A 55,245-nucleotide genomic window follows, 5' to 3' on the forward strand; every position below is an offset into this window, starting at 1 on the left:
AGTTTGCGGATGGCCTCCGCGCGCGTGGGGGCGTGGGCGACGGCCTTGGCGAGCATGGGGTCGTAGTGGACGCCGATGGTGTCGCCGTCGGTGTAGCCGGTGTCCAGGCGGATGCCGTCGGGCACGGCGAGGCGGTGCAGGGTGCCGGTCTGCGGGGCCCAGTCGCGGGCCGGGTCCTCGGCGTAGAGGCGGGCCTCGACGGCGTGGCCACGCGCGCGTGGGGGGTCGATGTCGAGGGCGTGGCCTTCGGCGACGCGGAGTTGGAGGGCGACGAGGTCGATGCCGTACACGGCTTCCGTGACGGGGTGTTCGACCTGGAGGCGGGTGTTCATCTCCAGGAAGTGCGGTGTGTCGCCGGCGACGAGGAACTCGACGGTGCCGGCGCCCACGTAGTCGACGGCTCGGGCGGCCCGTACGGCCATCTCGTACAAGGAATTGGTCAGTTCGGGTTTCAAACCCGGTGCCGGGGCCTCCTCGACGACCTTCTGGTGGCGCCGTTGCAGGGAGCAGTCGCGGGTGCCGAGCGCCCACACGGTGCCGTGCGTGTCGGCGAGGATCTGCACCTCGACGTGCCGGCCGTCCTCCACGTAGGGCTCGATGAAGACTTCGCCGTCGCCGAAGGCGCTGTGGGCCTCGGCGCGGGCGCCCGCCAGCTGCGCGGGCAGGTCCTCGATGCGGCGGACCACACGCATCCCGCGGCCGCCGCCGCCCGCCGCCGCCTTCACCAGCACCGGCAGGTCCGCCTCGGTGACCTCGTGCAGGGGCTCGATGCCCATGAGCTCCTTGGCGCGCGTCTTGGACGCCATCGCCTCGATCGCTTCCGGGGGCGGGCCGATCCAGGTGAGGCCCGCGTCGATGACCGCGCGGGCGAAGCCGGGGTTCTCGGAGAGGAAGCCGTAGCCGGGGTGCACGGCGTCCGCCCCGGCCGCGAGTGCCGCCTTCACGATCAGGTCGCCGCGCAGATACGTGTCGGAGGACGCCGCCCCCGGCAGTCGTACCGCCGTGTCGGCCACGCGCGCGTGGAGGGCGCTTTCGTCGGCGTCCGAGTGCACGGCGACGGTCCGGATTCCCAACTCACGGCAGGTGCGGAAGACCCGGCAGGCGATCTCGCCCCGGTTGGCGACGAGCACGGTCCCCATCATGTGATCCCTCATATCCGTCACATCCGGAAGACGCCGAAGCCACCGCGCGCGCCCTCGTAGGGGGCGGTGTGGACGGCCGACAGGCACAGGCCGAGGACGGTGCGGGTGTCGCGCGGGTCGATGACGCCGTCGTCGTACAGCCGCCCGGACAGGAACATGGGCAGGGACTCGGACTCGATCTGCTGCTCCACCATCGCCCGCAGCGCCGCGTCGCCCTCTTCGTCGTACGGCTGTCCCTTCGCGGCGGCCGACTGGCGGGCGACGATCGACAGCACGCCGGCGAGCTGCTGCGGGCCCATGACGGCGGACTTGGCGCTGGGCCAGGCGAAGAGGAAGCGGGGGTCGTAGGCGCGGCCGCACATGCCGTAGTGCCCGGCGCCGTACGAGGCTCCCATGAGCACGGACAGATGCGGCACCGTCGAGTTGCTGACCGCGTTGATCATCATCGCGCCGTGCTTGATGATGCCGCCCTGCTCGTACTCCTTGCCGACCATGTAGCCGGTGGTGTTGTGCAGGAAGAGAAGCGGGATGTCGCGCTGGTTGGCGAGCTGGATGAACTGGGCGGCTTTCTGGGACTCCTCGCTGAAGAGGACCCCTTGGGCGTTGGCCAGCACCCCAATGGGATAGCCGTGGAGCGTCGCCCACCCGGTGACCAGGCTGGTCCCGTACAGCGGCTTGAACTCGTCGAAGTCGGAGGCGTCGACGATCCGGGCGATCACCTCGCGCGGGTCGAAGGGGGTGCGCAGGTCGCCGGGGACGATCCCCAGCAGCTCGTCCGCGTCGTACTTGGGCGGCTCGGCGAGGGCCGGATCGTCGTACGCCTTGCGGTGGTTGAGCCGGGCGACGACGCGCCGCGCCTGCCGGAGCGCGTCCTGCTCGTCCACGGCGAAGTAGTCCGCGAGGCCCGACACGCGCGCGTGCATCTCGGCGCCGCCCAGGGACTCGTCGTCGCTGACCTCGCCGGTGGCCATCTTCACCAGCGGCGGCCCGCCGAGGAACACCTTGGCGCGCTCCTTGACCATGATCACGTGGTCGGACATGCCGGGGATGTACGCGCCGCCCGCGGTCGAGTTCCCGAAGACGACGGCGAGCGTCGGGATTCCGGCGGCGGACAGCCGGGTGAGGTCGCGGAAGATGGCGCCGCCCGGAATGAAGATCTCCTTCTGGGACGGGAGATCGGCGCCGCCGGACTCGACCAGGTTGACGCACGGCAGCCGGTTGGCGAGCGCGATGTCGTTCGCCCGCAGGGCCTTCTTCAGGCTCCAGGGGTTGCTGGCGCCCCCGCGCACGGTGGGGTCGTTGGCGGTGATCAGGCACTCCACGCCCTCGACGACCCCGATGCCGGTGACGAGGGAGGCGCCGACCGTGTAGTCACTGCCCCAGGCGGCCAGCGGCGACAGCTCCAGGAAGGGGGTGTCGGGGTCGAGGAGCAGCTCGATGCGCTCGCGGGCGAGGAGTTTCCCGCGTTTGCGATGCCGCTCGACGTACTTCGGGCCGCCCCCGGCGAGCGCCTTCGCGTGCTCGGCGTCCAGGTCGGCGAGCTTGCCGAGCATGGCCTCGCGGTTCGCCCGGAAGTCCGCGCCGTCAGGGTCGAGGGCCGTGCTGAGAACCGTCACAGGAGGGCCTCCGGGATGTCCAGGTGGCGGGAGCGCAGCCATTCGCCGAGGGCTTTGGCCTGCGGATCGAAACGGTGCTGGGCGGCGACGCCTTCGCCGAGGATGCCCTCGACGACGAAGTTGAGGGCGCGGAGGTTGAGGAGCGGGTGCCGGGTGACGGTCAGGTCGGCGGTCTCCGGGAGGAGTTCGCGGAATCGGTCGACGGTCAGCGTGTGCGCGAGCCAGCGCCAGGCCTCGTCGGTCCGGGCCCAGACACCCACGTTGGCGTTCCCGCCCTTGTCGCCGCTGCGGGCGCCGGCGACGAGGCCGAGAGGAGCACGGCGCATGGGCCCCGGAGGGAGGGGCTCGGGCAGCGGTGGCTCCGGCACTTCTTCGAGTACGACGGTGTCCTGGGCCGGTGCCACAGGAACCCGCCGTCCGTCATGGAGGACCGCCACATGGGGGACGGCGCCATGGGGGACGTACACATCCTCGAAGACCCCATAAGGCGCGCCCTTTCCAGGTGGGGCGAGCACATGGAAGCCGGGGTAGCTCGCGAGCGCGAGCTCGATGGCGGCCCCGCTGAGCACCCGTCCCACGGCCTCCTGGTCCGGGTCCCGTACGACGAGCCGCAGCAGCGCACTCGCGGTCTCCTCGGTGCGGGCGTCGGGGTGGTCGGTGCGGACGAGGTCCCAGCGCACCTCGCTCACCTTGCCGAGAGCGGCCTCCAACTGCGCCTTCACCAGCGCGGACTTGGCCTCGATGTCGAGCCCGGTCAGGACGAAGGCGACCTCGTTGCGGAAGCCGCCGAGACGGTTGAGGCCGACCTTGAGGGTGGGGGGCGGGGGTTCGCCGTGGACGCCGTCGATGCGGACGCGGTCGGGGCCGTCCTGGGTGAGGCGGACCGTGTCGAGGCGGGCGGTGACGTCGGGCCCGGCGTACCGGGCGCCGCCCGTCTCGTACAGGAGCTGCGCGGTCACCGTGCCGACGTCGACGAAGCCGCCGGTGCCGGGGTGCTTGGTGATGACCGCCGCGCCGTCCTCGTGGAGCTCGGCGAGCGGGAAGCCGGGGCGTCGGACGTCCCCCTCCTGGAAGAACGAGTAGTTCCCGCCGGTCGCCTGCGTCCCGCACTCCAGTACGTGCCCGGCGACGACGGCGCCCGCGAGCCGGTCGTACTCCCCCGGCTGCCAGCCGAAGTGGGCGGCGGCGGGTCCCATGACCAGGGCCGCGTCCGTCACCCGCCCGGTCACCACGATGTCGGCGCCTTCCCGCAGACAGGCGGCGATGCCGAAGCCGCCGAGGTAGGCGTGGGCGGCGAGGCTGCCGGGGTGGTGGGCGGTGAGGTCGTCGCCCTCGACGTGCGCGACGCGGACGGGGATGCCGAGCCGGTCGGCCAACTTCCGTACGGCGTCGGCGAGTCCGGCGGGGTTGAGCCCTCCCGCGTTGGTGACGATCCTGACGCCGCGCTCGTGGGCGAGGCCGAGGCACTCCTCCAGCTGGCGGAGGAAGGTGCGGGCGTAACCGGCGGTCGGGTCCTTCAGCCGGTCCCTTCCCAGGATGAGCATGGTGAGTTCGGCGAGGTAGTCGCCGGTGAGGACGTCGAGTTCGCCGCCGGTGAGCATCTCGCGCAGGGCGTCGAAGCGGTCGCCGTAGAAGCCGGAGGCGTTGCCGATACGCAGAGTGCTCACCCCGCGTTCCCCTTCGGCGGGCGTCCGCCTCCCGGTGGGCCCGCGAAGGCCTGGGCGATGTCGAGCCAGCGGTCGGCGTCGGTGCCTTCGGTGCGTAGGGCCAGGTCGGTGCGGTGGGCTCGCTGGGTGACCAGGAGGCAGAAGTCGAGGGCGGGGCCGGTGACGCGGTCGGTGGCGTTCTCGGGGCCGTAGACCCACAACTCACCCGAAGGGGCGGTGAGTTCGATGCGGAACTCCTCGAAGGGCGGGGTCAGTCCGTGCACGCCGAAGGAGTAGTCGCGGGTCCGGACGCCGAGACGGGCGATGTGGCTCAGCCGGTCGGTGGGGGTGCGGGTCACGCCGAGTGCGTCCGCCACGTCGAGGCCGTGGGCCCAGGTCTCCATGAGGCGGGCGGTGGCCATGGAGGCGGTGGACATGGGCGGGCCGTACCAGGGGAAGCGGGCGCCTTCGGGGGCGGTCCGCAGGGCGTCGGCCAGGTCCTCACGTCCCGCGCGCCAGTACGCGAGCAGCCGCGCGGGGGGCTTCCCGGCGCCCGCCTCCGCCCCGTTGTCCACGAAGTCGCCGGGCGCGGCCAGCGCCTTCTCGACCTCGCGGGAGAAGGCGTCCTGATCGGTCACCGCCAGCAGGGCGGAGTGGTCGGTCCAGGCGAGGTGGGCGATCTGGTGAGCGACGGTCCAGCCGGGGGCGGGGGTCGCGAGCTCCCACTGCTCGGGGCTCAACTCGGCCACGAGCAAGTCGAGTTCGTAGCTCTCGGCGCACAGATCGTCGATGACGGGCGTGGGGTCGGCCATGGGGCGAGGATGGCAGCGCGACCAGAAACAAGCAAGCGTGCTTGCATGAATATTTCCGCCGAGGCTCTCGGGCAGCGGGCAGGTGACGGGGTGATCGGCAGATGTGTCCCCGATGTGTCCCCGCCGGGCTTCGGTCACCTGCGGTTTTGCTCTTCGGAGTCGGACAGATCCGCTGATCGCCGACGCGGGGCCGCTGCGGCCCGGTCGGAACGAGGCCGGGCCGCAGCGCGAGAGGCGCCGGGCCAGATGTTTACAGGCTCTCGGTATGCCTGGCACGGCGCTCCCGCCTGACCTCAAGATGACCACGAGCGCCCGGGCCGGCGGCGACAACCGCCCAGTGCGCTCATCGGCCATCTGAGCAGTCGCACAGGAGTCAACGTGAGCACATCGGCCTTCCGGCAACTCGTCGGGCTGATCCTCTTAGTCGCCGTGGTCGTCCTCCTGCTGATCGCCGCCGGGTGCGCGCCGCAGGCGGCGGTCGGTATCGCCGCGGCGATCGTGTTGATCGCACGGGACCTGTGGACTCCGGGCAGTGGTGTCGGAGCCAGGCCGGACGACCGTGAGGGCTTCGACGGGGACGCGTCATGAGGTTCAACAGACCCGTCAAGAACGGTCTTCCCGAAGCCCGGCGGGAACTCGCCGAGTCGCTGCGCCAGGGCGCCCGGGACAGCGGCCTGACCTCCGACCAGATCGCACGCCGGGCACACGCCACGCGCGGGGCCGTCTCGCAGGCGATGAGCGGAACGCGGGTACCGAGCCAGAGTCTCTTCCGCAGCCTCGTCAGGGCGATGGGCCAGGACCCCCTCAGCCCGAGGTGGCTCGCCCTCTACGCCGCCGCCGTCGCGGCCGTACTGGTGTGGCTCGTCTCCTGGTCCGGGGGTGGATGGCTGTCCCGTGCCTTCGATCCCGAGCCCGATCCCGCCTACAGGTATCCCATCGTGCGCGTCGAGAAGAACGCGAAGGTCTACCAGGAGCCCACCGGCGGGGCACGGGTCGGCAGGGAGTCCGAGCGGGAGTACTCGGGCCAGGTCGTGGCCTACTACTCCGTGTGCGTCCCGGAGGGCGAGGGCCTCTCCTCGCCGGCGGCCCGCTATGGCTTCCTGTCCGGCTCCACCGATTGGCCGCTGGTGTACATCGACGTACAGGACCTGGTGATTCCTGAGCGCGTGCATTTCGAATCGTGCCCCGCCGTCGTCCGGATCGCTCCGGAGGCGAGGCTCTACATCCAGGGCGCCGGTGGCGAACGGGCCGATACGAAGACTGAACGAGTCTATTCGGGCGCTAAGTTGATCGTGGACAGTGTGTGCCGGGAGGTGTCCGCCGCGCCCGCCTCCGGCTCCCGGCGCTATGGGCTCCTCGACCCGTACGCGCGGAGGGGCATCGTCTACGTCGACGAAGGCGACCTGACGATCCCGCCCTCGGCCAGGCTGAAGCCGTGCCCCGTCGTCGTCCGCATCGCCGAGGACGCGACGTTCCACCAGGGACCCGCCGGCGACAGACCAGCCGATTCGCCGGACGACCTGTTCTCCCCGGGCGGCGACGTATCGCCGGACCATTTGTGCGTCGCCAAGGCCAATTCTTCGCCTCCCGGACCGAAGCGCTACGGCTTCGTCCTGTACGACGGCGACTCACCCCATGCCTACGTCGACGAGCAGGACCTGCTCATCCCACCCGCCGTCCGTTTCAGCCCTTGCCCGCCCGTACCGCACGTCAAGAAGGGCGCGAAGGTCTACCGGAACGCGACGGGGAGCGCGTGGGCCGACCAGGCGATCCGGCAGGTGGTCTCGGACAGCTACCTGGATCCGGAGACCCTCTGTTCCCCGCACGAGGGCCCTTCGTCCTCGGAGCCGCGGCGCCTCGGCATCCGCGAACGGTCGTACGGGGATCGCCGACCGTTCGCGTACGTCGACATCGAGGACGTCGTGATCGCGTCCACCGACCGAATCGGCGTCTGCCGGTAGCAACCGTCAGGAACCGTCCTCCAGACCCTTCGCCTTCCCCCGCCCCACCTGAGTCCGTACCGCCCCCATGCTCGCCGCGATCACCAGCGCGATCGCCGCCGACTCCGTGGCGGTCAGGGCCTGGTTCAGGACGAGGAAGCCGGCGGTCGCGGCGATGGCCGGTTCCAGGCTCATCATGATCGCGAAGGTGGAGGCGGGGAGACGGCGCAGGGCGACGAGTTCGAGGGTGTAGGGGAGGACGGAGGAGAGGACCGCCACCGCCGAGCCGAGGGCGATGGTCGTGGGGTCGAGGAGCTTCGCGCCGGATTCGGCGATGCCCAGTGGGAGGAACACCAGCGCCGCGACCACCATGGCGAGGGCGAGCCCGTCGGCCTGCGGGAAGCGGCGCCCCGTACGGGCGCTGAAGACGATGTACGCCGCCCACATGGCGCCGGCGCCCAGGGCGAACACGACGCCGACGGGGTCGAGGCCGCCGAAGCCTCCGCCGCTGAGGAGGAAGACACCGGCGAGGGCGAGAGCCGCCCAGACGAGGTTGACCGCCCGGCGGGAGGCGGCGACCGAGAGCGCCAGGGGGCCCAGGACTTCCAGGGCTACCGCCGGGCCCAGGGGGATGCGGTCGATGGACTGGTAGAAGAGCCCGTTCATCCCGGCCATCGTGATGCCGAAGACGACGACCGTGCCCCAGTCCGCACGCGTGTACCCGCGCAGCCGCGGCCGGCAGACGACGAGCAGGACCAGCGCGGCGGCCACCAGCCGCAGGGTCACCACCCCGGACGCCCCGGCCCGCGGCATCAGGCTCGCCGCGAGGGCGCCGCCGAACTGCACGGAGATGCCCGCGGACAGCACCAGGCCGATGGAGCCCAGGGAGCCCCAGCGGCGCGGGGCACCCGCTGGAGCCGGCCCATGACCCGTCACGGGAGCGGCAACCGAGGTCGGGTCGGAGGGGGCGGCGGCGCTGGGGGTGCTCACGGGGCCTTCCAGAATCAGCTCGGGGTTGGTCCATCACTGTGTTCATCATGCTGCACTGCTCGGTCCAGGGTAGTGGACTTCGTCAGGCGTGTGAACTCGTTATGCCACTGTCTTTCATGGCTACGACGCCTTTCTGCCGTCCCGCGGCCCGAAGAGCTCCAGCACCTCCGTGTCCGTCGCTCTGGCGTTGAGGAAGTAGTCGGCCCATTCCGCGATGTCGGCGTAGGCGGATTCGGCGGTGAGACGGGCGGTTGCCGCCTGGATGTCGTAGGGCGTGACGCGCAGGTCGACGCCGGGGCCGAGCAGGCACCAGTGCGCGCCCGGGCGGCCGTACGGCATGCCGACGCTGCCGGGGTTGACCACGAGTCGGCCGTGGGCGAGGCGGACGTACGGCATGTGGGTGTGGCCGCAGACCACCGTGCGGATGGTGTCGTCGAGGTCCGCGAAGACCTCCGCCCAGCGGGCGGGGCGGGAGTCGACGAGGACTACCTCTGCGTCGTCACGCGGGGTGGCGTGGCAGAAGAGGACCTTGCCGAGGCCGTGGATGTCGAGGGTCAGGGTCTTGGGGAGGCCGGCAAGGAAGTCGACCTGGTCCGGCCTGAGCTGGTCGGCTGCGAAGGGCGCGATCGGGTCGGGTATCGAGTCCCGCTCACCACGCCGGTACTCGACGAGTTCGCGGTCGGCGTTGCCCGCCAGCCACAGCACACGGTCGCCCTGTTTGCGCAGCAGGTCGAGGACCTCGACAGGTTGCGGTCCCGCCGCGATGTCGCCGGTCAGCACGATGCGGTCGGCGGCGGCGATCTCCGGCTCGGCCAGGACCGCTTCGAGGGCGGGGAGCACGCCGTGGACGTCGGAGAGGACGGCTACGCGGGTCAGCTGGGGCATGGGGCCAGCATCCGGGCTGGGACAGGCCCGGGACGGGGTGTTCACCCGGCGCGTAGCGCCTCACCGCTCCGTCAACTCCCTCCCCCGCCCAGCCCCTCCGCCAACACCTGCGCCACATGCCTCCCCCGCACCCCCGCCACCTCGCCCAACTGCGTCCGGCAGGAGAACCCGTCCGCCAGCACCACCGCCCCCTCGCCCGCCTCCCGCACCGCCGGCACCAACTGCTCCTCCGCACACGCCACCGACACCCCGAAGTGCCCTTTCTCGAAGCCGAAGTTGCCCGCGAGACCGCAGCAGCCTCCGCTCAACTCACCATCCAGGCCAGCCGATTGACGCAAGCGCCGATCGGCCGCGTCACCCAGCACCGCGTGCTGATGGCAGTGGGTCTGTCCGACCACCGGACGGTCCACGCGGGGCGGTGTCCAGTCGGGCGCCAGTTGCTCCAGCGCCTCCGCGAAGGTCAGGACGCGGTCGGCGAGGCGGCGGGCGCGGGGGTCGTCGGGGAGGAGTTCCGGGGCGTCGGAGCGCAGGGCTGCCGCGCAGCTGGGTTCCAGGACGATGACCGGTACCGGCCGATCCAGCAACGGCTCCAGGAGGTCGAGCGTACGGCCCAACACCCGCCGGGCCCGGTCGAGTTGGCCCGTCGACACATACGTCAGCCCGCAGCAGACCCGCCCCCGGCGCCCCGCCATCGCCCTCGTCGGGGGCAGCACCGCCGAGATCCCCGCCGCCTCCAGGACCCGTACGGCCGCCTGCCCCACCGTCGGCGACAGATGCTCGGTGAAGGTGTCCGGCCAGAGCAGGGCGACCGTGTGGAGGCCGTCGCCGAAGGAGGCGTCCCCTTCCCGTACGGGCCTCAGGATCCGTCCGGCGCGTTCCTCAACCCGCCGCCCCCACCACCGGCTGAACGTCTCCGTCGCCACCCGCGGAATCTCCCGTTCGGGCGCGATCCCGCCCAGCCGTTTCGCGACCCGGGCCAACGGCCGTACCGAAGCGAGGGCGTTGACCAGCCGTGCCGTGCGCGTACGCGCCACCGCCCGCAGCCACACCGGCAGCCACCCCATGCTGTAGTGCGCGGCCGGGCGGCGCCGCCCGGCGTAGTGGTGGTGCAGGAACTCCGCCTTGTACGTGGCCATGTCCACCTCGACCGGGCAGTCCGACCGGCACCCCTTGCAGGACAGGCACAGATCCAGCGCGTCCCGGACCTCCTTCGAGCGCCAGCCGTCGGTCACCAGCTCACCCGCCAGCATCTCGTGCAGCAGCCGGGCACGCCCGCGCGTGGAGTGCTGTTCCTCGCCGGTCGCGCGGAAGGACGGGCACATGACGGAAGGCCCGGACGCCGACGTCGTACGGCATTTGGCGACCCCGACGCACCGCCGTACCGCCGCCGAGAAGTCACCGCCGTCCGACGGGTAGCCGAACACGACGTCCACCGGCTTGCGCGGCAGGACGGAGAAGCGGAGGTTGGCGTCCAGTGCCGCCGGCCGGACCAGCATTCCCGGGTTGAGCAGGTCGTCCGGGTCCCAGACCCCCTTCGCCCGCTCGAAGAGACCCACCATCTCCTCCCCGTACATCCTCGGCAGCAGCTCCGCCCGCGCCTGCCCGTCCCCGTGCTCCCCCGACAGCGAGCCGCCGTGCGCCACGACGACCTCGGCCAGCTCCTCCGAGAAGCGCCGGAAGCGGCCGATCCCCGCGTCGGAGAGGAGGTCGAAGTCGATCCGGACGTGGATGCAGCCGTCCCCGAAGTGCCCGTACGGCGTCCCGCGCAGCCCGTGAGCGTTCAGCAGCCCCCTGAAGTCCCGCAGATACGCGCCCAGTCGCTCGGGCGGCACGGCGCAGTCCTCCCAACCGGGCCATGCCTCGCTGCCGTCCGGCATCCGGGTCGCCGTACCGCTCGCGTCCTCCCGGATGCGCCACAGCGCGCGTTGCCCGGCCGGATCGGTCATCACCAGCGCGTCCACGACATCGGCGGCCCGCACGATCGCCTCCGCACGCGCCCGTGCCTCCGCCGCGTCCGACCCGCCCGTCTCCACGAACAGCCAGGCCCCGCCCCGGGGTAGCACAGCCGCCGACGGCACCAGGTCCGCCGCCATCCCCTCCACCGTGAGCGGCCCGTACGGCAGCAGCCCGGCCGCCGCCTCCGCCGCCGCGCTCTCGTCGGCGTACGCCAGCACGGCCAGCGCACGCGCGCGTGGCGCCTCCACCAGTCGTACGACCGCCTCGGTGAGGACGCCCAAGGTGCCCTCACTGCCGCAGAAGGAACGGGCGACATCGGCGCCCTTCTCGGGCAGCAGCGCGTCCAGCGCGTATCCGGAGATACGGCGGGGCAGGTCCGGGAATCCGGTCCGCAGCCGCGCCAACTCGCCGTCCGCCAGGGCCCGTAGCCCCTCCGGCGCCCCGGACCAGCCTTGCCCGAGCCGCAGTCGCTCGCCGCGCGCGGTGAGCACGGACAGTTCCCGCACGCTGTCCGCCGTGGTCCCCCACGCCACCGAGTGCGAGCCGCAGGAGTTGTTGCCGATCATCCCGCCGAGCGTGCACCGGCTGTGGGTGGAGGGGTCGGGCCCGAAGCGCAGACCGTGCGGGGCGGCGGCGTCCTGGAGGCGGTCGAGGACGACGCCGGGCTGGACGACGGCGGTGCGGGTCTCGGGGTCCAGGGACACGAGCCGGTTCATGTGACGGGTGAAGTCCAGCACGATGCCGGTGCCGGTGGCCTGTCCGGCGATGGAGGTACCTCCACCACGGGCCACCACCGGCACCATGTGGTCCCGGCACACCTCCAGCACGGCGGCGACGTCCTCGGCGTCATGTGGCGCGACCACACCCAGGGGGACGCGGCGGTAGTTGGAGGCGTCCATGGTGGTCAATGCCCGAGAGGTGACATCGAAGCCCACATCACCGCGGACGACGTTACGCAGCGCACCCTCAAGATCCGTCATACCTCCAGCAAACCAGCCGACGTCCGGCATTCCAGCCCGTCCGGCGTCTGAGGACGAGGCCGTTCAGGCCGAAGCGGGGGTCTGGGGGCGGCAGCCCCCAGGGACGGTCACCGAAACGCCGTCTCACCCGACGGACGAGGTTTCGCCCAGGTTTCCCCCACCGGCTAACCTCACTCCGTGGCTGAGATCCAGATTCCCGCTGACATCAAGCCCGCCGACGGACGTTTCGGCGCGGGCCCCTCCAAGGTGCGGACGGAAGCGCTGGACGCGCTGGCCGCAACCGGCGCCTCTCTCATGGGCACCTCCCACCGCCAGGCCCCGGTGAAAAACCTGGTCGGCAAGGTTCGCGAGGGCGTCCGCGACCTGTTCCAGCTGCCGGAGGGCTATGAGGTCGTCCTCGGCAACGGCGGCTCGACCGCGTTCTGGGACATCGCGACCCACGGCCTGATCGAGAACAAGTCCCAGCACCTCACCTTCGGCGAGTTCTCCTCCAAGTTCGCCAAGGCCGCGAAGCTCGCCCCCTGGCTCGCCGAGCCGGACGTCATCTCCACCAACCCGGGCACGCACCCCGAGCCGGTCGCCCAGTCGGGCGTCGACGTCTACGCCCTCACCCACAACGAGACCTCCACCGGCGTCGCCATGCCGATCAAGCGCGTGGCCGGTGCCGACGAGGGCGCCCTCGTCCTGGTCGACGCCACTTCCGGCGCCGGCGGTCTCCCGGTGGACGTGTCCGAGACCGACGTCTACTACTTCGCCCCGCAGAAGTCCTTCGCCTCCGACGGCGGCCTGTGGATCGGCGTCTTCTCCCCCGCCGCGATCGAGCGCGCCGAGCGCATCCACGCGTCCGGCCGCCACATCCCGGAGTTCTTCTCGCTCCCCACGGCGATCGACAACTCCCGCAAGAACCAGACGTACAACACCCCCGGCCTCGCCACCCTCTTCCTCCTCAACGAGCAGCTGGAGTGGATCAACGGCCAGGGCGGCCTGGACTGGGCGGTCCGCCGCACCGCCACCTCCGCCCGCACGCTGTACGGCTGGGCCGAGGACATCAAGTACGCCAACCCGTTCGTCACCGACCCGGCCAAGCGCTCGGCGGTCATCGGCACGATCGACTTCACGGACGAGATCGACGCCGCCGCCGTCGCCAAGGTCCTGCGCGCCAACGGCATCGTCGACACCGAGCCCTACCGCAAGCTCGGCCGCAACCAGCTGCGCGTCGCGATGTTCCCGGCGATCGACCCGGCCGACATCGAGGCGCTGACCAAGTGCATCGACTACGTGATCGAGAAGCTCTGATCGCAGGCATACGACGACGAGGGGCGCCCAGAACTCTCTGGGCGCCCCTCGTCGTCGTATACGCGGCCGTCAGCCCATCTGGGACCTCACATGGTCGATGACCTGATCGAACTCGGCCGTCGGCGAGAAGTCGATGTACTCGCAGTCCTCCAGCGCCAGCGGAACGTGACCGGGCGACCAGTAGAACGCCTGTCCCGGCTCATAGGTCTCCTCGCCCTCGGGGGTCCGCATCTGCAGACGACCCGAGAACAGGTAGCCCCAGTGGGGGCACTGGCACATGTCATCGGGCAGGCCCTTCAGGGCGGGCCCCATGTCCGTGCCCTTCGGCAGCCGGACGAACGCGACGCTCATCTCTCCGCCGATCGTGGTCTTGCGCAGCTCCACACCCTCGCCCTCCAGGGCGACCGCAGTGCCTTCCTTCGTCACCGCTGTCATGATTCCTCCAAGTTCGGACACCTTCAGTCTCCCGCCGGAGGACGAGGGATGCCCACTTCAGCGGCTGAGCTTCCGGAACCGCCGCACCGCCAGCGGCAAGAAGATCAGCGTGAGGATCACCGGCCACACTCCCGCCATCAGCAGCGCATGCTGCTCCACCCAGGAGTCGCCGGTCGCGCCCGGTGAGCCGAAGAGGTCGCGGGTGGCCGCCGCCGTGGAGGAGATGGGGTTCCAGGCCGCGACCCAGCCGAGCCAGTCCGGCATCAGCTGCGGGGCGACGAAGATGCTGGAGATCATCGTCAGCGGGAAGGCGACCGCGAACAGTCCGCCCGCCGCCTCGGGGTTGGGTACGAGCAGGCCCAGCCACACGCCGATCCAGATCAGCGCGAACCGCAGCCACAGGAGAAGTCCGAAGGCCGCGAGGAATCCGAAGCCGCCGTCCGGCCGCCAGCCCATCGCGAACGCCGTCAGCATCATGATGCCGAGTTCCGCGCAGGCCACGACGAGGTCGGTCACCCCACGTCCGGCGACGACCGCGGACGAGGCCATCGGCATGGAGCGGAACCGGTCGATGACGCCCTTGGTGGAGTCGTACACCACGACCGTGGCCGTGTTGATGAAGCCGAAGGCCATGGTCATCACGAACATGCCCGGCATCAGGAAGTCCTGGTAGTTCCCGCCGCCGGGCACCTTCATGGCGCTGCCGAAGACATAGCCGTAGAGGAGGACGGACAGGATCGGGAAGCCCAGCTGCCAGGCGATGTTGACGGGCTGGCGCTGATAGTGGGTGAGGCCGCGGCGGACGATGTTCCAGCAGTCGGCGAGCGCCCAGAAGGTGCGGCTGCGGGTGGGGTGCCCGGTCAGGTCGAGAGCGCTCACTTCGCGGCCTCCTTCTCGGTCTTCTCCGTACGGTGTCCGGTCAGCCGCAGGAACACGTCGTCCAGGCTGGGCCTGCGCAGCCCTATGTCCTCGACCGGCACGCCCTCGTCCTGGAGGGTGCGGGCGACGTCGGTGAGCGCCGACACCCGGTCGGTCACCGGCGCGTGCACCCGCAGTTCGGTCTCGTCGGTCTCGGGTTCGCCGTCGGAGACGCGGGCGACGACCTTCACCGCGCGCGGGATGTCGGCGCGTTCGCTGAGGACGACCTCGATGCGGTCGCCGCCGACGCGGTCCTTCAGGCCGTCCGGGGAGTCGTCGGCGATGGACCGGCCCTGGTCGATGACGGTGATGTGGGAGGCCAGCTTGTCGGCCTCCTCCAGATACTGCGTGGTCAACAGCACGGTGGTGCCGCTCGCCACCAACGCCCGTACGGATTCCCAGACTTCACCCCGGCTGCGGGGGTCGAGGCCGGTCGTCGGCTCGTCCAGGAAGAGGACCGCCGGGGCGAGGATCATCGACGCGGCGAGGTCGAGGCGGCGCCGCATGCCACCGCTGTAACCACCTACGCCCTTGTCGGCGGCGTCGGCGAGATCGAACTGGTCCAGCAGCTCGGCGGCCCGCAGCCGCGCCCGCTTTCCGCCGAGGTGGAACAGCCGGCCGAACATCTCCAGGTTCTGCCGCCCGGTGAGCACCTCGTCCACGGCGGCGTACTGCCCGGTCAGCCCGATCCTCGCGCGTACGTCGCGCGGCTGTCGTACGACGTCCAGGCCGGCCACCGTCGCGTGCCCGCCGTCCAGCCGTACGAGCGTGGACAGGATGCGGACGGCGGTGGTCTTGCCGGCGCCGTTCGGCCCGAGCAGGCCGTGCACGGTGCCCTCGCGCACGGTGAGGTCGAAGCCGTCGAGGGCGCGTTTCTCGCCGTACCGCTTCTCCAGCCCCTCCGCCCGGACCGCGTAACCGTCACTCATAAGATCCCCCTTCTCTTCAACTGAGTACACCGTACCCTATTGCGCGTACACCGTACCCAATTTTTCCGCGAGGATCTAAGCTGAACGGCATGACGAGCGGCAAGGGCGGTACCGGCTCCACGGAGACCAGCGGCAGCGGCGACATCGGGCGCACGCTCGAACTGCTGTGGGACACCGGCCGACGCCCCAGCCGCGGCCCGAAGCCGGGGCTGAGCGTTGACCAGATCGTGGAGGCGGCCGTCCGGATCGCGGACGCCGACGGCCTGGAGGCGCTCTCCATGCGCCGTGTCGCCGCCGAACTCGGCACCGGCACCATGTCCCTCTACCGCTATGTCCCCGGCAAGGGCGAGTTGCTCGACCTGATGCTGGACCGGGTCCAGAAGCCGTCCGAGAACCCGGCCGACCTCGGCGACGGCGGCTGGCGCTCGGCGCTTGAGGCCCTGGGCCGCGCCACCCTCGACCTCTACCGGCGCCACCCCTGGCTGCTCCAGGTCAACCAGACCCGCCCGATCCTCGGCCCGAGCGCGCTCGACGGCATGGAGAAGGTGCTCACGCTCATCCGGCCGATGGGGCTGACCGACCCCGAGCTGGTCTCGGCGATCATCATGATCGACGGGTACGTCGTCGGCGCCGCCCGCACGCAGCTGTACCAGCAGGAGGCGGAGCGCCGGACCGGCCTCACGGACGCGGAGTTCTGGCAGGCCCAGGTGCCGACGCTGGAGAAGGTCCTCGCGTCGGGCCGCTACCCGGTGATGGCCTCCCTCTCCGAGGACACCTTCGGCCCCGACTTCGACCACTTCGAGTTCGGGCTGCAGCGGATCCTGGACGGCCTGGAGGTGTTCGTCGCCCGGCGCGGCGAAGGGTGACAAAGCAGGCCATCGGTGCCTCTATGGAAGGCATGAATACGCCGAGTACGAGCCCCGAACTCACCCGCTTCATCAAGCAGTGGGCCGTCCTCCTCACCAGCCACAAGAAGGACGGCACCGGAGTCGGCACCCCCGTGAGCATCGCCGTCGAGGGCGACCACGCGTACTTCCGCACCCCGGGCGTCGCCGGGAAGGTGAAGCGCCTGCGCAACAACCCGGAGGTGGAGATCGCCCCCTCCACCGTCCGGGGCGCCCCGACCGGTCCGGAGATCCACGCACGGGCCCGGCTCCTGGACCACGGCAGCGACGAGGACAAGCACGCGGCCCGGCTGCTACGGAAGAAGTACCCCTTCCTGCAAGGCGTGTTCGTGCCGCTGACCCACAAGGTGATGCGGACGCGGACGCTGCACTACGAGGTGCGGCCGGTGGCGGAGAAGCCGCAGGACTGAGGCGGGCGGGCCTACGACCGCCGCAGCAGCCGCCTGAACCAGAGGCCGACGCCGAGTGTCGCGACGACGGCGATGGCGCCGATCTTCAAGCTTTCGCTGTCACCGTCGCCGTCCCCGCCCGCCGCCGAACTGCCGTTCCCGGAGGGCGACTCGGACTCGTCGGCACGGTCGGGCGCGTCCCTGGCCTCCACCTCGCTGTTCGCGCCCTCACTCCCGAGCATCAGCTTCGTTCCGTCGACGCTGTAGCTGACGGACTCCCCCTGGCCGATCGGCACGCTGATCCGCCCCTGCCGCTTGATCTTCCCGTCGTTCCAGTCGTAGGAGATCCCGCCGAAGTATCCGCGTACGGCGAGCTGCTTGCCGTCGGGTGAGAAGGCGGCGTCGGTGGCCCACAGGTCGACGGCGGCGGCGGGCTTGAAGACGTTGCTCCCGGAGGCGGAGAGCTTGGCCGGGCCCTCGTACAGATGCCCGCCGTCCTCCTGCTTGTCGATGATGTAGACGCGCCCGGTCTTGGGGTGGACGACCATCGACTCCGCGTCCCGCGAACCGTTCGAGTACTTCACGACGTACTGCGTGGCCCGGACGGTCTGGTCGGTGAGGTTCTTGGGCTCGGGCAGCTGATAGATCCACACATAAGGCCAGGTGACCCCGTCGTTGTCGCCGATGTCGCCGACCCAGATCTGGTTGTCCGGCCCGATGGCGATGGCCTCGACGTCGCGCGGCGTGCCCACGCCGGTCATCGTGATCCGCGCGACGGTCTTGCCGGTGCCGCTGTCGACGGCGTACAGGTAGGCGCCGTCGTCCTGGTCGTTGTGCGTCCAGTAGATGCCCGGGTGCTGGCGTGAGGCGGCGAGGCCGCTGGACTCGGTGATGCGGGGGTCGCTGATGGAGAAGGTCTCGTCGCCGTCGGCGGCGGAGGCGGGCAGGGCGAACACACCCACGAGGAGGACCCCGGCAAGAAACGCGAGCGATCGGCGCATGCCCCCAAGACTGCCATCCCGAGCCCGCGTTCACGGAGCGTGTCGGGCTTCACATCCCACCGCCGCCGCTGATCGTCCATCATGAGCGGATGCTCAGGTTCATGCCCGTCGGCGACTCCCAGACGATCGGAAGCGCGGGCGAACACACATGGCGTTACCGGCTGTGGCAGCACCTGCGCGAGACGTACGGCGGCCCGTTCAAGCTGGTCGGCCCGCGCGAGGCGCTGTACGACCAGGCGATGGGCACCCCCACGTCGTACGAGTACGCCGACCCCGACTTCCCCCGCGCCCATCTCGCCGGCTGGGGCGAGGGCTGGCTGCACATGGCTCCGCTGATCGGCGAGGCGGTTCGGTCGTGCCGGGCGGATGTGCTCTTGGTCTCCCTGGGCCTGATCGACCTGGGCTTCTACACGAACGCCGACCAGACGGCGGAGAACGCCCGGGCCTTCGTGGCGGCGGCGCGGGCGGCGAACCCGAAGGTGCGGATGGTCGTGCTCCCGGTGATCCCGAACGTCCGCGCCGACACGGACGCCTCCTTCGCCGCGCAGGTCACCCGCCTCAACGAACTGCTGGCCAAGGCGGTGGCCGACCTGGACGAGCCCCGCTCACCCCTGCTGCTGGCGTCGCCGCCACCGTCGTACGACATCAACTTCGACACCTACGACGGCACGCACCCGAACGCGAGCGGCGAGCACAGGATCGCGGCGGCGTTCGCGGACGCGATGTATCAGGCGTGGGATGTGGGCGAGCCCTACGAGGCGTGAGCGGGTGGGGTGCGCCGCGTTCCGCTGAGACGGGTCACTCAGCGGGCCAACAGGTCCTGGATCGCCGCAGTGATCTCCTCGGGTGCCTCCTCGGCCATGAAGTGTCCCGCTCGGGTCAGCCGGTGGTCCAGGTCCGGCGCCCACGCCTTCCATACCGCGGCGGCGTCATAGCCCAGCTGCGCGCCCCAGTCCTGCTGGACGACCGTCACGGGCATGGCCAGCTGCGACCCGGCGTCCAGGTCCGCTTGGTCGTGCGTGACGTCGATGCCCGCCGAGGCCCGGTAGTCCGCGACGATCGACGTCACCGCCGCGGCGCTCGCCCGCAGGTACTCGGCACGGACATCCTCCGGCATGGCGGTCGGGTCGTTGGCCCAGGCAGCGAGGAACGAGCCGAAGAACGCGTCCGCGCTGCCTGCGATCATCGTCTCCGGCAGGCCCGGCGGCTGCGCCATGAGGAAGAGGTGGTAGCCGACCGCCGCCGAGGCGCCGCGCAGGACGTTCCACATGTCGAGCGTCGGCACGATGTCGAGGATGCCGAGGTGCGTGATGGTCTCGGGGTGGTCAAGCCCCGCCCGGAAGGCGACCAGAGCGCCCCGGTCGTGGCCGACGAGGGCGAAGCGCTCGTGGCCGAGGGCCGCCGCCAGGGTCACGACGTCGGCGGCCATGGTGCGCTTGGCGTACACGTCGGGGCCGGTGACCGTCGGCTTGTCGCTGGCGCCGTAGCCCCGCAGGTCAGGACAGATCACCGTGTGCCCGTCGGCGAGCCGCTCGGCGACGTGTCGCCACATCAGGTGGGTCTGGGGGAAACCGTGCAGCAGCACGACCGGACTGCCGCTGCCGCCGACAGCGGCAGCCAGCTCCACACCGCCCGCACCGGGCAGGCGGATGTGATCGAAGCCGGGAATGGTGAGCGTCATGAGAGGCCGTCTTTTCGGGTGGGGGACTGACCGGATCAGCCTGGGCGACGGCGATCAGCAGCCGATCAGTACGGTTGGGCCCAGCCGCCCCCTGGCACGGAGGATGGGGGCATGCGAATCGACGTGCTCGGTGCCGTGCGGGCCTTCCGCGACGACGGCAGTCCGGTCGACCTGGGCGGACCCCGCCATCGCGAGGTACTCGCCCGGCTCGTCGCCGCCGAGGGACGGATGGTCACCACCGACAGCCTCGTCGACGACCTGTGGACCGATCCGCCGGCCCGCGCCGTGGGCGCTTTGCGTACGTTCGTCGCCGCGCTGCGCCGCGCCCTCGAACCCGACCGGCCGCCCCGCGATCCGCCGCGCGTACTCGTCACCGAAGGCCCCGGCTACGCGCTGCGCCTGCCGCGCGAGGACGTGGACGTCCATCGGTTCCAGGACACCCTGGCCCGAGCCCGGCGCAGCCCCGACGCGGTGACCGACCTCGGCACGGTACTCGCGGACTGGCGTGGGCCCGCCTACGCCGATGTGACCGGCTCCGCATGGGCGCAGCGCGAGCGGACCCGATTGGAGGAGCTGAGGTTGGAAGGGGCGGAACTGCGCGCCCGCATCCTCCTTGACTCCGGGAAAGGCGCCGATCTCGTCGCCGAACTGGGCGCCCACGTCGCCGAACATCCGTGGCGCGAGCCGGCCTGGGGGCTGCTTGCCCGCGCGCTCCACCGCGCGGGCCGCCAGGCCGACGCGCTGGCCACCCTCCGCCGCGCCCGCGCAATGCTCGTTGATCAACTCGGACTCGACCCTGGCGCCGACCTCCAACGCCTGGAGAGGGACATCCTCAACGGGTCCGTGCCCCCCGAAGGCGCACGTACCACGTGGACCGGCCATGGTGTCCGTCTCGGCCCGCGCACCACCGTGGATCTGGCCCGCACCCTCGCACTGGCGGGTGGCGACGCCCTCGTCCACTCACGGCGCGACCGCCTCGCCGCCGTCCAGGCGGCGGAACGCACCCAAGACCCCTCCCTGACCGCCCGGATCATCGGCGCCTACGACGTGCCCGCCATCTGGAGCCGGGCCGACGACCCCGAGCAGTCCCGCGCCGTCGTCGCGGCCGCCGAGCGCACGCTCACCGCACTGGGCCCCGACGGCCCCGCCGACCTGCCCGCCCGCCTCCTGGCCACGGTCGCCGTCGAGAGCCGCACCGCCGATCTGTCCAGGACCGAGCTGCGGCGCGCGCAGCAGGCGGCACGGCAGGCCGAGGCGCTGGCACGGGACCTGGCCGATCCCGCCCTGCTGGCGTTCGCCCTCAACGGGGTGTTCCTGCAGTCCTTCACCCGCCCCGGGCTCGCGGCGGTACGGGACCGGATCGGCGCCGAGATCCTCGACCTGGCCACCCGGCACGAGCTGCCGAACTTCGCCGTACTCGGCCGACTCGTCCGCCTGCAATCCGCCTCGGCCCTCGGCGACCTCGACGCCGCAGCCTCGCACGCCGAGGCAGCCGAACAGCTCGCCGCCACCACCGAGGCGCCCCTCGTCTCCGTCCTCACCGGGTGGTTCAGGGCACGGGCCACGGCCGCCCGCAGCGCCGAACCCGGCGGACCGACCGCCGCCACGGCCGCAGCGCACTACCGCGCTGCCGAGGACGCCCTCCGGACGGCCGGAATGCCGGGGCTGCACCGGGGCCTGTTCCCGCTCGCCCTCCTGGGGCTGCGCCTGCTGCACGACCGGCCCGCGCCCACCGACCCGCACCTCGACTGGGGCCCGTACCGACCCTGGGCGCGCCCCCTCGTGCTGCTCGCCCAGGACCGCGTCGAGGAGGCCCGTGCCGCCCTCAACGCGGTGCCCGAACCACCGCGTGACCACATGCAGGAGGCGCTGTGGTGCCTGACCGCCCGCGCCGCCGTACGCCTCGGCGAGCGCGGAATCGCCGCACGCGCCGAGGCTGCCCTGCGCCATGCCCGTGCCGAACACGCCGGCGCCGCCAGCGGAATGCTGACCCTGGGCCCGGTGGCGCGCTACCTGACCGAGGCGGAGGCATGCGCCGGATGAGAGGCTGAGGGCATGGCCCTCATCCACCGCACCACCCTCAAGCCGACCAAGCTGGAACTGCTCACCACGTGGCTGCCCACCCGCCCCTGGTACGAAGGCGGCACGGGCGCACCGGAGTTGACCAAGGCGGGCGGCTTCCGGCTGGACGACCCGGAGGGCGAGGTCGGCATCGAGTTCATGGTGGCCATCGACACCTCCGGCCCGCACCCGGCCTCCTACCTCGTGCCGCTCACCTACCGAGGCGCCCCACTCGACGGAGCCGACCACGCCCTCGTCGGCACGATGGAGCACGGCGTGCTGGGCAAGCGCTGGGCCTACGACGGCTGCCATGACCCGGTCCTGGTAACCCAGTTGCTGGCCCTGATCGAGGGCCGCGTCCAGGCCCAGGCGCAGAGCATCAGCGACACCCCCGACCGAGAGGTCACCCGCTCCTACACGGGCCCCGCCCTCCCCTCCACCGCCACAGCCACAGCCACCGACGACCAGGACGGCACGGAGCTCCGCCTCACCGACAGCACGGCCGTGCTCCGCCTGCACCGACGCCTGCGACCCGGCGCGGAGGCGCCCGAGGGCGCGCTCGGCCACATCACCGGCGCGTGGGAGTTGCCGGACGGCACGCGGGTGCGGGCGCCGTTCGCCGTGCTCTGAGGCCGGTCACTGCGCAGCGCCGGTCACCTGACCCACCGGCAGGTCAGGACGAGGGCGTCGCCGCCGTGGCGGGCGGGAAGGTGGGCGGGACGTAGATCGAGGGCTCCTTTTCGTAGTAGCAGCGTGCGATCTCGTCGTCGTCGCCCTCGATGTCGCAGTAGTCGGGGAAGCTGTCGGCGTCCCATGAGCTGTCGTCCAGTTGCAGGCGGAGCTCGAGCCCCGACGTCCAATCCCCTGCGCACGACGTTCCCGCCGAGCAGGTGTACGTCCCGGTGGTGGTCGAGGTGGCGCACTCGTCCTCGTCGTCCGAGGTGCAGGTGTCCGAGTCCACGGAGACGCGCGTCTCGTCATGGACCACGTACAGCTTCGACTTGATGCTCTTGATGTCCGGATCGCATTCGACACGTCCATTGGCCTTGGCCTCGACCTTGGTCAGGGTGTACTCCTTCCACCACCACGACGCGCTTCTCCCGAGCGACCAGAAACACTCGACGTACTCGTCGGCTTCCGCTCTGGAATCCGACAGGAGTTTCAGGGACAAGGTGCGGCCTTGTGACGAGGACGAGGACTCGTCGGGGTCGGCGGCGTGGGCCGGGGTGCTGCCCAGGAACAGCAGCACCGTCAGGGCGGCACCGCCTAAGGAGAGTGACTTCACGATGTTCTGCTCCTCTGGTTTCGGTGAGATGGGTGAGGTGGAGCGCGACCGCGGTGGCACCGTTCAGAGCTACGTGGTGTCGTCGGGCGTCACCGTAGACGGCAAGCTCCGGGAGGGGTCCCGAGGAACCCGTTCACGGAAATCACCTCACCGCCAGTTCCCAGAGCAGCTCCCCTGCCACAAAAGGAACGTCCGCCGTAGGTACCGATCGCCAGCCCAGCGGCCAGGTGACCCCTGTCAACGCCGGTACGCCGACGTACGCCAAGATGCCGTCACCGCGCGTCAGTGCGCGCACGCCGGGCGGCCAGCGGTACGTCGACGCGGTTTGCGGGGGCAACAGGAAGTACATGTTCCGTTCGCCGGCGAACTCCTGGACGACCGGTCCCGCGTCGAAGTCCGTGGCCGACATCAGCTCGTTGGCGACACGGTCCCCCGCAGCTCCTCTGATGCGCACGGCGTCGAAGTGGATGCCGGCGTGCCGGAGGGCGAGGCCGGAAGCGGGGATCCAGGTCGGGATCCAGGGGGCGGCGATTCTCTCGTTCATGCCGCAAATGGTTCCGCGCGGTCACATACTGTGACCAGGGGTACGCAAGGGTGGTGCGGGGCTGTGCAGTTGGGGAGGTAGTTGTGCACTCCGGTGAACGGGGCTCGGAGTCTTTCGGGGCACTGCTGAGGTTCTTTCGCGAGCGGGCCGGGATGACGCAGGAGGGTTTGGGCAAGCACGTCGGGTACTCCAAGTCGCAGGTGGCGATGGTGGAGCGGGGGGAGCGGTCGCCCAAGGGCAAGTTGGTGGAGATCGCGGACGAGGCGCTCGGTGCACAAGGTGCACTGCTGGTGCTGGCGGAGAAGGAGTTCAAGAAGGACGGGCTTCCGCCGTGGACCGAGGACTACCTGGCCGAGGAACGGAAGGCCGCCGCGCTGCACATGTACCAGACGCATCTGATGCCCGGCTCGCTGCAGACCGAGGCATACGCGCGAGCGGTCTTCGCCTCGAACCGCTGCCCGACCTTCGACGACGAGGACGTCGAGAGCAGGGTGGCGTCCCGCTTGGAGCGCCAGCAGCTCTTTCAGCGCAAGCCTGCGCCGAACGTCAGCTATGTGCTCGAAGAGAGCGTGCTGACGCGCCCGTTGGGCGGCAAGGCCGCGCTTAAGGAGCAGTTGCACCACATCCTCGCCATCGGCCGACTTCGCCACGTCGAGATTCAGGTCATGCCGCACGACCGCGACGTGCACGCCGGCCTGAACGGCAACATGATCCTCTTGGAGACCGCCGAGCGACGTCAGCTCGCCTACATCGAGGGCCACCGTGGCGGATACTTCGTCAGCGAACAGCCTGACCTGGGCGATCTGTTCGGCAAATATGGCACGCTGCGAGCGCAGGCCCTCACGCCCGAGGAGTCCGCAACGCTGATCGAAGAGGTGGCAGGGAAGCTATGAGCACGGACCTCGTCTGGTTCAAGAGCAGCTACAGCGGCAGCGAAGGCGAGTGCGTAGAGATAGCCCTCACCCCCACCACCGTCCACATCCGCGACTCCAAAGCCCCTGCCACCCCCGCCGCCCCGGCCGTCCAAGTAACCCCGACCACCTGGACGACCTTCCTCAACTCCCTGCTCTAGAACATCCCGTTCCCATTAGCGGAGCTCGCCGGGACATCCTGGATCACATCCCAGTGCTCCACGATCTTCCCGTTCCGCACCCGGAACAGATCCACGATCGCCTGACCCCGCTCCCCCGGCGCATTCACGTAGTGGCTGTGGACGGCCACCAAGTCACCGTCGGCGACAACCCGCTTCGGCGTGACCTTCAGCTGCGGAAACGCCTGGAAGAACCCGCCGAGTCCCGCCTTCGCGCCCTCCACACCGTCCGCGATGTTCGGGTTGTGCTGGTGGTACTCGGGACCCCAGTACCGGTCGAGGGCGGACACATCCTTCTGGACCAGAAGCTGATCGACGGCCTTGGTGACCAGCTTCTTGTTGTACGCGGTCAGCCACCGCGGCCCCGGCTGCTCGGTCCGCGGCCAACTCTCCGTGGAGAACATGTCGTTGCCGTTGACGGAGGACTCCGGAACCTCCTGCCCGACATCCCAGTGCTCCGCGATCTTCCCGCCCTGGAACCGGAAGATGTCCACGACAGCCTGCCCCCGAGCCCCCGGAGTCATCACGACGTTCGAGTGCACCAGCACAAGGTCACCCTCGGAGATGACCCGCCGAACGTCGTACTCCGCATCCGGGAACTGCTGGTGGATCGCGACGCCGAGGTTCTTCAACGTCTCCGCACCATCCGGCGCCAGCGGGTTGTGCTGGATGTAGTCGGCGCGGACGTACCGGTCCACAACCTCCGTGTCGCCCTGCTCGAACACGCCCTTGAGGACGCGGACGGCGACGTACTTCTGGTAGCCGAGGCGGGCGGTATCGCCGTAGCCGGCGTGCTGATCGGAGGCAACCGGCACAGACGCGACGGCAGGCACCGTGGCGGCACCGAAGAGCGCGGCGGAGGCCAGCGCGGCGACAAGGGCCTTGCGGACAGGCGTGGTGGGGGGCATGGCGCTCTCTTTCCAGCAGGGAAATTGAAACTTCAAGCTCACACTTCCCACAGGGAAGCACTAACCATCGGTTAGTGTCAAGATCGCTTGCCTAGAGCGCACTCCACGCCGTTGGCTAGGAAGTTATGAAGTACACGCAGCTCGGACGCACGGGACTCAAGGTCAGCCAACTCGTCCTCGGCACCATGAACTTCGGTCCGCAGACAGACGAAGCGGACAGTCACGCGATCATGGACGCGGCGCTGGACGCGGGCATCAACTTCTTCGACACGGCGAACGTGTACGGCTGGGGCGAGAACAAGGGCCGTACCGAATCGATCATCGGCAACTGGTTCGCGAAGGGCGGCGAGCGGCGCGACAAGGTCGTGCTCGCCACCAAGGTGTACGGAAACATGGCGGCGGACGGCGCCACCCCCTGGCCCAACCACGACAAGCTGTCGGCGCTGAACATCCGGCGGGCCGTCGACGCGTCGCTCAAGCGGCTGCAGACGGACTACATCGACGTCTACCAGTTCCACCACATCGACCGCTCGACTCCCTTCGAGGAGATCTGGCAGGCGATCGACGTGCTGGTGCAGCAGGGGAAGATCCTCTACGTCGGCTCGTCCAACTTCCCCGGCTACAAGATCGCCCAGGCCAACGAAATAGCGGCCAGGCGCGCCGGCACCATCGGCCTCGTCAGCGAGCAGTGCCTCTACAACCTGGCCGAGCGCCGCGCCGAGATGGAGGTCATCCCGGCCGCGCAGGAGTACGGCCTCGGGGTCATCCCCTGGTCGCCGCTGCACGGCGGTGTGCTGGGCGGGGTCATCAAGAAGGAGGTCGAGGGCGGACGCCGGGCCAGTGGGCGGGCCGCGGACTACCTCGCCAACCCCGCCACCCGCGCGCAGATCCAGTCCTACGAGGACCTGCTCGAAAAGCACGGCGTCGAGCCGGGCGAGGCCGCTCTCGCCTGGCTGCTCACCCGTCCCGGCGTGACCGGCCCGATCGTCGGCCCGCGCACCGCGGAGCAGCTGGAGTCCGCTCTGCGGGCGGTCGAGCTGGAGCTGAGCGAGGAGCTGCTGTCCGGGCTGGACGAGATCTTCCCGGGCCCGGGTCCGTCGCCGGAGGCCTTCGCCTGGTAGCTGCCACAGGCGCGCGGCGGCGTTACTTTCCGAGCGCCGCCGCCAGCGCCACCATCACGAACATCAACACAAGCGCACCGGCCATGATCCGGTTCCGGGTTTTCGGCTTCACGCGTCGAGCCTAACCGGCCCCTCCGAGCGGCCATCGGGCGACCACCTCGTAGCGCGGCTGCTCACCCGGTACGCCCGATTTCGGCAGATTGCTACGGACCAGTGCCAGTTCGCCCACCGTCCACGTCCGACTGGTGAACCGGCCGAGGGCCTCGACATACGGCCGTACGTCCACCGCGTCCCGACTCCGCGCCACCGTCAGATGGGCCTTGTACCGGCGGTGCTCCCCCATCGGCACCCCCGCCTTCCGCGCGGCGGCCTCCGCCCGGTCCGCCAGCAGCCGCAGCGCCTCGATGTCCCCCTCCGCCCCCACCCACAGCGCCCGCCCGCGCCCGAACTGTCCGCCGCCCCGGAGCGCCAGCGGGAAGGGGTCGGTGCGGTGCGCGGCCCGCTCCAGCCTCGCCGGCAGTTCCGCTACGAGGTCGTCGTCGACCTCCCCGTAGAACGCCATCGTGAAGTGCCACCCGGGCCGCCCGGTCCACCGCAGCCCGTCCGCGCCGGGCAGCTTCTGCAACTCGTCGATCTCGACGGCGAGTTCACGGACGATGTCGTCGGGGGGCAGTACGGCGGCGAAGAGTCTCACGGACGCCACTGTTCCAGGGAACGGATCATCCGGCGAGCTGTCTCCCTGCCACGGGCCTTCAGACGTCGACGTCGAGGGTGATGGCCAGCTTGGCGCTGCCTGTGACGCGCAGCGGAATGCGCGCCGCCGGGTTCAGCGAGTCGTTGACGGCCATCAAGGCGCCTCGGAGGTCGGCCGGGGCCGGCAGCGTGATCAGGTCCAGTCCGGCTTCCAGCACCTCACGGAGTCCCGGGGCCGCGCATGTCAAGGGCAGCATGCCGTCGTGCGTCGCGTGGGAGATGTGCAGCTCGACGGTCTCGGTGGCGTGGGCGGCCGTGAGGAACTCCTGGACGTCCCCCGCGCCGACCAGCATGGCGGTGTCCAGGTCGATGTCCATCGACGGCAGCAGGAGCGAGGCGCGCAGGAAGCCCGGGTGCGCGTCGAGGTAGAGGGACGCTCCGTTGTCCTCGATCGCCTCGCCCAGGTCGTAGAAGTTCCGGCACTGGTCCCGTGTCAGTTCGACCACGATGGCCGCTCGGCCGCCGAGCCCCATGTAGACCACGGAGCCAGCTTCGGCATACGTACTGTGACTCGTCACGACGCGCACCGGCCCGGTGCCGGCGGGAAAGCCCCGCCGGGTCTGCGCCGCCGTCTGATCCGCGATGCTCGGGGCGGTGATCGGGGGCAGCCGCCGGCCGCCGACCGGCAGTCCCGGCCGCTGGAACGATCCCGTCACCGCTCCGGGATCGAACACGCTGAGCGCTACGGGCGGCTGCTTCCGCCCCGCCTGCTTCTGCCCCGCCTGCTTCTTCTTCCGTCGCCACCACGCCATGCCCCGACCGTAAACACACCTCCCCGGGACGGGTCCCGGCCTCAACAGACCGGCACCGTACGGGAGATCATGGGGCCATGGACAACGGGAGCACGATCAGCATCAGAGAAGGCGGACCCGACGACATTCCCGCGATACTCGCCATGCTCGACAGCTGTGTCGAGTGGCTGGTCTCGCAGGGGCGCACGGGGCAGTGGGGAACGCAGCCGCTGTCGCAGAGCCCGAAGACGGTGGAGTCGGTGGCGCGTTACCTGGACGAGGGCGACGTCTTCGTCGCCGAGGTCGACGGCGAGCCGGCCGCCACCCTCACCCTCACCGACTCGCCCGGCCCCTACCTGGCCCACCTCCCGTCGCCCGGCGAGCCCGAACGGTACATCCACTGGCTCGCCTCCGACCGCCGCTTCAAGGGCCACGGCGTGGGCAGCGCCCTGCTCGCGCACGCCGTCGAGGAGACCCGGCGGGCGGGCGTCTCCCTGCTGCGGGTGGACTGCTACGCGGGCGACGACGGCAAGCTCGTCCGCTACTACGAGAGCCAGGGCTTCATCCGCACCGAGACCTACGTGGGCAAGGGCGACTGGCCGGGGCAGGTGCTGGCACGGAGGGTCTGATCCGCAGGGAGGCTGAGCTGCACCGTGGCCCACGCGTGACCCGGTCACCGTGCGTATCGTTGTACTGCGCGGCTGCACCCATCCATGGGGCAGCCGGGGAGGAGCGCCATGATGACCGTCCTTGAAGACAGGATCGAGATGGCCGAGGAAAACGGCGAGCTGACTCTGGACGGGCTGTTCGAGTCGCTTGAGCGGATCACCCCCGAGGGCTACAAGGTCGAGATCGTCGAGGGGGCCATTTTCATGTCGCCGCAGAGGGACACGCACTGGGAGATCATCGCCGACATCTACGAGCAGTTGCGCACCAAGTACCCGCGCAAGCGCGTGAAGTCCGACGTCCGCGTCGACTACCCAGGCCACCTCAACGGCTTCGCCTCCGACGTGACGCTCATGGCGGAGGGTGCCGAGAAGGCCCCCAACGGCCTGTGGCGCTGCCGGGACGTCGAATTCGTCGCCGAGGTCATCTCGAAAAGCACGGCACAGAACGACTACGGCCCCAAGAAGGCCGCGTACGCGGCAGCCGAAGTCCCCGTCTACCTCATCGCCGACCCGTACCAGGGCAAGGTCCACCTCTACACCCAGCCCAAGGACGGCGACTACATCAGCGAGCAGACCCTGACCTTCGGCGCGGACGTCGACATGACCACCACCGTCCTCAGCCTCACCCTCAAAACCGACGAATTCCCCCGCGACTGACCCGGCCGCCCCCTACGCCACCGTCGCCATCTCCTCCCGCCGCTCCCGCGGCACGAACCGCACATGCGGATGCCCGTGGTTCCAGCGCACCGACAGCCTCAGGCCGCCCGCGCGGGCGAGGATCAGGCCGATCACCGCAGCCGCCACCGCGGCGATCGTGCCGCCGACAGCGAAGCCCACCCGCGCACCGTACGTGTCCGTGATCCAGCCGACGATCGGTGCGCCGACCGGTGAGCCGCCGAGGAAGACCATCATGTAGAGGGACAGGACCCGGCCGCGCATGGCGGGGTCGGTCGCCATCTGGATGCTGGTGTTGGCGGTGACGTTGACCGTCATCGCGGCGATGCCGATCGGGGCCATCAGCAGGGCGAACAGCCACAACGACGGGGCCAGTGCAGCCACCACTTCCAGCGCGCCGAAGGCCACGGCCGCCGCGATCAGGACGCTCATCTTCGCCGTGCCCCGGCGTGCCGCGAGCAGTGCGCCCGTCACCGAGCCGACGGCCATCAGCGTGTTGAAGAGGCTGTAGGAGCCGGCGCCCGCGTGGAAGATGTCGTCCGCGAAGGCCGACAGATACACGGGGAAGTTGAAGGCGAACGTGCCGACGAAGCCGACCAGCACGATCGGCCAGACCAGCTCCGGCCGCCCGGCGACATACCGCAGACCCTCCCGCAGCTGTCCCTTGCCCCGGGGGGCGCGCTCGACGACGTACAGCTCACGCGCCCGCATCAGCAGCAGGCCGACGATGGGAGCGACGAAGGACAGGCCGTTGAAGAGGAACGCCCAGCCGGTGCCGACGCCGGTGATCAGGACACCCGCGACGGCGGGGCCGATGAGGCGGGCGGACTGGAAGTTGGCGGAGTTCAGGCTGACCGCGTTCTGCAGCTGGTCGGGGCCGACCATCTCGGAGACGAAGGACTGGCGGGCCGGGTTGTCGACGACGGTCGCGAGACCGACCGCGAAGGCGGCTACGTAGACGTGCCAGACCTCGACGTGGCCGGTGATCGTGAGGAACGCGAGCGCCAGGCCCGTCAGGCCCATCGCCGTCTGGGTGACCAGCAGGGCCGGGCGCTTGGGGAGGCGGTCGACGAGGACGCCGCCGTACAGGCCGAACAGCAGCATCGGGAGGAACTGCAGCGCTGTCGTTATGCCTACGGCCGTGGAGGAGCCGGTGAGGCTGAGCACCAGCCAGTCCTGGGCGATGCGCTGCATCCAGGTGCCGGTGTTGGAGACGACCTGGCCCATGAAGAACAGGCGGTAGTTCCGTACCTTCAGCGAGCTGAACATCGAGGACTTGCGCTCGACGGGGTCGTCGGGGGTGGTGTCGGGGGTGGTCGGTGCGGGTGCGGAGTCTGCTCCGGGTCCCGAACTCAACAGCGTTCGCCTCCTCAGGCGTTGCGGTTACAGATGTGCGAGCTTCTCCAGCACGGGGGCGGCGGCGCGCAGTTTCGCCCATTCGTCCTCGTCGAGGCCCTCGGCGAGCGAGGCCAGGAACGCGTTGCGCTTGCGGCGGCTCTCCTCAAGCATCGTCACGGCCTCATCGGTCTGTGTGACGACCTTCTGACGCCGGTCCTCGGGGTGCGGCTCCAGCCGGACCAGCCCCTTGGCTTCGAGCAGCGCGACGATGCGGGTCATCGAGGGCGGCTGCACATGCTCCTTGCGGGCGAGTTCACCCGGGGTGGCCGTGCCACAGCGGGCGAGGGTGCCGAGCACCGACATCTCGGTGGGGCTCAGCGATTCGTCGACCCGCTGGTGCTTGAGCCGACGGGACAGCCGCATCACGGCAGATCGCAGGGAGTTCACGGCGGCAACGTCGTCGCCATGGCTAAGGTCCGACATCTCTTTAGCGTAACTCATTACTCTCCCTAAAGACCACTGCGGCGCGCATGATTGCCCGTGACCCGGGCCACTGAACCCTGAGATCACCCATCCGGGTGAGTTGGTTCCGAAAAGTGACGCGGTACTCGGTTCGGTCCGGCAACCCTCGTACGCATGGGGACCAGCGTGCTCAGCCTGCGGATAGACGGGGAGCTGCTCGAACGGCTCCGGGACCGTGCGGCGAAAAGGGGAATGAGCGTCCAGGACTATGTGATCCGGACGCTCGTCCGGGACGACTTCGACGAACGGTTCCAGGCCGCCGTCGAGGAGACGGAGCGGTTCTACGGGGTCACATGACTCACGTGAGACCGAGCGCCGGCATCAGGTAGTAGAACGCGAACACCGCCGAGACGACGTACATCGCGACCGGGATCTCCTTGCCGCGGCCGGCCGCCAGGCGCAGGACGACGAAGGTGATGAAGCCCATGCCGATGCCATTGGTGATCGAGTAGGTGAACGGCATCATCAGCATCGTCACGAAGGCCGGGATCGCGACCGTGTAGTCCGCCCAGTCGATCTCCTTGACCGAACCGGCCAGGATCAGGAAGCCGACCGCGAGCAGCGCCGGAGTGGCCGCCTGCGACGGGACCATCGTGGCGACGGGCGTCAGGAACAGGGCTACGGCGAACAGCGCGCCGGTCACGACGTTCGCGAAGCCGGTGCGGGCGCCCTCGCCGACGCCGGCCGTGGACTCCACGAAGCAGGTGGTGGCCGAGGAGGAGCTGGCGCCGCCCGCAGCGACCGCGATGCCGTCGACGAAGAGGACCTTGTTGATGCCGGGCATATGGCCCTGGGCGTCGGTCAGCTTGGCCTCGTCGCTGACGCCCATGATCGTGCCCATCGCGTCGAAGAACGTCGACAGCAGGACCGTGAAGACGAAGAGGGTGCCGGTCAGGAAGCCGACCTTGGAGAACCCGCCGAACAGGCTGACCTCGCCGATCAGGCCGAAGTCGGGGGTGGCCACCGGGTTGCCCGGCCAGGTCGGGGTGGTCAGGCCCCAGGAGGGGATGTCCGCGACCGCGTTGATGATGACGGCCAGCACCGTCATCGCGACGATCGAGATCAGGATCGCGCCGGACACCTTGCGCACGATCAGCGCCAGCGTGAGCAGCGTGCCGAGGATGAAGATCAGTACCGGCCAGCCGGTGAGATGACCGTCGCCGCCCAGCTGGAGCGGGACCGTGGTCTGCGCGGCGTCCGGGATGCGGGAGATGAATCCGGAGTCGACCAGGCCGATCAGCATGATGAACAGGCCGATACCGATGGCGATGGCCTTGCGGAGGCTGTAGGGCACGGCGTTCATGACCCGCTCACGCAAGCCCGTGGCCACCAGCAGCATCACGATGAAACCGGCCAGCACCACCATGCCCATCGCGTCCGGCCACGACATCCGCGGGGCGAGCTGGAGCGCGACGACGGAGTTCACGCCGAGGCCGGCGGCGAGCGCGATCGGGACGTTGCCGATGACGCCCATGAGCAGCGTGGTGAACGCGGCCGTCACGGCCGTAGCGGTGACCAGCTGGCCGTTGTCGAGCTGGTTGCCGTACGTGTCCTTCGCGCTGCCGAGGATGATCGGGTTCAGCACGATGATGTAGGCCATCGCGAAGAAGGTGGCGAAACCGCCGCGGATCTCGCGCGGCAGCGAGCTGCCCCGCTCGGAGATCTTGAAGAAGCGGTCGAGTGCGCCGTAGGCGGGCCCGGCTCCCGGCTGTTCAGGGGCGGGGACCTTGGCGGGGGCCGAGGTGGACATGTATTTGGTGGTTCCTACGAAGAGAAATGGACAGACACAAACGGTTTCAGTATGAACGTATAACGCCGGGGTCGGCCATCTCCGCGCGTAGATAACTCCGTCCCCTCAGACACCCGATCGCCTCGTAAGCTGTCCCCCATGGCGAAGTGGACCCCAACACACGAGGCGCCGGAGCCCCTGGAGGGCCCCGTGGTCGGCACCGTCACGGGCGGCACGATCCTCTGGTTCGTCCTCTTCCTGGTGCAGCTGCCCTTCTACGGCTGGTTCGACGACCACGGACACACCTGGTGGGTGTGGACCTGTCTGGCCGGCGGCGGGCTCGGCCTGATCGGTATCTGGTACGTCCGCAGGCGCGACGCCGCGCTCAAGCGAGCGGCCCTCGACCAGCCCAGGGAAACGAGCGGCGAACCCCAGTCGTCCTGATGTGTCCGCGCCCTACAACCAGGGCACGACACCTCTCCTCCCCAAGTCGGAACTTCCGCGCACTCAGCGGGTGAAGGCGTAAATCCGCACGTACCGTCGAATGCATGACGCATATCGACGCGGGCGCCGAACTCGAATCCGCGCACCCGATACCCACCGACGTGGCCGTGACCGGGCTCACCGCCGCCGAGGTGGCCGAGCGGGTCGCGCGCGGGGAGGTCAACGACGTCCCGGTGCGCAGCAGCCGGTCCACCGTCGACATCGTCCGCGCCAACGTCTTCACCCGGTTCAACGCGATCATCGGCGTGCTCTGGGTGATCATGCTGTTCGTCGCGCCGGTCCAGGACAGCCTGTTCGGCTTCGTGATCCTCGCCAACACCGCGATCGGCATCATCCAGGAGTGGCGGGCGAAGAAGACCCTCGACTCCCTGGCGGTGATCGGCGAGGCCAGACCGACCGTACGGCGGGACGGGGTGGCCGTAGAGGTCAGCACCTCGGACATCGTCCTCGACGACCTGATCGAGATCGGGCCGGGTGACAAGGCCGTCGTCGACGGGGTGTGCGTCGAGGCCGACGGTCTGGAGATCGACGAGTCACTGCTCACCGGTGAGGCCGATCCGGTCGTCAAGCAGCCCGGGGACCAGGTGATGTCCGGCAGCTTCGTGGTCGCGGGCGGCGGCGCGTTCAAGGCGACCAAGGTGGGCCGTGAGGCCTACGCCGCCCAGCTCGCCGAGGAGGCCTCCCGCTTCACACTGGTCCACTCCGAGCTGCGCACCGGCATCTCCACGATCCTCAAGTACGTGACGTGGATGATGGCGCCGGCCGCGATCGGCCTGATCATCACGCAGCTGGTCGTCAAGGACAACGACTTCAAGGACTCCGTCGCCCGCACGGTCGGCGGCATCGTCCCGATGGTCCCGGAGGGCCTGGTCCTGCTCACGTCGGTCGCCTTCGCGATCGGCGTGATCCGTCTTGGCCGGAAACAGTGCCTCGTCCAGGAACTCCCCGCCATCGAGGGCCTCGCCCGCGTCGACACGGTCTGCCTGGACAAGACGGGCACGCTCACCGAGGGCGGCATGGACGTCACCGAGGTGAGACCCCTCCAGGGCGCCGACGACACGTACGTACGACAGGTGCTGGGCGCCCTGGGTGAGTCGGACCCCCGCCCGAACGCCTCCCTCCAGGCCATCATCGACGCCTACCCGGACGCCGACGAATGGCGCTGCACCGAGTCCCTCCCCTTCTCCTCCGCCCGGAAGTACAGCGGCGCCTCCTTCAGCGAGGGCAACGGCGAGTCCAGCACCTGGCTCCTCGGCGCCCCGGACGTCCTCCTCGCCGACGACGACCCCACGCTCGCCGAGACAGACCGGCTCAACGAGCAGGGTCTACGAGTCCTGCTGCTGGCCCGCGTCACCCGCGACCTCGACGACCCCGAGGTCGCCCGGGGCGCCCGCCCCACCGCCCTGGTCGTGCTGGAGCAGCGGCTGCGCCCGGACGCCGCCGACACCCTGCGCTACTTCGAGGAGCAGAACGTCCGGCCCAAGGTCATCTCCGGCGACAACGCGGTGTCGGTCGGCGCGGTCGCGAGCAAGCTGGGCCTGTCCGGCACGACGGTCGACGCCCGCCGGCTCCCCTCCGACAAGGACGGCATGGCGGACGCCCTCGACGAGGGCACCGTGTTCGGGCGGGTCACCCCGCAGCAGAAGCGGGACATGGTGGGCGCGCTGCAGTCCAAGGGACACACGGTCGCGATGACCGGCGACGGTGTGAACGACGTACTCGCCCTGAAAGACGCCGACATCGGCGTGTCCATGGGATCGGGCTCGGAGGCCACGAAGGCCGTCGCCCAGATCGTGCTGCTGAACAACAGCTTCGCCACGCTGCCGTCGGTGGTGGCGGAGGGCCGGCGGGTCATCGGCAACATCACGCGCGTCGCGACGCTGTTCCTGGTCAAGACGGTCTATTCGGTGCTGCTGGCGATTCTGGTGGTGTGCTGGCAGGTCGAATACCCGTTCCTGCCCCGCCACTTGACTCTTCTGTCGACCCTGACGATCGGCATCCCGGCGTTCTTCCTGGCCCTCGCGCCCAACAAGGAACGGGCGAGGCCTCATTTCGTGCGGCGGGTGATGCGGTACTCGATCCCGGGTGGGGTCCTGGCAGGCCTCGCGACGTTCGCGACGTACCTGATAGCCCGCAACTACTACACCGGCGAAGGCTCGTTGGAAGCGGAGACGAGCGCGGCGACTCTGACGCTGTTCCTGATCTCCATGTGGGTCCTGGCGATCGTGGCCCGCCCCTACACCTGGTGGCGGATTCTCCTGGTCGCCGCCATGGGCTTCGGCTTCCTGGTCGTGCTGGTCGTGCCCTGGCTGCAGGAGTTCTTCGCGCTGAAGCTGATCGGGGTGACGATGCCGTGGATGGCGGTGGGGATCGCGGTGGTGGCGGCGGTCGCCCTGGAGGTGCTGTGGAGATGGGTCGACCGCCGCGTTCCCGCTTAGCGCTGGCTCCGGCCAAGACGGCGCCGGTTGAGTGTCGGCTGCGGCGCCGTCGTGGCTGGTCGCGCAGTTCCCCGCGCCCCTAAAGGGGCGCGGCTCTACTGCACGTCTACGTAGTCGCCGGCGACAGCCGTCGGCGCCGTGGTCGCCGTACCCGCGAAGGTGAAGCGGTAGTAGCCGTCCGTGGCGGCCGTGACCGTCGTCTTCAGGGCGCCGGTCGAGGTCGACGTGATGCCCTTGACGTTGGTGTAGTTGGTGGTGCCCGCCTTGCGGAACTGCAGCACGACCTTCTGGGTGCTGTAGCCCGCGTAGGTGTTGGTGTCCCAGTTGGCGCGGGACAGCTTGCCGGTGACCGTGATGGTCTTGCCCTTCTTCACCGGCTCGGGGGTGGCGTTGACGGTCAGCTTGGCGGCGCGGAGGACCTTGATCGTGCCGACGTCGCCCTGGACCTTCGTGTCTCCGTCCGACGTGATGGCGATGCCGCCTGTCTTCCACGTACCGGCCTGGGAGCTGGGCAGGAGTTCCCTGGACGGGCTGATGGAGATCACGGCCGAGCAGTTGAGGACGGTGGTGGAGACAGTAGTGCAGTTCGCCACGTCGTCGCTGCCGAAGCCGTAGGGCGCCGTCTCCGGGGAGGTACCGCCTCGGTATATGAACGGAAGGCTGGCGAAGTTGTCTTCGCTGGTGTCGAGGTCGGCGGCGTGGGTCAGCGTGTACGTGACGGGCACGGTGACCTTGGTGGTGGCACCGACGACGATCGACTTGCCCTTGTTGACCTTCATGTTGGACAAGGTCACGTCGAGCTCGGCGGCAGCAGCCGTAGCGCCGACGGAGCTGAAGGCAAGCTTGCCGGAGACGGGCGAGTCGGCGGCCTGGGCGGCCGGGACGACGAGAGCGGAGAGGGCCAGGGCGCCGGTGACGGCGGCCACGGTGGTACGGATGCGCATGAACTTCCTCAGGTGGACCGAGTAAAAGGTGGGGAGACTGCCCGACCCCGGGGCACGGGCCCCGGGGTCGGTGGCGAACGCTTCTCGGGGACCGCTTACCTCACGTCGACGAAGTCGCCCGCGACAGTGACCGGCGCGGTGCTCGGGGTGCCCTTGAACTGGAAGCGGTAGTAGCCGTCGATGGATGCCTTGACGGTGGTCACCAGCTTGCCCTGCGTCCTGGTCTTGATGCCCTTGACGTTCGTGTAGTTGGTGGTGCCCTTCTTGCGGAACTGCAGCACCACGGACTGGTTGCCGAAACCGATGTACCGGCTGTTGTCCCAGTTGGCGTGGGTCAGTTCGCCGGTGACCGTGATGGTCTTGCCCTTCTTCACCGGCTCCGGCGCGGCGTTGACCGTCAGCTTGGACAGACGCAGGAGCCTGAAGGAGTTCGTCGGGTCCTTCACCACGACGCCGATGTTGTCCGGGTTCTCCGGGTCGTCGGGGTCCTCGCCGTTGTACGCGACCGCGAACGCGGCCGCCTTCCAGGCGTCGGCATCGTCGTTGAACAGGTAGAACGGGTCGATCGCGACGGTGGCCTTGCAGGAGGCGACGGTCGCGGACGAGTCCGTGCAGGTGGCGTCGGTGCTCGTGAAGTCGGAGAAGGAGTCACCGAACGACGCGCCGCGGTACAGCTGGACGGCCGCGACGAAGTCGGCGGCGTGGATGTCGACGTCCGCACCATGGGTCAGCGTGAAGGACACCGGCACCTTGACGGTGGCGGTGGTGCCGAGGACGACGTCCTTGCCGCTGTTCACCTTCACGTTGGAGAAGGAGGCGTCCAGGGGGTACGACGCCGCGGCCGTGGCGAACGCCGACGTGCCGTCGGTCGCGGCGTCGAGGGCGGCGGCCACGTTCGCGGGGACCTTCGGCTCGGCGGCCGTCGCGACCGGAGCGGCGACGGCGGAGAGGGCCAGGGCGCCGGTGACGGCGGCCACGGTGGCTCGAATACGCATGCGTTCCCCAAGTGGAGAAAGGGGGCCCCGGCACTGGTCGTTCCCGACGGCTCGTCGTCGGCACGGGGCCCAAATGATCACGGAGTCTGTTGACTCACCGGATCAGATCTGCGGCGGAGGGGAATGGTTGTACGGATGGTGCGAAATTTGTGCGGGAAATATCAAGATCCCCCTCCGCCACAGGGTCGGGCTTAGCGCACGCCGACGTAGTCGCCGGTCGCGGTGACCTGCCCGGTGCTGGAGATACCCGCGAAGCTGAAGCGGTGGTGGCCGTCGACGTTCGCCGTCGTGGTCGTCTTCACGACGCCGCCGGCGGTGGAGTTGACGCCCTTCACGGTGGTGTACGAGCTGGCGTCCGTGCCACGGAACTGCAGCTGCAGCGCCTGGCCGCTGAGGCCGACGTACGTGCCGGTCTCCCAGTCGGCGCGGGTCAGCTTGCCGGAGACGGTGATGGTCTGGCCCGCGTTCACCGGCTCAGGCGCGGCGTCGGCGGTCAGCTTGGCGAGACGCTGGACCTTGTGGGTCTTGTAGAAGTCGTTCTCGTAGGTCTCGCCTACATTGGGCCAGACGTACGCGCTGACGTGCCAGGTACCGGCCAGCGCGTTGGCGTACAGCTCACCGACCCCGTCACCGTTCAGACCGGGCGACGCCGTGATGGTGAGCTTGCAGTTCGACGTCGTCTCGCTGATCGGCGTGCAGTTGGCCACTTCCTCGTTCGGCGGGAGGTAGCCGTCGACGTTCTCGACGTCCGAGCCGTGCCAGAGGTCCATGTAGGCGTCCAGGATGCCGCTGGGGTGGCTGGCGGTCAGGGATACCTCGAAGGTCCTGACGGTCGTCGTACCGAAGACAAGCGCCTTGCCGGCGTTGACGGTCACGTTGGACACCTCGGGCGCGGCTTGGGCAGCGAACCCGGTTTTGGCGGAGGGGGCCCCGAAGCGCTCCTGGAGGCTCGGCTTGTCGAAGCTCACGGTGCCCTGGCCGTCGGCCTGCGCGGCCGGCACGGCAAGGGCGGAGAGGGCCAGGGCGCCCGAGAGGGCGGCCACGGTGGCTCGTATGCGCATGCGTTCCCCACGTCGTGTGCGGACCCGGCACCGGTCGTTCCTCACGGCTCGTTCGTCGGAGCAGGGGCCCAAGTGATGGTGGAGTCTGTTGACTCCGGTGAGGAGATTCGCGGCGGTGGTGAAAGGTTGTACGGGTGCGGTGAACTTTGTTCGCGAACTCACCGCAAATGAATGGAGGTTGACGGGACGGGCAACCTCAGTCGAACCACCGGTCCCGAGCCAGCTCCTCCGTCCGCGAAGGATCCTCCAGCAGCGCCGCCACCTCGAACCGCCGAGGCCACTGCCGGGCCGCCCAAGCCAGGCCCGCGGCGACGCCCTCCAGGGTCGAGGCGTGCAGGACGCCGTCGGTCGTCAGGCGCCAGTCGATCTCGACGCCGTCGACGACGAGTTCCTCGTGCTCGACGTATGACTCGGGTGTCCGCGGGCCGAGCAGCACCCGTACTGAATCCGGCACGGCGTGCTCGGTGCCCTCGGAGTCCACCGAGCCCGTCACGGACTCGCTCAGGCGCCGGACTTGGAACAGTTCGGCCAGTTCGGCGGCGCGGGCGGGGCGGACGGGCAGCAAGGGGACGCCGTCCGTGAAGGGGAGCAGGTCGGGGGAGTCGACGACGACCGCGTCGGCCGCGTCCACCACGACCACGTCGCCGTCGACCACGGCCCGCAGGTCGTCCGGCAGGGTCACCTGCTCGGGGTCCAGGTCGGCCAACGCGCTGTAGAGGGCGTGCAGTTGGGCGCCGGTGACCTCACGGTCGGGGTCGGCGAGGCGGTCCAGCAGCTCTGCCGCGCCGCCCGGCTCGTCCAGCAGCGCCGATACCGACGTCCGTACGCCCAGCGCCCGCAGTACCTGCTCGTCCTCGAAGCCGGTCGCGTCGGCCTCCTCGTACAGGCCGCGGAGGAGGGGGTCACCCCCCGCCGCGAGCAGACCGGCCGGGCGGCGGCCGTCCAGGACCGGGTTTCCGCGCAGCCACCAGGCGGTGTAGGGGCGTACGACCTCGTGGGTGCCGTCCGGGAGGAGGATCCGGACCGGCTGGACGATCGCGTCACGCAACGGGGGTTGCGAGAGCAGCGCGAGCGCCTGGGGCCAGTGGTCGTCGTCGATCAAGTCCAGGTCGCGTACGGCTACCAGCTCCGTGGCGACCGGTGGGACCGGCGTGTCCGGGAAGCGGTCCAGGATGTCCTCGCACCAGACGTCCACCGCGTCCAGCAGGCCCGCGTCGTCGGGTTCGGCGAAGTCGCCCTCGCGCGGCTCCAGTTCGTCCGGGTCCAGGACCACGTCCGTGGCACGTACGAGCGCGAATCCGGCCAGCACCCCGCAGGCCGCCAGCGGCTGCTCGCCCCACTTCTCGGCCAGCTCGGCGTCCACGGTGGCGAGTTCGCCCTCCCGCATGACCTGGTGGAAGGGGCTGCCGGGGAAGACGAGTTCACCGGCGGGCACCAACTCCCCCTCCTCGTCCGGCAATGCCAGCGCGCCGAGCCACGGCTCGTCACCGGGCTCCAGTCCCGCGTCCCGGACGAGCGCGAGGACGGTGTCGGCCAGCTCCTCGGCGTCGAGAGTGGCGTCCTCCTCCCAGGAGATCCCGCCGTCCTCGTCCAGGGAGGCGGCGACGGCGGCCCGTACCTGAGGGGTGGTGAGCACGGCGCGCGGGGTCGCGGGGAGCGCGCCCAGCTTCTCCAGGAGGGGATGCGCGCCGTCCGGGTGGGCGACCTTGAGGCCGAGCCGGGCGAGCATCTCCGGGTCGATACGGGAGGCGTCCGGGGTGGGGAGCAGGACCTGCCGGGGGCCGATCGTCGTACGGCCGTCGGCGAGCGGTACTGGCAGGCCGGAGAGGCGATCCGGGTCGACGCCGGCGAGGCTGTCGTAGAGCCGTCGCCACCAGTCCGGCTCCTTCTCCAGTCCGGCGAGGCGGTCGATCGCGTCGGTCAGCGGAACCCGCGCGACACCCAACGTCCGCAGCTCCACCCGCCGTTCGAGCCCGGCGGGCAGCAGCGTGGGCAGCACCTCGGCCAGCACCCGCACGGTGTCGGCACCGGCGCCCTCGACGATCTCGGCGTCCCGGGGGCGCAGGGAATCGGGCAGATCCTCGATGCCCTCGGCGGCGGGAGGCAAGAAGGACGTGCGGGGCAGGCGCTGGAGGATCGCCTGGCGCAGCGCCCCGTCCAGTTCGCCCTTGCCGAGCGGCCCGGGGACGAGGCCGATGACGCCGGTGCTCACGGGGCGCCAGTCGGCGAGCAGCTCGGCGTACGCGTCCGCGGCCTTCTCCACGAGGAAGTCGGTCAGCGGGCCGGGGGCCGCGTGCCGCCGGGTCGTGTCGAGGGGGAAGGAGGCGATGAGCAGGGCGGGGACGCCGAGGGGCTCGTCGCTGGGGGTGGGGGCGTGGACGACGGCGCTGGTGCGCGGGCGGGCCGGGGAGCCGTCGCCGTCGACCGGGACGGCCCAGGTGACGGACCAGTGCGGGCGCAGGCGCTCTTCGGTGGGCCGGTCGGCGAGCAGGTCGGGCGCGAGCGGCCCGTGCGCGGCGACGGTACGCCACCCGGTCGTGCCCTCCCTGGAGTCCTCTACGACCGTCAGGGCGCCCTCGGTGCGGCGGCGCAGGGTGCGGACGTCCTCGGTCTCGATCACGACCTCTTCGAGGCCGGGCAGGGCGAGGAGGAGGGCGTCGTCGACGGCGTGCAGCAGGCGCTCGGCGAGGTCGGCGGCGGCCGTGTCGCGCAGGGGCAGGATGACGACCGTGTCGTACGGGTCGGGTGCGGTGCCCTCGGCGGCGAACGGGAGACGGAGGAGCGGGACGTGGCCGTCGCGCCGGCGGATCTCGTCCCCGAGGCCGGGACTGTGCCGTGCGGTCTCCGCCGACAGCTCGCGCGCCTCGGCGAGGGACCAGCGGACGCCTCCGTGCCGGCCAACGACCGCGGGCTCGTCGGTGACGGCGAGAACGGCGGCGAAACCGACGCCGAAGCGGCCGATCGCCGTTTCCGCGGTCTCGCGCTTGGCGGAGGCGCGGAGCGTGGCGAGGGACTCGACGCCGGCCGCGTCGAGGGGCGCGCCGGTGTTGGCGGCGAACAGGACGCCGTCGCGGAGGGTGAGCCGGAGCCGTCCGGGTACGCCCGCACGCGCTGCCGCATCGGCGGCGTTCTGAGCGAGCTCGACGACGAGCCGGTCCCGATACCCACCGAGGACCAGATCCTCCTCGGCGTTGGCGTCCTCACGGAACCGGGCCGGGCTGGTCGCCCACGCGTCCAGCACTCCGCGCCGCAGACGAGCCGTCCCGAAGGGGTCCGCGCCTTCGGCGGCCGGCCGCACGAACTTGCTCACGTTGTCTCTCCTCATCGGCCCTCATCAGCGTGAGGATGAAGGTATCGCGCGATGCGGGTGAGGTGACTCGCCCGGCCGCCTGTCGGCGCCCCAGCGGACTGAGGTGTCACGGTGTCTCGGGGAACACCCTCGCGACGGCCGCCGTACGGCTGGAGACACCGAGCTTGCGGTAGACGTTCTCCAGGTGTTTGCGGACCGTGCTCTGCTCGACCACGATCTGCCGGGCGATGGCGTCGTTGCTCAGCCCTTTCGCCACGGCACGCATGACGTCGAGTTCGCGGAGCGTCAGCCGTACGGGCGTCTGCCGTCGCCGGGCGGCCTCGCGGTAGATGTCGTACAGATGCGGGCGCATCAACTCCAGTGTGAGCCTGTCCCGTTCAGTGAAGGGGCGCGCGCTCTCGCGGCTGAAGGCGTACATGCGGATGCGGCCGGGGGCGGTGGGCAAAGGCACCACGAGCATGTTGGGGAAGGGGCGCAAGTAGTCGGTGTACAAGGCCAGGTTCCGGAACTCCCGCGTGGCCATCCAGTCCGTCAGCTGGGAAACCTCCAGATCACCGTGGCTTCGCTCGACCGCGACACAGTGGGGATGCTGGTGCTTGAAGCGCCACCAGAGCTCGCTGTCCGGCACGGGGTAGTGGCCGCCGTACTCCACCTCCTGGTCCCCGAAGAAGCACCGGGTGGGCAGATCCACCTCGCCGAACTCCGCCAGGTCGCAGGGCACCAGCCGCCCCAGCCCCTCCAGCAGCGACCGCGGCGGGACCTCGTCCCCCTTGTCGTGCCGTGCCTCGTCGATGACATCGAGCATCGCCCGCATGTGGCGCTCGGTGATCGAGTGACGGCTCATGACCCCGCCCCCCTCCGCCAGCCCCCGGCCTGCTTCGAAGGTACGCCCGTTTCACCCGAAACCGGGGTCCGAAGGATTCGCGGATTGCCGAATGGTCGCCACGAGGGGGCGGGACCACCGTGGACTACGGAACATCCGCCCCCCGGAACGGGGGGATCGGCTCTTGAACGGGGAGAAGTCCATGAACGCACCAACCAAACCGAGGATCACCCCGACAAAGATCCTCGCAGGGGCCGGCGCGGCAGTGCTGGCCCTTGCAGCCATCTGCGGAGACGGCCACGACGCTGTGGCCAGTGGCGCCGACGCGGACTTTCTCTGGGCCAGGGCGGGGATCTGCAGGCTGTACGCCCATGACGGTGTCTTTGACGTCGTACACGGTCGTGACGGCTGGGATCGGTGCATGGCCTACCGCGTCGACGACAGGTCCGGGCGAGAGGCGAGTTGACACATGTCGACTGGGTTCGGGTCCGACGGGGAACTACGAGTGTCCCAACTCCACGGACTCCTCGTCCGCCCCGACCGGCACCGATCCGGAATCCGGGGAGGGCCGCAGTGGGAAGGGGTCCACTCGGGTCTCGTCGATGACCGGCGGGGCCGGCCGGGGCGGCTTCGGCATGACCGCCGCCTCGGAGTGGCCGCCGCAGCCGTAGGCGAGGGACACGACGTGGCCGTCCGCGGGTGAGAACTCGTTCGCGCACACCCCGAAGGCCTGTCCCATCGTCCCGCCGATCGGCGCGAGGAAGCCGCAGCTCACGCAGGACGCCGGTGCAGCCTGGGCCATCGCGGTCTTGGGGCCGTACGCATCTTCCCAGCGGTCGGCGGCGACATGCAGGCCGTAGCGGGACAGGACGCGGGCCCGGCGCATGCCGAGTTCCTCCGCGACCGACGCGATCGAGCCGCGCGAGGGCGTCACGGAGAAGTTCGCCGGCGGGCCCGCCGTCACCTCCGCGTCCTCCGCCTCGACCAGCTCGGCCATCTCGTGCGACACGGCGGAGTTGGGCAGCGGCTCGTCCTCGCCGGAGTAGCCGGGCTCCAGACGCAGATCCTCCGCGTCGGTGGGAAGCAGATCGCCGGGGCCCATGTCGCCGGGGCGCAGCCGCTCGCTCCACGGCACCCACTCGGGGGCCAGCAGCGCGTCCGGGCCGGGGAGCAGCACCACCTCGTCCAGCGTGACGAACTTGGCGCGGGAGGCGCGGGCCACCGTGACGGCCCAGCGCCAGCCGCGGTATCCGAGTTCCTTGCACTCGAAGAAGTGCGTGACGACGCGGTCGCCTTCCGACACCAGCCCCGCGTGCTCGCCGACGACGCCGGGAGCGGCGGCCTCCTCGGCGGCGGAGCGGGCGAGGTCGACGGCCTCGGCACACAGGCGGTCGGGGGTGCGGCTTCGCGTGGTCGCTGCGCTCACTGGTATCGCTTCTCTCCTACGCCAGTCTCTCGGGTGCGCCTTTGCCTGAAGGCGGTCGGGCGGAACGGAGCGGACCTTGGGGCCGCGTCGACGTCCGCGCCCGATCGTGCTCGGGCGCACCTGCTCCATCCATTCTGCGGGATGACCGAGAGGCGCGCGGCCGAGAACGTTCGCCACGACGCGCTACGCACGCTACCTGTTCGCTGGCGCTGGGCCTACACCGACGTGGGTTTCCGTGGGCTCTTGAGGCTCGGGGGCGTTTGGTGCGCCTTCTGACGTGCCACGTCCTGTCGGCTGGCGGGTGCTGCGCCGTCTCGGCTGGTCGCGCAGTTCCCCGCGCCCCCTTCGGGGCGCTGCAGAGACCGAAACTATGCAAAAGTGCGGCGCTTCCGTGCCGTAACCGCACTACCCGTGCCCATCTCGGGGCACTATGGCGGAATGGCAGGTGCAAGGACGCCCCACGGTGCCACCCGTGTCGGTGGGATCAAGGGGAGCAGCCGACGGAACGGGACGGGCCGGGTGGGTGGGTCGCTGCGTTCGGTGGGCCGTGCCCTGCACTTCCCGGTGACGGGGACTGCCCGGGGTATCCGGAAGGCCACCCACGCGCAGGGCGCCGGTGAGTCCGGGCTCGGCAAGCTGATCGAGCTCCACGGGGTGAATGGCGCCGGGGACATGATGATCACCGTCGCCCTCGCCTCCACCGTCTTCTTTTCCGTCCCCACCGACGAGGCCCGTGGCCGGGTCGCGCTGTACCTCGGTATCACCATGGCGCCGTTCACGCTGCTCGCCCCCGTGATCGGCCCGCTCCTCGACCGCATCCCACACGGCCGCCGCGCGGCGATGGCGATGGCGATGCTGGCCCGGGCGCTGCTCGCGCTGATCCTGGCCGGTGCCGTCAGCACCGGCTCCATCGAGCTGTACCCGGCGGCGCTGGGCGTGCTGGTCGCGTCCAAGGCGTACGGCGTGGTCAGAAGTGCCGTCGTGCCCCGGCTCCTGCCACCCCGTTTCTCCCTGGTGAAAGCCAACTCGCGGGTGACACTCGGCGGGCTCCTCGCCACCGGTGTGGCCGCGCCGATCGGGGCGGGCCTGCAGTCCGTCGGGGATCGCTGGCCCCTCTACGGCGCCTTCGTGATCTTCATTGCCGGGACGATTCTCTCCTTCTCGCTGCCGCCGAAGGTCGACTCGGCGAAGGGCGAGGACACGGCCCTGCTCGCCGCCGACGAGAAGCACCTGCACGGCCCGCACCGCAAGCCCGTCAAGCGTCCAGGGCTGCGCACCGTCGGGATCGCCGTCACCCACGCCCTCGGCGCCAACGCCGCCCTGCGCTGTCTCTCCGGCTTCCTGATCTTCTTCCTGGCGTTCCTGCTGCGTGAGCATCCGCTGACCGGGGAGAGCGCGGCGGTGTCGCTGGGCATCGTGGCGGTCTCGGCGGGCGCGGGCAACGCGATCGGTACGGCGGTCGGGGCGTGGCTCAGATCACGCGCGCCGGAGATCATCATCGTGACGGTGGTGGCGTTCGTGCTCTGTGCGGCGATCGCCGCGGCGATCTTCTTCGGGGCGGCGATGGTGGCGTTCCTGGCGGCCTCCGCCGGGTTCGCGCAGGCGCTGGCCAAGCTGTCCCTGGACGCGCTGATCCAGCGGGACGTACCGGAGACGGTCCGCACCTCCGCCTTCGCCCGCTCCGAGACGCTGCTCCAGGTGGCCTGGGTGTTCGGTGGCGCGGTCGGCATCGTCCTCCCCCTCGAAGGCGGCTTCGGCCTCTCGGTGGCCGCCGCGATCGTCGCCACCGGCTGGCTGACCACGGTCCGCGGCCTGCTCACCTCGGCCAGGCACGGCGGCCCGCCAAGGACACGCGTGACGTGACGATCCGCGCCCCGAAGGGGCGCGGGGCCGTATCGATATGCGGCTCCGCCGCGTGGGCGCGACCAGCCCCCACCGACCCGCAGGTAGCTCACGACCCGCAAGTACATCACCCCGCCTCCAGCGGAGCGCTGCCGTGCCCGATAGCCTTCGCCCATGACCATGCAATCCGCTGTGCGACGCCGCCGCGCTGTCGCCGCCGCCGGCGCCGTATCCGCCGGACTGCTCGTCCTGTCGGCCTGTGACAAGCCGACCCCGATGTCCACGGTCACCGTCGGCACCTCCTCGGTCAGCGAGGAGGCCACCTGCGGCGGTGAGGGCGAGGCCCTGAACTCCGCGGATCTGACGAAGTGCCTGAAGGACACCGGCGTCAAGTCGATCACCGTGGACCCGGACGAGACCGTCCGCTTCGGTGTCGACCCCGAGGTCGCCGACAAGCGCTGGACGATCCTGATGAACGGTCAGCCGCTCACGGAGGACAGCGACAAGACGTACCGCACGATCCCGGGCAGCGTGTTCTTCAACGCCCAGTACGGCGCCCAGGGCAACTCGACCCTCGTCTCCATCAAGGCGGCCGACGGCAAGAAGAACAGCAACACGGTCACCGGCCTGTGGTCCTTCAAGCTGAAGAAGGACGACTGACCACGCCTGCCGTACGCGTCCTCGTAGCCACCGCGGTCCCGGCCGAACGGGACGCGGTGGCACGGGCGTTCACGGGCCCGTTCCCCGGTGACGTCCTCGCCGTCGGAGTCGGTCCCGCCCGCGCCGCCGCCACCACCGCCACGGCCCTCGCCAGAGCCTCGTACGACCTGGTGATCTCGGCCGGAATCGGCGGCGGTTTCCAGCCGTCCGCCCCCGTCGGCTCCCTCGTCGTCGCCGACGAGATCACCGCCGCCGACCTGGGCGCCGAGACGCCGGACGGCTTTCTGCCGGTCACGGAGCTGGGCTTCGGCGCCGTCACCCATCGTCCGCCGGAATCACTCGTACGAGAGCTCGCGGCGGCCATCGGAGCCCGTACCGGCGCGGTACTCACCGTCTCCACCGTGACCGGCACCGCCGCCCGCGCCGCCGCCCTGCTGGAACGCCATCCGACCGCGCTCGCCGAGGCGATGGAGGGCTTCGGCGTCGCCGAGGCGGCTGCCGCGCACGGCGTTCCCGTGCTGGAGATCCGCGCCGTCTCCAATCCCGTCGGCCCGCGCGACCGTGCCGCCTGGCGCATCGGCGACGCTCTCGCCGCCCTCACCGAGGGCTTCGGGAAGCTCGCGCCCGTACTGGAGAGTTGGAACAGGCATGACCGCTGAGCCGCTGCAGATCGCCTACTCCCCCTGCCCGAACGACACCTTCGTCTTCGAGGCCCTCGCCCACGGCCGCGTGCCGGGCGCTCCCGCGCTCGACGTGACCTTCGCGGACATCGACATCACCAACGGCATGGCCGAGCGCGGCGAGTTCGACGTGCTGAAGGTGTCGTACGCCGTCCTGCCGTACGTCCTCGACGAGTACCGGCTGCTGCCGTGCGGGGGCGCGCTGGGCCGGGGTTGCGGGCCGCTGGTGCTCACGCGCGAGCCGGACGTGGACCTCACCGGCCGCACGGTCGCCGTGCCGAGCGAGCGGTCGACGGCGTACCTGCTGTTCCGCCTCTGGGCCGCGGACACGATCGACGGTGGCGTCGGCGAGATCGTGGTGATGCCGTTCCACGAGATCATGCCGGCCGTCCGGGACGGAAAGGTCGACGCGGGACTCGTCATCCACGAGGCGCGCTTCACGTACCAGAACTACGGCCTGCACAAGCTCGCGGACATGGGCGAGCACTGGGAGAACACCACCGGCCTGCCGATCCCGCTGGGCGCGATCATCGCGAAGAAGTCCCTGGGCACGGACACCCTGCGGCTGCTCGCCGAGTCCATCCGCACCTCCGTGAAGGCCGCCTGGGACGACCCCGAGGCCTCCCGCCCGTACGTCATGGAGCACGCCCAGGAAATGGACCCGTCCGTCGCCGACCAGCACATCGGCCTGTACGTCAACGAGTTCACCCACGACCTCGGCGCGGACGGCTATGCGGCGGTCAGGGGTCTGCTGACCCGCGCGGCGGCCGAGGGGCTGGTGCCTGCGCTCGGGCCCGGAGCCCTCTCGTTCCCCTGACCCCGCCGAACAGACCAGCCGCCGGACGGAGTCCGGCACGCCGTCCGCAGCCCGCGAAGCGGCGCAAGGACGGCAGAAAAGGTGCCGCGGCGGTCAGGGGTCTGCTGACCCGCGCCGCGGCCGAGGGGCTGGTGCCGCCCCTCGGCCGGGTGCGCTGGATTTCCCCTAGAAATCCGGAAGATCTACAGGATCTATACGTCGAGCTGGTCGGCGACCGCTCGCAGCAGGCCGGCGATCTTCGCGCCGGCGGCCTTGTCGGGATAGCGGCCCCTCTCAAGCATCGGCGTGATGTTCTCGAGGAGGGTCGTCAAATCCTGGACGATGGAGGCGAGCTCGTCCGGCTTCTTGCGAGTGGCGGCCGCGACGGACGGGGTCGGGTCGAGAAGCGTCACCGAAAGCGCCTGGTCACCGCGCTGCCCGGCGACGACCCCGAACTCAACTCGCTGACCCGGCTTGAGCGTCTCGACTCCGGCGGGGAGGACCGAGGAATGGACGAAGACGTCGCCGCCGTCGTCACGGGAGAGAAAGCCGAAGCCCTTCTCGCTGTTGAACCACTTGACCTTGCCGGTAGGCACGTCTGTCCTCGTCCTCGTACTCGTCGGAAAACTGCTTCGGAAAACGCCAAGGAACTGCTCTTGATAGCACTGGGGCGGGTCGTCGGGACCCGCCGGTACCAAGGCTAATGGTCTTCCACCCGGTGACAAGACGTCACCCGGTTGTTCCTTCGCGCAGGGAACTACCCTGGTCGGGTGCGTGACAAAACCCAAACGAATTCCGCCGCGCCCGGCGACCGCCTGGTCCGTGCCGGAGCCATCGTCTTCTTCGCCGGTGCCGTGGCCACACTCGTCACCGTGGCCCCGCTTCTCCTCGGTACGACGCCATTTCCGACGTACATGTTCGGATTGAGCATGCTCATGGGCGTCGGCTTCCTGGTGGCGGGAGCCGGTGTCTTCCAGTCGATTGCGGCCGGCCGCCGTCAGGCCCGCGCCGGGCGGTAGTCCGCGAGCCAGGCCGGAAAGTGGGTGAGGTCCGGCAGGACCACATCCGCTCCGGCCGCCCGCAGCGCGTCGCCGTCGCACGGCCCGGTCGTGACGGCCACGGAGAGCGCTTCAGCGGTACGGGCTCCGCGCACGTCGCCGATGTGGTCGCCGACGTACACCGCCGCGCCGTGCTCACGCAGCGCCTCCGCCTTCTGCTCGGCCCACAGGTCGCCTATCACCGCGTCGGCGTCGATGCCGAGGTGCTCCAGGTGCAGCTTCGCGTTGGGCTCGTACTTGGCGGTGACGACGATCGCCCGCCCGCCGGCCGCACGCACGGCGGCGATCGCCTCACGGGCGCCGGGCAGGGCGGGGCTGGCGGCGATGGCGATCGTCGGATACATCGAGCGGTACAGATCGCTCATGGCCTCCACCTGTTCCGCCGGGAACCAGTTGATCATTTCGTCCGCGAGCGGCGGCCCGAGCCGGCTGATCGCCAGGTCGGCGTCGATGTACGTCCCCGTCCGCTCGGCGAGCGCCGTGAAGCAGGCGTGGATGCCGGGCCGGGAGTCGATCAGCGTCATGTCGAGGTCGAAGCCGACGGTGAGGGAGGCGACGGGAGGCAGGGCGGCAGAGGTCATATGGGCCATTGTGCCCAGGCGGGCGGCGATCAAGACGCCCGGTCCTCCCCTACCGCTGCCGCTGGGACCGCCACAGCAGGAACAGCGCGGAGGCGATGGCGGCGCCCCGGACGACCCACGGCCAGGTCTCGGAGACGGCGGCGTTCATCTGCCCCTCGGCGATGGGATCACCCCACCGCCCTTCGTTGCGTCCCCACAGCCAGACGATCCCGGCGGTGAGCGCCGCGCCCGGCAGCCACATGACCGCCACCTGCCGCTCCGCCTGCGTCAGCCGCCGGGAGGCGTAGGCGATGAGCCAGCCGAAGAGCAGCACGAGCAGGTTCCCGAGGAAGGCACCGGCGACGAGGAGGGACGCGCCGAGCAGGAGAAGGGGGTTGCTCCACTTTCCGGGGCGGGGAAGGCGCAGGCGGCGGCGCCCGGACGTGGCCTCCTCGGCCTTCTCCACAGCGACCGGCTCGTCCCGTACGACCTCCTTCTCCGCCTTCTCGATCTCTTTCGGCCTCTCCTTCGGCGGCGGAGGCTTCAGCAGATCCGGAATCTCCACCCCGCCGACGAACCCCGGCACCTCGTCCCCGACCCCGAACGGACTGCTGTCCACCCGCCACCAGTCGGGCTGCGTCGCACTGTTCCCGAGTTCGTCGGCACCGGCGAGGTGGGGCGGGGAGGGCGCTTCCGCGACGTCCTCGACGGGTTCGGCGGGCCGAGGCCGGGGCACCACGCGCCGCAGCCCCTTGGCCCTGGGCCGCTCCTCCGCCCGGTCCGGCTGTACGGGCACGGAGGCGCCCGGCGCCTGCGGGGCACCGCCGCCGCCACCGGCGTTGGCCACGACCTCATCGGGGCTGCCCAGCCGGGCGAGGATGCGGCGCACGGCGGCAGGACTGTCCACCGGCGTCTTCGCCCGACGCCGGTCGATCTCGTTCCGCAACTCCGAGACCAGCCGCATCCGATCGGACGACGGCAACTGCCGCTGCTGCGCCACGTCACCGACGCGGCTCAGATACTCGTAGACGACCTGGTCGCTCTCGATCCCCACGAAGTCCCCTCCGGGGCGGGTGCGTTGGATACCCCGTGATGACAGACGTTACCGCCAAGCTGCGGGCATGCGTGCCGCCTGGGGCGGCACGGGTGGGCGCAGGCGGCACCCCGCAAGCGCCGGGCTGCGCGACCCACCCCCGCCCAGCCCCACGCCGGCGCCTATAAAGCCGCGGCAACGAAACCGACGTAGTCACCCGGTACCGTGATTCGGATGAGCACCGAGGACAAGCCGGCCCCCCGTTCCCTCGCGGAGGCACTCCGTGGGCGGGACGACGCCGCCCTCGCCGCGCTGCTGCGCAGCCGCCCCGACCTCATCACCCCCGTCCCCACGGACCTCACGCAGCTCGCGACCCGCGCCGGCACCCGCGCCTCCGTCGTGCGTGCCCTGGAGCGCCTGGACCGCTTCGCCCTGCAGACGGCGGAGGCGCTCGCCGTCGCCGCGGACCCGGCACCGTACAAAGAACTCCTCGGCCTCATGACCGGCGACGAGGCGGACCAGGCCGTCGCCGCCGCGCTTCCGCACGCCCTCGCCACCCTGCGCGAACAGGCCCTCGTCTGGGGCCCCGACGACCGCCTCCGCCTCGTCCGCACGGCCCGCGAGCTGCTCGCCCCGTCCCCGCAGCACCCGTCCCCGACCGGCCTGGGCCCGACGGTGCAGGAGGCGACGTCGGGCATGTCGCCGGGCCGTATCCAGGAGATCGTCACCGCCGCCGGGCTGGCGTCGACGCACGACGCGGTCTCGGCGGTGGCCGCGCTGACCGCTCTGTTCAACGACCGCAAGCGGATGAGGGCCCTGCTCGCCGACGCCCCCGAGGAGTCCCTGGAGGTGCTGCGCCGCCTGGTCTGGGGCCCGCCGTACGGGCAGGTCACCGCGGACCCGGCGCCCAGGCTGCGCTGGCTCCTCGACCGCGGGCTGCTGCTGCCGACGCAGCCCGGGACCGTCGTACTCCCCCGCGAGGTGGCCCTGCGTCTGCGGGACGGCCGCGCCCACCGTGCCACCGAGCCGCTGCCGCCGGCCGTCGAGCCCGCCGCCACGCACCGTCCACAGGTTGTGGACGCGACGGCGGCCGGGCAGGCGTACTCGGCGCTGGCGACCGTCGAGGAGCTGCTGAGGGACTGGGACGAGGGCGGCCCGACGGTGCTGCGGGCGGGCGGACTGAGCGTCCGGGATCTGAAGCGGACGGCCGTCGCGCTGGACGTACCGGAGCCGATCGCGGCGTTCTGGGTGGAGCTGGCGTACGCGGCGGGCCTGATCGCGTCGGACGGTGAGGCGGACGAGCGGTACGCGGCGACCCCGGCGTACGACGAGTGGCTGGAACAGCCCGCGGACCAGCGCTGGGTGCGGCTCGCGGAGGCCTGGCTGGCGGCGACCCGCACGGCCGGCCTGGTCGGCGGCCGGGACGCCAAGGAGCGCACGATGTCGGCCCTCGGCCCGGGTCTGGACCGCTCCGCCGCGCCGGAGGTACGGCACCGGGTGCTGGCCCTGCTCGCCGAACTGCCGGAGGGCGCCGCGCCGTCCGCCGAGTCGGTGCTGGCCCGGCTGCGCTGGGAGCGCCCGCTGCGGGCACCGCAGAGCGACGACGACCTGCGCACCCGGCTCGCCCGGTGGACGCTCTCGGAGGCGGAACTGCTCGGCGTCACCGGCCGCGGCGCGCTGTCCGCGCACGGGCGGGCACTGATCGGGGCGCCGGCCGCGAAGCCGGCCGCCGACGCGCCCTCCGGCCCCGGCGACAAGCTCCCCGTCCACCACCGGCACCACAGGGTCCCGGCCCGCGAACCCCTCACCCCCGCCGAACAGGCCGTCGCCTCCGCCACCGCCGCCCGGCTCCTCGCCCCGCTCCTCCCGGAGCCGCTGGACCACGTCCTCCTCCAGGCCGACCTCACGGCGGTCGCCCCCGGCCCGCTCCAGCGCCCGCTCGCCGACATGCTCGACGTCCTCGCGGACGTGGAGTCGAAGGGCGGGGCGACGGTGTACCGGTTCACGCCCGGTTCCGTACGCCGTGCGCTGGACGCCGGCCGCAGCGCCTCCGACCTGCATGCCTTCCTCGCCGCGCACTCGCGTACGCCGATTCCGCAGCCGCTGACGTACCTGATCGACGACGTCGCCAGGAGGCACGGCCATCTGCGGATCGGCGCGGCTTCGGCGTACGTCCGCTGCGACGACGACGCCCTGCTGAACGAGATCCTCGCCGACAAGCGCGCCGCCGCCCTCCACCTGCGCCGCCTCGCCCCGACCGTGCTGGCCGCCCAGGCCGACCCGGGCGCCCTGCTGGAGGGCCTGCGCGCGATGGGATTCGCGCCGGCCGCCGAATCCGCCGAGGGCGACGTCCTGATCACCCGTGCCCACGCCCACCGCACCCCGCCGCGCACGGCCCCCGAGCCCGTCCCGGACGGCCCTCCGGCGCCCGACCCGACGCTCCTGACGGCCGCGATCCGCGCGATCCGGGCGGGCGACCTGGCCTCCACGACCCCGCGCAAGCAGACCCCCGTGACCAACGGCGAACTCCCCCGCACCGGCTCCGCCGAGACCCTCGCCACCATGCAGGCCGCCGTCCTCACCGGCGAGGCCCTGTGGATCGGCTACGTGAACGCCGAGGGCTCCGCCAGCCAGCGCGTCATCGCCCCCATCAAGGTCGAGGGCGGCTTCGTGACGGCGTACGACCACACCGCGGACGAGGTCCGCACGTATCCACTGCACCGGATCACGGGTGTAGCGGAACTCGCCGACGACTAAAGCGCCCCGAAGGGGCGCGGGGAACTGCGCGACAAGCCACGACGGCGCCGCACTTCCTTCGCTCGGACGGGTGTACGCCCGCGTTCATGCACGCCACGCCGGACACTTCCCACCCATGAGGGAACACGCAGGTCATCCCGCATTCCGAAGCGGAGCGCCGGGCAGCCAACGGATGTCCTGATCCGCAGTGAAAGGAAGTCCACGCCCATGCGTGCTGCCCGTCGTGTCGCCGCCGTCCTGTCCGCCACCGCCGTGATGATCGGCGCCTTCGCCACCCAGGCCGCGGCCATCGGCATCGACGTCGCCGGCCTGATCATCGAGACACCGGCCATCTGACCCTTCCCCACGCGCTCTCCGGGCCGGTCCCGGTGTCCCCGGGTCCGGCCCACCCCGATCGATCCCCTCTGCGAAAGGCCCCCGACGTCCCCATGCGTGACAAGCTCAACCACCGCGCCCGCGCCGCCGTCGCCGTGTCCGCCGCCGCGCTGGTCTCCGCGGCCGCACTCGTCGCCGCGCTGGCACCCGAGGCCTCGGCCGCTCCCGCGCTGCCGCTGCCGCTCCCGGTCGCCGGGGCAGGCGGCGAGCCCCTCCTCAACATCGACGGACATGTCTTCGCTCAGCCACTGGTCAACAACCTCGACCTGTCCAAGCTGAAGTAGCCCGGCGCATCCGGTAGCTATCCCCGTCCAGCCGCACGATCTCGGCGTGGTGGGCCAGCCGGTCCACCATCGCCGGGACGGCCGGGCCGCCGAACACCTCGTCCCACCGCTCGAGCGGGCGGTCACCGGTCACGATCAGGGACCCCCGCTCGTAGCGGTGCGCCACCAGATGGAAGAAGAGCCGGGACGTGTCCGCGTCGAAGGGCACGTACCCGACCTCGTCGACGATCAGCACCGGACAGTCATCCAGCTCGGCCAGTTCCTCCGCGAGCCGTCCCGCGGCCTGCGCCCCGGCCAGCCGTGCCGCCCATCCGGCGGCCGTGTCGAACAGCACCCGGTGCCCGGCCTCACAGGCGCGCACCCCGAGCCCGACGGCCAGATGCGTCTTGCCGGTGCCGGGCGGCCCGACGAACACCACGTTCCCGCGGGCCCCGACGAAGTCCAGCTTGCCGAGCCGCGCCACCGCCTCCCGGTCGAAGACCCGGGGATGCTCGGCGTCGTACTCCTCCAGCAGCTTCCGCGCCGGGAACCCGGCGTCCCGGATCCGCTCCTCGGCCCCCGTCTCGACGGCGGGCGCCCCCGCCTGGCTCGGAATCGGCACGGCGGGCCGCGCGGGCGCGGGCGGTTCGACCGCCCTGTGCTCATGGTCCCGGTGCCGGCCGGCCCGCTCGGCGTGCGCGGCCATCGGCCCCGACATGTACGCCAGGATCGCCGCCGAGACGATGAACGCCATGTGGATCACCGTCCCCCACA

At 70.7% G+C, this 55,245-nt stretch carries 55 protein-coding genes (1 of these 55 only partly in view); 25 read left to right on the top strand and 30 right to left on the bottom strand.

Translation table 11 applies throughout. The annotated features are described in order from the left end of the window. The 4 genes from ACTWQO_RS01935 to ACTWQO_RS01950 form a co-directional block, all read right to left on the bottom strand. Positions 1-1,142 (bottom strand): acetyl-CoA carboxylase biotin carboxylase subunit (locus tag ACTWQO_RS01935; RefSeq protein ID WP_443235426.1); only part of this gene is annotated, 1,142 nt, incomplete at its 3' end. Between the two features lie 17 nt (positions 1,143-1,159). Continuing rightward, positions 1,160-2,758 carry an acyl-CoA carboxylase subunit beta gene (locus tag ACTWQO_RS01940; protein ID WP_443235427.1) on the bottom strand — a complete coding sequence of 533 codons (1,599 nt, stop codon included), beginning with the start codon at positions 2,756-2,758 and terminating at the stop codon, positions 1,160-1,162. Continuing rightward, a complete protein-coding gene (locus tag ACTWQO_RS01945; protein ID WP_443235428.1) occupies positions 2,755-4,425 on the bottom strand; it encodes an acyclic terpene utilization AtuA family protein in 1,671 nt (556 codons plus the stop codon). The genes ACTWQO_RS01940 and ACTWQO_RS01945 overlap by 4 nt, the downstream gene beginning before the upstream one ends. Further along, a complete protein-coding gene (locus ACTWQO_RS01950) occupies positions 4,422-5,216 on the bottom strand; it encodes a TIGR03084 family metal-binding protein (protein WP_443235429.1) in 795 nt (264 codons plus the stop codon). Before ACTWQO_RS01950 ends, ACTWQO_RS01945 begins: the two co-directional genes overlap by 4 nt. A 378-nt stretch (positions 5,217-5,594) precedes the next feature. On the opposite strand from ACTWQO_RS01950, the gene ACTWQO_RS01955 reads away from it, so the two are divergent. Next, entirely contained in the window at positions 5,595-5,804 is a 210-nt protein-coding gene (locus tag ACTWQO_RS01955) for a hypothetical protein (RefSeq protein WP_443235430.1), read from the top strand. Beyond that, the gene (locus tag ACTWQO_RS01960; RefSeq protein ID WP_443235431.1) at positions 5,801-7,177 is read left to right on the top strand and encodes a helix-turn-helix domain-containing protein; all 1,377 of its coding nucleotides are present in this window, start codon (positions 5,801-5,803) and stop codon (positions 7,175-7,177) included. The genes ACTWQO_RS01955 and ACTWQO_RS01960 overlap by 4 nt, the downstream gene beginning before the upstream one ends. 6 nt (positions 7,178-7,183) lie before the next feature. Here ACTWQO_RS01960 and ACTWQO_RS01965 read toward each other — a convergent pair whose 3' ends face one another. The 3 genes from ACTWQO_RS01965 to ACTWQO_RS01975 all read right to left on the bottom strand — a co-directional run bounded on the left by ACTWQO_RS01965 (position 7,184) and on the right by ACTWQO_RS01975 (position 11,967). Next, a complete protein-coding gene (locus tag ACTWQO_RS01965) occupies positions 7,184-8,146 on the bottom strand; it encodes an EamA family transporter (protein ID WP_443235432.1) in 963 nt (320 codons plus the stop codon). A gap of 120 nt (positions 8,147-8,266) precedes the next feature. Then, complete coding sequence (locus tag ACTWQO_RS01970; protein WP_443235433.1) at positions 8,267-9,031, bottom strand: metallophosphoesterase family protein; 765 nt, start codon at positions 9,029-9,031, stop codon at positions 8,267-8,269. A gap of 71 nt (positions 9,032-9,102) precedes the next feature. Next, positions 9,103-11,967 carry an FAD-binding and (Fe-S)-binding domain-containing protein gene (locus ACTWQO_RS01975; RefSeq protein WP_443235434.1) on the bottom strand — a complete coding sequence of 955 codons (2,865 nt, stop codon included), beginning with the start codon at positions 11,965-11,967 and terminating at the stop codon, positions 9,103-9,105. A 177-nt stretch (positions 11,968-12,144) separates the two neighbouring features. Here ACTWQO_RS01975 and serC point away from each other — a divergent pair, with 177 nt between their 5' ends. Then, entirely contained in the window at positions 12,145-13,263 is a 1,119-nt protein-coding gene (serC, locus tag ACTWQO_RS01980) for a phosphoserine transaminase (protein ID WP_443235435.1), read from the top strand. A gap of 69 nt (positions 13,264-13,332) precedes the next feature. Here serC and ACTWQO_RS01985 read toward each other — a convergent pair whose 3' ends face one another. Genes ACTWQO_RS01985 through ACTWQO_RS01995 form a run of 3 tightly spaced genes read right to left on the bottom strand, consistent with a single transcriptional unit; the run spans position 13,333 to position 15,545 of the window. Further along, positions 13,333-13,698 carry a hypothetical protein gene (locus ACTWQO_RS01985; RefSeq protein ID WP_443235436.1) on the bottom strand — a complete coding sequence of 122 codons (366 nt, stop codon included), beginning with the start codon at positions 13,696-13,698 and terminating at the stop codon, positions 13,333-13,335. Positions 13,699-13,755: 57 nt separating this feature from the next. Then, positions 13,756-14,577: an ABC transporter permease gene (locus tag ACTWQO_RS01990; protein ID WP_443235437.1), complete on the bottom strand. Its 822-nt coding sequence runs from the start codon at positions 14,575-14,577 to the stop codon at positions 13,756-13,758. Continuing rightward, positions 14,574-15,545 (bottom strand): ATP-binding cassette domain-containing protein, encoded by a 972-nt coding sequence (locus ACTWQO_RS01995; RefSeq protein ID WP_443235438.1) that lies wholly within the window; start codon positions 15,543-15,545, stop codon positions 14,574-14,576. The genes ACTWQO_RS01990 and ACTWQO_RS01995 overlap by 4 nt, the downstream gene beginning before the upstream one ends. A gap of 89 nt (positions 15,546-15,634) precedes the next feature. On the opposite strand from ACTWQO_RS01995, the gene ACTWQO_RS02000 reads away from it, so the two are divergent. After that, positions 15,635-16,411, top strand: a complete 777-nt coding sequence (locus tag ACTWQO_RS02000) for a TetR/AcrR family transcriptional regulator (protein WP_443235439.1) — start codon at positions 15,635-15,637, stop codon at positions 16,409-16,411. Positions 16,412-16,443: 32 nt separating this feature from the next. Continuing rightward, on the top strand, positions 16,444-16,860 hold the full coding sequence (locus tag ACTWQO_RS02005; protein ID WP_443235440.1) for a PPOX class F420-dependent oxidoreductase: 417 nt from the start codon (positions 16,444-16,446) through the stop codon (positions 16,858-16,860). 11 nt (positions 16,861-16,871) lie between these two features. Here the strand turns inward: ACTWQO_RS02005 and ACTWQO_RS02010 are convergent, their stop codons facing one another. Further along, a complete protein-coding gene (locus ACTWQO_RS02010; protein WP_443235441.1) occupies positions 16,872-17,840 on the bottom strand; it encodes a WD40 repeat domain-containing protein in 969 nt (322 codons plus the stop codon). Positions 17,841-17,929: 89 nt separating this feature from the next. Between ACTWQO_RS02010 and ACTWQO_RS02015 the strand changes: the two genes are divergently transcribed. Beyond that, complete coding sequence (locus ACTWQO_RS02015) at positions 17,930-18,604, top strand: GDSL-type esterase/lipase family protein (RefSeq protein ID WP_443235442.1); 675 nt, start codon at positions 17,930-17,932, stop codon at positions 18,602-18,604. 38 nt (positions 18,605-18,642) lie between these two features. Here ACTWQO_RS02015 and ACTWQO_RS02020 read toward each other — a convergent pair whose 3' ends face one another. Continuing rightward, on the bottom strand, positions 18,643-19,521 hold the full coding sequence (locus ACTWQO_RS02020; protein ID WP_443235443.1) for an alpha/beta fold hydrolase: 879 nt from the start codon (positions 19,519-19,521) through the stop codon (positions 18,643-18,645). A 111-nt stretch (positions 19,522-19,632) separates the two neighbouring features. On the opposite strand from ACTWQO_RS02020, the gene ACTWQO_RS02025 reads away from it, so the two are divergent. Both ACTWQO_RS02025 and ACTWQO_RS02030 read left to right on the top strand, forming a co-directional pair. Then, complete coding sequence (locus ACTWQO_RS02025; protein ID WP_443235444.1) at positions 19,633-21,564, top strand: BTAD domain-containing putative transcriptional regulator; 1,932 nt, start codon at positions 19,633-19,635, stop codon at positions 21,562-21,564. Between the two features lie 12 nt (positions 21,565-21,576). Next, positions 21,577-22,212 (top strand): maltokinase N-terminal cap-like domain-containing protein, encoded by a 636-nt coding sequence (locus ACTWQO_RS02030; RefSeq protein WP_443235445.1) that lies wholly within the window; start codon positions 21,577-21,579, stop codon positions 22,210-22,212. Positions 22,213-22,255: 43 nt separating this feature from the next. Here ACTWQO_RS02030 and ACTWQO_RS02035 read toward each other — a convergent pair whose 3' ends face one another. Next, entirely contained in the window at positions 22,256-22,867 is a 612-nt protein-coding gene (locus ACTWQO_RS02035) for a hypothetical protein (RefSeq protein WP_443235446.1), read from the bottom strand. A gap of 142 nt (positions 22,868-23,009) precedes the next feature. Continuing rightward, entirely contained in the window at positions 23,010-23,411 is a 402-nt protein-coding gene (locus ACTWQO_RS02040; protein ID WP_443235447.1) for a hypothetical protein, read from the bottom strand. An 83-nt stretch (positions 23,412-23,494) separates the two neighbouring features. Here ACTWQO_RS02040 and ACTWQO_RS02045 point away from each other — a divergent pair, with 83 nt between their 5' ends. Both ACTWQO_RS02045 and ACTWQO_RS02050 read left to right on the top strand, forming a co-directional pair. Further along, complete coding sequence (locus ACTWQO_RS02045; protein ID WP_443235448.1) at positions 23,495-24,304, top strand: helix-turn-helix domain-containing protein; 810 nt, start codon at positions 23,495-23,497, stop codon at positions 24,302-24,304. Continuing rightward, on the top strand, positions 24,301-24,483 hold the full coding sequence (locus tag ACTWQO_RS02050; protein ID WP_443235449.1) for a DUF397 domain-containing protein: 183 nt from the start codon (positions 24,301-24,303) through the stop codon (positions 24,481-24,483). The genes ACTWQO_RS02045 and ACTWQO_RS02050 overlap by 4 nt, the downstream gene beginning before the upstream one ends. On the opposite strand, the gene ACTWQO_RS02055 is transcribed toward ACTWQO_RS02050, so the two are convergent. After that, entirely contained in the window at positions 24,480-25,409 is a 930-nt protein-coding gene (locus tag ACTWQO_RS02055) for a nuclear transport factor 2 family protein (protein ID WP_443235450.1), read from the bottom strand. The genes ACTWQO_RS02050 and ACTWQO_RS02055 overlap by 4 nt on opposite strands. A gap of 125 nt (positions 25,410-25,534) precedes the next feature. Here ACTWQO_RS02055 and ACTWQO_RS02060 point away from each other — a divergent pair, with 125 nt between their 5' ends. After that, the gene (locus ACTWQO_RS02060) at positions 25,535-26,530 is read left to right on the top strand and encodes an aldo/keto reductase (protein WP_443235451.1); all 996 of its coding nucleotides are present in this window, start codon (positions 25,535-25,537) and stop codon (positions 26,528-26,530) included. 121 nt (positions 26,531-26,651) lie between these two features. Here the strand turns inward: ACTWQO_RS02060 and thpR are convergent, their stop codons facing one another. Together thpR and ACTWQO_RS02070 are read right to left on the bottom strand one after the other, a co-directional pair. Continuing rightward, positions 26,652-27,224 carry an RNA 2',3'-cyclic phosphodiesterase gene (gene thpR, locus ACTWQO_RS02065; RefSeq protein ID WP_443235452.1) on the bottom strand — a complete coding sequence of 191 codons (573 nt, stop codon included), beginning with the start codon at positions 27,222-27,224 and terminating at the stop codon, positions 26,652-26,654. Between the two features lie 58 nt (positions 27,225-27,282). Continuing rightward, on the bottom strand, positions 27,283-28,035 hold the full coding sequence (locus ACTWQO_RS02070) for a hypothetical protein (RefSeq protein WP_443235453.1): 753 nt from the start codon (positions 28,033-28,035) through the stop codon (positions 27,283-27,285). Positions 28,036-28,112: 77 nt separating this feature from the next. Here ACTWQO_RS02070 and ACTWQO_RS02075 point away from each other — a divergent pair, with 77 nt between their 5' ends. After that, entirely contained in the window at positions 28,113-28,643 is a 531-nt protein-coding gene (locus ACTWQO_RS02075) for a GNAT family N-acetyltransferase (protein WP_443235454.1), read from the top strand. A 111-nt stretch (positions 28,644-28,754) separates the two neighbouring features. After that, positions 28,755-29,339 carry a Uma2 family endonuclease gene (locus tag ACTWQO_RS02080; RefSeq protein WP_443235455.1) on the top strand — a complete coding sequence of 195 codons (585 nt, stop codon included), beginning with the start codon at positions 28,755-28,757 and terminating at the stop codon, positions 29,337-29,339. 12 nt (positions 29,340-29,351) lie between these two features. Here the strand turns inward: ACTWQO_RS02080 and ACTWQO_RS02085 are convergent, their stop codons facing one another. Both ACTWQO_RS02085 and ACTWQO_RS02090 read right to left on the bottom strand, forming a co-directional pair. After that, positions 29,352-30,713, bottom strand: a complete 1,362-nt coding sequence (locus tag ACTWQO_RS02085; protein ID WP_443235456.1) for an MFS transporter — start codon at positions 30,711-30,713, stop codon at positions 29,352-29,354. A gap of 27 nt (positions 30,714-30,740) precedes the next feature. Further along, a complete protein-coding gene (locus ACTWQO_RS02090; RefSeq protein WP_443235457.1) occupies positions 30,741-31,178 on the bottom strand; it encodes a MarR family winged helix-turn-helix transcriptional regulator in 438 nt (145 codons plus the stop codon). Between the two features lie 153 nt (positions 31,179-31,331). On the opposite strand from ACTWQO_RS02090, the gene ACTWQO_RS02095 reads away from it, so the two are divergent. After that, positions 31,332-31,514 carry a ribbon-helix-helix protein, CopG family gene (locus ACTWQO_RS02095; protein WP_362940382.1) on the top strand — a complete coding sequence of 61 codons (183 nt, stop codon included), beginning with the start codon at positions 31,332-31,334 and terminating at the stop codon, positions 31,512-31,514. A 1-nt stretch (position 31,515) separates the two neighbouring features. On the opposite strand, the gene ACTWQO_RS02100 is transcribed toward ACTWQO_RS02095, so the two are convergent. Next, positions 31,516-32,967: an NCS2 family permease gene (locus ACTWQO_RS02100; RefSeq protein WP_443235458.1), complete on the bottom strand. Its 1,452-nt coding sequence runs from the start codon at positions 32,965-32,967 to the stop codon at positions 31,516-31,518. 138 nt (positions 32,968-33,105) lie between these two features. On the opposite strand from ACTWQO_RS02100, the gene ACTWQO_RS02105 reads away from it, so the two are divergent. Beyond that, on the top strand, positions 33,106-33,390 hold the full coding sequence (locus tag ACTWQO_RS02105; protein WP_443235459.1) for a DUF2530 domain-containing protein: 285 nt from the start codon (positions 33,106-33,108) through the stop codon (positions 33,388-33,390). Between the two features lie 104 nt (positions 33,391-33,494). Further along, on the top strand, positions 33,495-35,888 hold the full coding sequence (locus ACTWQO_RS02110; RefSeq protein ID WP_443235460.1) for a cation-translocating P-type ATPase: 2,394 nt from the start codon (positions 33,495-33,497) through the stop codon (positions 35,886-35,888). Between the two features lie 95 nt (positions 35,889-35,983). On the opposite strand, the gene ACTWQO_RS02115 is transcribed toward ACTWQO_RS02110, so the two are convergent. From ACTWQO_RS02115 to ACTWQO_RS02135, 5 genes are all read right to left on the bottom strand, one after another. After that, positions 35,984-36,832, bottom strand: a complete 849-nt coding sequence (locus ACTWQO_RS02115; protein WP_443235461.1) for a hypothetical protein — start codon at positions 36,830-36,832, stop codon at positions 35,984-35,986. Positions 36,833-36,927: 95 nt separating this feature from the next. Beyond that, complete coding sequence (locus ACTWQO_RS02120; RefSeq protein WP_443235462.1) at positions 36,928-37,827, bottom strand: hypothetical protein; 900 nt, start codon at positions 37,825-37,827, stop codon at positions 36,928-36,930. A 191-nt stretch (positions 37,828-38,018) separates the two neighbouring features. Beyond that, positions 38,019-38,888 (bottom strand): calcium-binding protein, encoded by an 870-nt coding sequence (locus ACTWQO_RS02125; protein ID WP_443235463.1) that lies wholly within the window; start codon positions 38,886-38,888, stop codon positions 38,019-38,021. A 196-nt stretch (positions 38,889-39,084) separates the two neighbouring features. After that, entirely contained in the window at positions 39,085-42,198 is a 3,114-nt protein-coding gene (locus ACTWQO_RS02130) for a sacsin N-terminal ATP-binding-like domain-containing protein (protein ID WP_443235464.1), read from the bottom strand. A gap of 106 nt (positions 42,199-42,304) precedes the next feature. After that, positions 42,305-43,042, bottom strand: coding sequence for a LuxR C-terminal-related transcriptional regulator (locus tag ACTWQO_RS02135; RefSeq protein ID WP_443235465.1), 738 nt, complete (start codon positions 43,040-43,042; stop codon positions 42,305-42,307). 181 nt (positions 43,043-43,223) lie between these two features. Here ACTWQO_RS02135 and ACTWQO_RS02140 point away from each other — a divergent pair, with 181 nt between their 5' ends. Continuing rightward, complete coding sequence (locus ACTWQO_RS02140; RefSeq protein ID WP_443235466.1) at positions 43,224-43,487, top strand: hypothetical protein; 264 nt, start codon at positions 43,224-43,226, stop codon at positions 43,485-43,487. A gap of 33 nt (positions 43,488-43,520) precedes the next feature. On the opposite strand, the gene ACTWQO_RS02145 is transcribed toward ACTWQO_RS02140, so the two are convergent. Continuing rightward, entirely contained in the window at positions 43,521-44,447 is a 927-nt protein-coding gene (locus tag ACTWQO_RS02145; RefSeq protein ID WP_443235467.1) for a DUF3027 domain-containing protein, read from the bottom strand. 438 nt (positions 44,448-44,885) lie between these two features. On the opposite strand from ACTWQO_RS02145, the gene ACTWQO_RS02150 reads away from it, so the two are divergent. The 4 genes from ACTWQO_RS02150 (at position 44,886) to ACTWQO_RS02165 (ending at position 48,446) form a co-directional block, all read left to right on the top strand. Then, complete coding sequence (locus tag ACTWQO_RS02150; RefSeq protein ID WP_443235468.1) at positions 44,886-46,310, top strand: MFS transporter; 1,425 nt, start codon at positions 44,886-44,888, stop codon at positions 46,308-46,310. 159 nt (positions 46,311-46,469) lie between these two features. Continuing rightward, positions 46,470-46,949 carry a DUF2771 domain-containing protein gene (locus ACTWQO_RS02155; protein ID WP_443235741.1) on the top strand — a complete coding sequence of 160 codons (480 nt, stop codon included), beginning with the start codon at positions 46,470-46,472 and terminating at the stop codon, positions 46,947-46,949. After that, the gene (locus tag ACTWQO_RS02160; protein WP_443235469.1) at positions 46,919-47,608 is read left to right on the top strand and encodes a futalosine hydrolase; all 690 of its coding nucleotides are present in this window, start codon (positions 46,919-46,921) and stop codon (positions 47,606-47,608) included. Before ACTWQO_RS02155 ends, ACTWQO_RS02160 begins: the two co-directional genes overlap by 31 nt. Beyond that, positions 47,598-48,446 (top strand): 1,4-dihydroxy-6-naphthoate synthase, encoded by an 849-nt coding sequence (locus tag ACTWQO_RS02165; protein ID WP_443235470.1) that lies wholly within the window; start codon positions 47,598-47,600, stop codon positions 48,444-48,446. The genes ACTWQO_RS02160 and ACTWQO_RS02165 overlap by 11 nt, the downstream gene beginning before the upstream one ends. Positions 48,447-48,637: 191 nt before the next feature. Here ACTWQO_RS02165 and ACTWQO_RS02170 read toward each other — a convergent pair whose 3' ends face one another. Further along, on the bottom strand, positions 48,638-49,021 hold the full coding sequence (locus tag ACTWQO_RS02170; RefSeq protein ID WP_301981923.1) for a cold-shock protein: 384 nt from the start codon (positions 49,019-49,021) through the stop codon (positions 48,638-48,640). 174 nt (positions 49,022-49,195) lie between these two features. Here ACTWQO_RS02170 and ACTWQO_RS02175 point away from each other — a divergent pair, with 174 nt between their 5' ends. Beyond that, positions 49,196-49,444: a hypothetical protein gene (locus tag ACTWQO_RS02175; protein ID WP_328362435.1), complete on the top strand. Its 249-nt coding sequence runs from the start codon at positions 49,196-49,198 to the stop codon at positions 49,442-49,444. Here ACTWQO_RS02175 and ACTWQO_RS02180 read toward each other — a convergent pair. Both ACTWQO_RS02180 and ACTWQO_RS02185 read right to left on the bottom strand, forming a co-directional pair. Beyond that, on the bottom strand, positions 49,423-50,073 hold the full coding sequence (locus tag ACTWQO_RS02180) for an HAD family hydrolase (protein WP_443235742.1): 651 nt from the start codon (positions 50,071-50,073) through the stop codon (positions 49,423-49,425). The two genes, ACTWQO_RS02175 and ACTWQO_RS02180, sit on opposite strands and share 22 nt — an antisense overlap. A gap of 40 nt (positions 50,074-50,113) precedes the next feature. Then, a complete protein-coding gene (locus ACTWQO_RS02185; RefSeq protein WP_443235471.1) occupies positions 50,114-51,097 on the bottom strand; it encodes a hypothetical protein in 984 nt (327 codons plus the stop codon). Between the two features lie 213 nt (positions 51,098-51,310). Here ACTWQO_RS02185 and ACTWQO_RS02190 point away from each other — a divergent pair, with 213 nt between their 5' ends. From ACTWQO_RS02190 to ACTWQO_RS02200, 3 genes are all read left to right on the top strand, one after another. Continuing rightward, a complete protein-coding gene (locus ACTWQO_RS02190) occupies positions 51,311-53,833 on the top strand; it encodes a helicase C-terminal domain-containing protein (protein WP_443235472.1) in 2,523 nt (840 codons plus the stop codon). A 207-nt stretch (positions 53,834-54,040) separates the two neighbouring features. Further along, positions 54,041-54,169, top strand: a complete 129-nt coding sequence (locus ACTWQO_RS02195; RefSeq protein WP_282615195.1) for a hypothetical protein — start codon at positions 54,041-54,043, stop codon at positions 54,167-54,169. 92 nt (positions 54,170-54,261) lie between these two features. Beyond that, positions 54,262-54,492 carry a hypothetical protein gene (locus tag ACTWQO_RS02200; RefSeq protein WP_443235473.1) on the top strand — a complete coding sequence of 77 codons (231 nt, stop codon included), beginning with the start codon at positions 54,262-54,264 and terminating at the stop codon, positions 54,490-54,492. Here ACTWQO_RS02200 and istB read toward each other — a convergent pair. Then, on the bottom strand, positions 54,461-55,245 hold the 3' portion of the coding sequence (gene istB / locus ACTWQO_RS02205; RefSeq protein ID WP_443235474.1) for an IS21-like element helper ATPase IstB. 445 nt of this gene lie beyond the right edge of the window; 785 of the gene's 1,230 nt are visible here — the last part of the coding sequence; the start codon falls outside the window, past its right edge; its stop codon occupies positions 54,461-54,463. The two genes, ACTWQO_RS02200 and istB, sit on opposite strands and share 32 nt — an antisense overlap.

This window comes from Streptomyces sp. 4N124 (assembly GCF_052245395.1).
GTDB lineage: Bacteria > Actinomycetota > Actinomycetes > Streptomycetales > Streptomycetaceae > Streptomyces.

Bases quoted from the DNA above. Each gene is read 5' to 3' on its own strand.
- ACTWQO_RS01950 (WP_443235429.1), bottom strand. From the start codon at position 5,216: ATGGCCGACCCCACGCCCGTCATCGACGATCTGTGCGCCGAGAGCTAC.
- ACTWQO_RS01960 (WP_443235431.1), top strand. From the start codon at position 5,801: ATGAGGTTCAACAGACCCGTCAAGAACGGTCTTCCCGAAGCCCGGCGG.
- ACTWQO_RS01970 (WP_443235433.1), bottom strand. From the start codon at position 9,031: ATGCCCCAGCTGACCCGCGTAGCCGTCCTCTCCGACGTCCACGGCGTG.
- ACTWQO_RS01975 (WP_443235434.1), bottom strand. From the start codon at position 11,967: ATGACGGATCTTGAGGGTGCGCTGCGTAACGTCGTCCGCGGTGATGTG.
- ACTWQO_RS01985 (WP_443235436.1), bottom strand. From the start codon at position 13,698: ATGACAGCGGTGACGAAGGAAGGCACTGCGGTCGCCCTGGAGGGCGAG.
- ACTWQO_RS01995 (WP_443235438.1), bottom strand. From the start codon at position 15,545: ATGAGTGACGGTTACGCGGTCCGGGCGGAGGGGCTGGAGAAGCGGTAC.
- ACTWQO_RS02000 (WP_443235439.1), top strand. From the start codon at position 15,635: ATGACGAGCGGCAAGGGCGGTACCGGCTCCACGGAGACCAGCGGCAGC.
- ACTWQO_RS02005 (WP_443235440.1), top strand. From the start codon at position 16,444: ATGAATACGCCGAGTACGAGCCCCGAACTCACCCGCTTCATCAAGCAG.
- ACTWQO_RS02010 (WP_443235441.1), bottom strand. From the start codon at position 17,840: ATGCGCCGATCGCTCGCGTTTCTTGCCGGGGTCCTCCTCGTGGGTGTG.
- ACTWQO_RS02015 (WP_443235442.1), top strand. From the start codon at position 17,930: ATGCTCAGGTTCATGCCCGTCGGCGACTCCCAGACGATCGGAAGCGCG.
- ACTWQO_RS02020 (WP_443235443.1), bottom strand. From the start codon at position 19,521: ATGACGCTCACCATTCCCGGCTTCGATCACATCCGCCTGCCCGGTGCG.
- ACTWQO_RS02025 (WP_443235444.1), top strand. From the start codon at position 19,633: ATGCGAATCGACGTGCTCGGTGCCGTGCGGGCCTTCCGCGACGACGGC.
- ACTWQO_RS02030 (WP_443235445.1), top strand. From the start codon at position 21,577: ATGGCCCTCATCCACCGCACCACCCTCAAGCCGACCAAGCTGGAACTG.
- ACTWQO_RS02040 (WP_443235447.1), bottom strand. From the start codon at position 23,411: ATGAACGAGAGAATCGCCGCCCCCTGGATCCCGACCTGGATCCCCGCT.
- ACTWQO_RS02050 (WP_443235449.1), top strand. From the start codon at position 24,301: ATGAGCACGGACCTCGTCTGGTTCAAGAGCAGCTACAGCGGCAGCGAA.
- ACTWQO_RS02055 (WP_443235450.1), bottom strand. From the start codon at position 25,409: ATGCCCCCCACCACGCCTGTCCGCAAGGCCCTTGTCGCCGCGCTGGCC.
- ACTWQO_RS02060 (WP_443235451.1), top strand. From the start codon at position 25,535: ATGAAGTACACGCAGCTCGGACGCACGGGACTCAAGGTCAGCCAACTC.
- ACTWQO_RS02070 (WP_443235453.1), bottom strand. From the start codon at position 28,035: ATGGCGTGGTGGCGACGGAAGAAGAAGCAGGCGGGGCAGAAGCAGGCG.
- ACTWQO_RS02075 (WP_443235454.1), top strand. From the start codon at position 28,113: ATGGACAACGGGAGCACGATCAGCATCAGAGAAGGCGGACCCGACGAC.
- ACTWQO_RS02080 (WP_443235455.1), top strand. From the start codon at position 28,755: ATGACCGTCCTTGAAGACAGGATCGAGATGGCCGAGGAAAACGGCGAG.
- ACTWQO_RS02090 (WP_443235457.1), bottom strand. From the start codon at position 31,178: ATGTCGGACCTTAGCCATGGCGACGACGTTGCCGCCGTGAACTCCCTG.
- ACTWQO_RS02095 (WP_362940382.1), top strand. From the start codon at position 31,332: ATGGGGACCAGCGTGCTCAGCCTGCGGATAGACGGGGAGCTGCTCGAA.
- ACTWQO_RS02100 (WP_443235458.1), bottom strand. From the start codon at position 32,967: ATGTCCACCTCGGCCCCCGCCAAGGTCCCCGCCCCTGAACAGCCGGGA.
- ACTWQO_RS02105 (WP_443235459.1), top strand. From the start codon at position 33,106: ATGGCGAAGTGGACCCCAACACACGAGGCGCCGGAGCCCCTGGAGGGC.
- ACTWQO_RS02110 (WP_443235460.1), top strand. From the start codon at position 33,495: ATGACGCATATCGACGCGGGCGCCGAACTCGAATCCGCGCACCCGATA.
- ACTWQO_RS02115 (WP_443235461.1), bottom strand. From the start codon at position 36,832: ATGCGCATCCGTACCACCGTGGCCGCCGTCACCGGCGCCCTGGCCCTC.
- ACTWQO_RS02120 (WP_443235462.1), bottom strand. From the start codon at position 37,827: ATGCGTATTCGAGCCACCGTGGCCGCCGTCACCGGCGCCCTGGCCCTC.
- ACTWQO_RS02125 (WP_443235463.1), bottom strand. From the start codon at position 38,888: ATGCGCATACGAGCCACCGTGGCCGCCCTCTCGGGCGCCCTGGCCCTC.
- ACTWQO_RS02135 (WP_443235465.1), bottom strand. From the start codon at position 43,042: ATGAGCCGTCACTCGATCACCGAGCGCCACATGCGGGCGATGCTCGAT.
- ACTWQO_RS02140 (WP_443235466.1), top strand. From the start codon at position 43,224: ATGAACGCACCAACCAAACCGAGGATCACCCCGACAAAGATCCTCGCA.
- ACTWQO_RS02150 (WP_443235468.1), top strand. From the start codon at position 44,886: ATGGCAGGTGCAAGGACGCCCCACGGTGCCACCCGTGTCGGTGGGATC.
- ACTWQO_RS02155 (WP_443235741.1), top strand. From the start codon at position 46,470: ATGCAATCCGCTGTGCGACGCCGCCGCGCTGTCGCCGCCGCCGGCGCC.
- ACTWQO_RS02165 (WP_443235470.1), top strand. From the start codon at position 47,598: ATGACCGCTGAGCCGCTGCAGATCGCCTACTCCCCCTGCCCGAACGAC.
- ACTWQO_RS02180 (WP_443235742.1), bottom strand. From the start codon at position 50,073: ATGGCCCATATGACCTCTGCCGCCCTGCCTCCCGTCGCCTCCCTCACC.
- ACTWQO_RS02190 (WP_443235472.1), top strand. From the start codon at position 51,311: ATGAGCACCGAGGACAAGCCGGCCCCCCGTTCCCTCGCGGAGGCACTC.
- ACTWQO_RS02195 (WP_282615195.1), top strand. From the start codon at position 54,041: ATGCGTGCTGCCCGTCGTGTCGCCGCCGTCCTGTCCGCCACCGCCGTG.
- ACTWQO_RS02200 (WP_443235473.1), top strand. From the start codon at position 54,262: ATGCGTGACAAGCTCAACCACCGCGCCCGCGCCGCCGTCGCCGTGTCC.